Here is a 57,671-nt window from a genome sequence, read left to right on the forward strand (position 1 = left end):
AAGGAGGAATCTCAATGAAGAAACGTGCCCTACTTAGCGTATCTAACAAACAAGGTCTCACCGAATTTGCCCAGAAGCTCCACGAACTTGATTATGAACTCGTTTCTACTGGGGGAACGAAACGTACGATTGAAGAGGCAGGCATCCCTGTTTTATCCATTTCCGAAGTGACTGAATTTCCGGAAATCATGGACGGACGTGTGAAAACTCTTCACCCTTCGGTCCATGGTGGACTACTCGCCAAACGTTCGAATGAGGAACATGTTAAGCAATTGGAAGAACTTGATATTAAGACCATTGATCTTGTTGCGGTTAACTTGTACCCCTTCAAAGAAACCGTTGCTAAAAAAGGGGTGAGTGAAGCAGAGATTATCGAGAACATTGATATCGGAGGTCCGACCATGCTGCGGGCGGCTGCGAAAAGTTTTGAAGATGTAGCAGTTGTAGTGGATCCCACCGATTATGAGGCAGTGGTTTCAGGTCTCCAAAGTGATGAACTCTCTTTTGATATACGCCGCAGACTAGCGGCTAAAGTGTTTCGTCACACCGCCAATTATGATGCAATGATTGCCGAGTACTTTTCCGGATTGACGGACGAACCATTTCCTGAAGCATATTCTGTCACTTATGAAAAAGTCCAGTCCCTTCGCTATGGAGAGAACCCGCATCAGAAGGCTGCTTTTTACAAGAAGGCGAACTTTGATGGCACCTCTCTAGCTGAGGCAGAGCAGCTAAACGGAAAGGAGCTGTCTTACAATAATATTCAAGACGCTAACGCAGCGCTTGAAGTCGTCCTTGAATTTGATCAGCCGGCAGCGGTTGCTGTCAAACATATGAATCCGTGCGGCGTCGGTGTTGGGGAGCAGCTGCATGAAGCTTATACCAAAGCTTACGAAGGGGACCCTGTATCGATATTCGGAGGTATTGTAGCCCTTAATCGTGAAGTGGATGAAAAAACAGCTGCTCAACTGAAAGAGATTTTTCTTGAAATTATCTTGGCACCGTCTTTTAGTCAGGAAGCGCTGGATCTATTGACAACTAAGAAGAATTTACGCCTGCTCAAAGTGGATATGAAGAAGTCTGACAGTCCAGCCCACAAATTGACGACCGTAAATGGCGGCCTGCTGGTGCAGGATGCGGATGAAGGATCGCTTGAGAATGTAGAACTGGAGATCGCAACAGACCGGAAACCGACAGAACAGGAGCTAGAAGATTTGAAGCTTGGTTGGAAAGTCGTAAAACATGTGAAATCAAACGCGATTATTGTAGCTAAAGGGGACAGGACCCTTGGTGTAGGTGCTGGTCAGATGAATCGTGTAGGTGCCGCGAAGATTGCTTTTGGACAAGCAGGAGAAAAAGCGGAAGGCAGTATTATGGCTTCTGACGCGTTTTTCCCCATGCCGGATACCGTGGAGGCTGCGGCTGAAGCCGGGGTAACAGCGATTATCCAGCCTGGCGGATCGAAGCGTGATCAAGATTCTATTGATGCGTGTAATAAACACGGAATCTCTATGGTCTTTACGAAAATGCGTCACTTCAAACATTAAGCGAAAGGGTGGTCTTTTTATGAAGGTAATGGTTGTCGGGCAAGGTGGTCGTGAGCACAGCCTTGTTCAAAAATTTGCCGAAAGTGCCAATGTTGATCAAATTTTTGCTGTCCCGGGAAATGCAGGGATGCGGGCGTTGGCTGAATGTGTGGACATCGATGTGCAGGATCATGCCGCCTTGATAGCTTTTGCCAGGCAAAAAGAAGTGGACCTGACCTTGGTTGGTCCGGAAAATCCGCTCATTGCAGGAATGGTAGACAATTTTCAGGAGGCAGGCCTCCGTGTGTTTGGGCCAACAAAGGATGCTGCCTTCATTGAAGGGAGTAAGCATTTCGCCAAACAAATCATGAAGAAATACGATATTCCAACAGCATCGTACCATGGTTTTACTGATTTAGAAGAAGCGAAATCTTACATTGAAGAAAAAGGGGCTCCAATCGTTGTAAAAGCCGATGGACTTGCTGCTGGTAAAGGCGTCGTGGTAGCAGAAACGGTTGAGGAAGCTCTTGCTGCAGCTGAGGAAATGCTGGAACATGGTCAGTTCGGGGAGGCAAGCCAGGAGATCGTTGTAGAGGAGTTCCTGGAAGGAGAAGAATTTTCTCTCATGGCCTTTGTGAACGGCCCAAATGTCTATCCGATGCTTCCAGCGAAAGACCATAAGCGGGCGTTTGATGGTGACAAAGGTCCGAACACAGGAGGGATGGGAGCTTTTGCTCCCGTTCCTGACTTGAGGGGTTCTTCTTTTTCATATGCGCTAGAATCAATAGTCAAACCCATAGCGGAAGCGATGGTGGAAGAAAATCGATCATTTACAGGAATTTTATATGCAGGGTTAATTGAAACAGTGGAAGGGCCAAAGGTCATCGAATTCAATGCACGTTTCGGAGATCCAGAGACGCAAGTGGTCCTGCCATTACTGAAAAATGACCTCGATCAAGTGATTATAGATGTGTTAGATGGAAAAGACCCTGAACTTCAATGGTCGGAGGAAGTATGCGCTGGAGTGGTTGTTGCTTCGGAAGGGTATCCAGGAGCTTATGAAAAGGGGCACCCACTGCCGGAACTGGGTGGCGAAGAACATGGGTTTATAGTTCATGCGGGTATAGATATTGACCAGGGACGTTTTGTATCCAGTGGCGGCCGCGTACTTTTAGCAGGAAGCACAGGAAAGGATTTGGCGCAAGCACTGGACTTGACGTATCGTTCTTTGCGTTCCTTCGATGGTCTGGATAACTTTTTCTATCGTAAAGATATCGGACGTCCATCCATCCCTTTTTCGACGGTTCGGTCTGACGTAAAATAAGCTGGTGACGGTAACAGAAAAATTTAGAGAGAGCAGGGAATCCCTGCTCTCTTTTTAGTTATAAAATGATAGTCACGGCACTCCTCGCTGTTGAAAAACGGGGAGGGTGAAGCTTTCGTTCTTTTATCAGCCGTACATTTTTTTAATTTATCAGTGGAATAAGATAAGCATCGGTAGGAACAGACCATTCACCTCCACTATGGCATGTGGTTCCTATTTTTCAAGCTGAATTTCCTGCTGCCAGCTTTGTTCGATGCCATCTTTCTCTGTGGACCATTCATCATAGACGGCTTTTAGTGGACAGTAGCGAACGATTCCTTCTGCGACCTTCATTGCAGATAAGCCGATTAGGAGCGGATGAAGAGAGTCTGATTCTCTCCGTGCACCGCGAATCGTTATATACGTTAACATACTTAGACCGCAAGTAATGCGTATCATACTGTTGATGGTATCAATATTCTGTTTCATAGGGTTCCTCCTTACCAGAATGGAATAACCTGTGTTACGATAGAACATAATGAACTGAGGGAGGGACGCTCCATGAACGAAACACGCTTTCGTTGGCGGAATCGTCAGCTTCGCGAGCATGCAGCTGTCATCGATGGGAAAACAGCGCCGACGAAACTTATAAAAAATACAACCTATTTAAATGTTTACATGAAGAAATGGATGGATGGCCACATCTGGCTATATCATGATCGCATCATATATACAGGTAAAGAGCTACCTTCCAATACAGAGGGTACGGAAATCATTGATGGCAGGGATAGTTATATTGTCCCGGGCTATGTTGAACCCCATGCTCACCCATTTCAGTTATATAATCCCCAGAGCTTTGCGGAATATGCGGCAGAGACAGGGACAACTACGCTCGTTAATGATAATTTAATGTGGCTTTTTTTAACGGAAAAGGAGAAAGCGTTTTCATTACTTGAAGAATTTATGAAATTACCGGCAACGATGTACTGGTGGGCGCGGTTCGACCCACAGTCTGTCCTTCGTGATGAGGACCGTTATGCATTCGACTCACAAGTTCCAGACTGGATTGCCCACGATGCAGTGATCCAGGGGGGGGAATTGACGGCCTGGCCGGATGTCTTACATCATGGGGATGAACAGCTTCTTCATTTTATGCAGGAGACGAAGCGGTCTCGAAAACCCCTGGAGGCCCACTTGCCGGGAGCATCCGAACAAACACTTGTCAAAATGCGTTTGCTTGGAATGGATTCCGAACATGAGGCGATGACTGCTGAGGATGTTTTGAAACGCTTGGAAATCGGTTATCAGACAGGATTGAGGTACTCTTCCATCCGCCCGGACCTTCCGGACATTCTAAGCGGTCTTGTCGAGCAAGGTCAAGAACACTTTGATCACATGATGTACACTACGGATGGATCGACCCCTGGATTTTATCGTGAAGGACTGATCAATCCGTGTATTCAAATCGCCATTGATGCCGGTGTGCCGGCAGTTGATGCCTATATGATGGCAACTTATCAACCAGCCTGCCATTTCGGGGTCCAACACCGTGTTGGCAGTCTGAACGCTGGACGTGTGGCTCATCTTAACTTTTTATCAGATCCTGAGGACCCGAATCCTCATTCTGTAATAGCAAAAGGGAAATGGATGAAACGTGGAGGCAAGGTTTTAAGGGAAGATACATCGATTCAATGGAAAAAGAATGGGATTAAGCCACTCAATATCGATTGGACATTAACGGAAGCAGACATGCAGTTTTCGATGCCGATTGGGCTGGATATGGTGAATGATGTGATTATGAAGCCTTATGCGATTGATACCGATGTATCACCAGAACGCCTGAATGATGACAGTAAAGAATCATTTCTTATGCTGCTGGACCGTGAAGGAAAGTGGATGGTCAATACGTTACTGAAAGGATTTACACAGACTTTGGGTGCTCTTGCTAGCTCATACAGTAATACGGGAGATGTCATACTTACAGGAAAGTCACGTAAGGATATGAACAAGGCCTTTCAACGCATGAAGGAAATCGGCGGGGGGATCGTGCTCGTCAACGATGGAAATGTTCTTTTTGAACTGCCGCTGCCACTAGGAGGAGTGATGTCGGAACTACCGATGCCCGATCTCATAAAAGAAGAGGCAGTATTAAAACAGTACTTACGGGATTATGGCTTTTCCTTTAATGATCCTGTCTACACACTTCTTTTTCTTTCATCCATGCATCTGCCGTATATTCGGATAACACCGCTCGGTATTATGGATGTAAAGAAGAAAGAGGTACTCTTTCCTTCAATAATGCGTTAAAATAAGAGAGGGAATACAGTAAAGGAAGTGCTGTTATTGAGAAAGCTTACATTCTTCAGTTTACTCGCCGTTCTTTTTCTTGCCGCTTGCAATGAAGAAGCCGGTGCAACAAAACCTGAAGAAGCAGCAGGAGATGAACCAGCTGTCGAAGAAGATAGAGAGAAAGCGGAGAAAGAAGAAAAAGAAGTAGCGGAAGACAACGAAAAGCAGGACGAGGATACTGAATGGTATCCATTGACAGGGAAGGCGTCCACTGAACACACAGACCAGCGTGTGGTTTCTGTTATGGTTAACAATCATACAAAAGCAAGGCCTCAATCAGGGTTGAGTCAGGCCGATATCGTTTATGAAATACTAGCAGAAGGGCAGATCACCCGGTTCCTGGCTTTGTTTCATAGCCACATTCCTGATAAAATAGGTCCGGTGAGAAGTGCACGTCCGTATTTTTTTCAGATTGCCGATGGATATGATGCTTTGTATACGTACCACGGAGCTTCCGCGTCAATTAATCAAAAAGTGGCAAATAGTGGTGTCGATTATTTAGATGGGTCGGTGTACGACAACAACGGATGGCTGTTTCAGCGTTCATCTGACCGCCTCTCTCCACACAATTCTTACCTTTTGACAGATGGAATCAAACGTGCAGCAGAAAGTCAAGGGTATCAAGCGTCAGCAGAAGTGGAAGGTTTACCGTTTTCAGAAAAGGATGACTTCGTCGGGATTCCTATAGATGAAGTTCAGATTGCATATGGCAGTCGTACCCAGGTGAATTTTACTTATGATCCGGAAGACAAACAGTTTTTGCGGTCCAGTGATGGCGAACCGACTGTTGATCAGTTGAACGGTGAACGTGTAAGTGTCGAAAATGTGTGGATCATTGAAACCGATCACCGGGTGATTGATAATGCCGGTCGCCGCGACATTGATCTCACATCAGGCGGGAACGGCTACCTTTTACAAAAAGGTCAAATGAAAGAAGTAAAGTGGAAGAACGTCGACGGACGACTGCTTCCCTTTGAAAACGGAAGGCCGCTGGCATTTACGCCGGGGCAGACTTGGGTGAACATCATACCAGAAAATGCGGCTATTCAAACGGACTAAGGAGGGAAAGAAATGCAAATCGATAAACTGAGAGGAAAGACGCTTGATCAGCTGTTTGAAGCGATTTTATCCTTGCAAAATGTTGAAGAATGCTATGAATTCTTTGACGACTTGGCAACGATGAATGAAGTCCAGTCATTGGCGCAGCGCCTGGAAGTGGCGCGTATGTTGCGCGAAGGCTTCACATACCATAAGATTGAAACCGAGACAGGCGCATCAACTGCGACGATTTCTCGTGTGAAACGGTGCCTGAATTATGGAAACGATGCCTATACGAAAGCGCTCGACCGAGTACAAGCGAAAGAAATAGAATGATTGAATGTTAGACTGCGGCATAAGTTGTGCGCAGTCTTTTTTGGTTGCCTAAGAGAAAATATTTGGCGGTATGCAGGTAGAGTCGGCAAGTTTATGAAGCAGAGAGGGATTCATCCGTTGGCTTGGATTCTAAATGATTAAGGACAGGCATAGATTAGTACTAATGGAAGGGGACCTGTCCGATGAAAACGATGGTGAAAAAAGGGAAGATGATTGTTCTCGGAAGTCTAATCCTTTCATTAGGTATCAACTTTTTTCTGATTCCGGATCACATCTTGGATGGGGGAATCATTGGTATCGGAATGATCGTTAATTACATATGGGGACTTAAAGTCGGTTTTACAATCATCTGCTTAAGTATCCCGATTTTCACACTGGCCTGGTTCTTTTATCGTCCTTATTTCTATAATAGTTTGCATGGGTTATTGATCTCATCCTTATCGATAGATGTGCTTCAGGGCTTGCGCGCGCATCATTTGCCCCTTGAGCCTGCCGTCAGTTCAATCATTGGCGGCGCGTTAGTCGGGGGAGGGATTGGATTAATGCTTCGTGTGCACACAAGCACAGGAGGAACAGATTTGCTTGCCCAAATGATAGCAGACTGGTGCAAAGTGAATGTTGGTTTTATTATTCTTGCGATGGATGCTATTGTCATAGGAGCAAGCGGGTATTTATTTTCATTAGAAACGTTGCTGCTTTCTGCCATTACGATCTTAAGTGTGGGACTTGTCACCATGACATTCACATCCTCCCGCCTTTTACCTGAAACCTCTTCCTAACTCGAAAGCCACTTCTCTCCATGAACGGAGAGAAGTGGCTTTCGCTTTTTTATCTGTTTATGGTGTCTATGGTGTGTTTATCGGACCAGGTCATACAGTATTTCCCAAATGTGAAATACTTAAAGGAGCAGGGGTTGGGGAGGTTCCATATTATGGTGTACCAGGTTATCCAGTAAATTCCAAATAAGTCATGGAATTATCAATGGGGAACTCTCAACCCAGCGGTGAAAATTTGCTATAATAGGTAGATGGATAATTGTTGTTTTGGAGGACGGAAATGTACAATATAAGCGAGTGGGATCATGTATTCAAGCTTGATCCAAATAAGATGATCACAGATACTGACTTACAAAGAGTATGCACGTCGGGAACGGATGCTGTTATTGTCGGTGGAACGGATGGGGTGACTTTCGAGAACGTTACAGAATTACAAGAACGCCTCGAATCGTTTGATGCGGTGTGTGTGCTTGAGGTTTCAGATCTTGAAGCCATTGCCCCCGGTTTCGATGCCTATTTTATTCCCCTGGTGATGAACAGTAATCATAAGAAATGGATGATGGATGTTCAACATCAGGCGATCAAAGAATATGGAGATGTTATTAACTGGAAGGACATGCTCACAGAAGGCTACTGTGTTTTAAACCCGGAGGCGAAGGTTTTTCAAAGGACAGATTGCTCGCTGCCCGATAAACATGATGTGCTAGCCTATGCTCAGATGGCTGAACATATTTTCCGTCTACCTGTTTTTTATATGGAATACAGTGGTACCTTTGGCGACCGCGGTCTTATAAAAGAGGTGGCCAAGCAATTAGAAGAAACAACACTCGTCTACGGTGGTGGCATTCGGTCGGAGGAACAGGCCGAAGAAATGGCTGAACTTGCAGATGTTATCGTTGTAGGGGATGTAATTTATGATAACCTAGAGGTTGCTCTCAAAACGGTTAAAGCCGTTAAATCAACGAAGATGAAGGATGGTGGACCCTCATGACACAGGCATTGAACACTTTAATTCAAGGCTTAAATAAAGAACAACGAGAAGCGGTAACCCACACCGAAGGCCCGCTGCTCATCATGGCAGGTGCTGGAAGTGGTAAAACACGTGTGTTGACACACCGGATCGCCTATTTACTTAGTGAAAAAGATGTAGCTCCCCGTAATATATTAGCAATTACGTTTACAAATAAAGCAGCACGCGAAATGAAAGAACGTGTCGAATCGCTTGTCGGAAAAGATGGTGAAAAAATATGGATGTCGACGTTCCACTCGATGTGTGTACGTATTTTAAGACGGGACATCGACCGGATCGGCTATGATCGGAATTTTTCCATTCTGGATTCCAGCGACCAGCTTTCTGTCATTAAACAGGTGCTGAAGGAAATCAATCTGGACCCTAAAAAATGGGATCCCCGAGCTATGCTTGGAGCTATTAGTAATTCAAAGAATGAACTGATGACTGCCGAGGATTACGCCAAACAAGCGGGCAATATGCACGAAGAGCAAATTGCCGAAATTTATAAAGGCTACCAAAAGAAACTACGTAAAAACCAGTCCCTTGATTTTGACGACCTGATCATGCAGACCCTTAGACTTTTTGACGAAGTGCCGGAAGTCCTTGAATACTATCAGCGTCGTTTTCAATACATTCATGTCGACGAGTATCAAGACACGAACCATGCTCAATACCAGCTTGTTAAACACCTGGCCAGCCGTTACCAGAACCTTTGTGTCGTTGGTGACTCAGACCAGTCGATTTACGCATGGCGTGGAGCCGATATACAAAACATCCTGAACTTTGAAAATGACTATCCAAATGCTCGTACCATTTTACTTGAACAAAATTACCGCTCGACGGAATTGATCTTGAACGCAGCAAACAAAGTCATTGATAACAATAGCGGTCGTAAGCCCAAACATCTATGGACCGATAATAAAGGTGGAGAAAAAATCCACTACCATCAAGCAGGCACAGAACGTGAGGAAGGTCTTTATGTCACAGATAAAATTGAAGACCTCATCCGTCAAGGGAAATTCCGTTATCAGGATGTCGCCATTCTTTACCGGACCAATGCACAATCTCGTACGATTGAGGAAACTTTCGTCAAAGCAGGTATTCCATATCAAATGATTGGTGGCACCAAGTTCTATGATCGAAAAGAAATCAAGGACATGCTTGCTTATCTTCGTCTGATTGCGAACCCAAACGATGATTTAAGCTTTCAACGTGTCGTCAATGAACCAAAACGCGGGGTAGGAAAAACGAGTATGGATAAAATGGTTGCCTATGCGGCGAATCATGATATCTCTCTCTATGAAGCAGCAGCCGAAGTGGATTTTGTTGGTGTGAGTGCAAAAGCAGCCAAAGCCATTATGAGCTTCCGTAAGATGATCCAGAATTGGTGTGACCAGCAGGAATTTCTTTCCGCGACGGATATGGTTCAAGAAGTCATCGATAAAACCGGCTATGAAGAAATGTTGAGAAATGAGAAAAGTATTGAGGCTCAAAGCCGCCTGGAAAACATCGAAGAATTCAAGTCTGTAACGAAAAACTTTGAAGAGAATGCGGAAGATAAGACGCTGGTAGCTTTCTTAACGGACCTAGCCCTGATTGCGGATATTGATTCAATGAACGAGGACCCTAGTAGTGACGATACTGTAACTTTGATGACCCTTCACTCGGCCAAAGGGCTCGAATTCCCTGTTGTATTTTTGATTGGAATGGAGGAAAATGTTTTTCCACATAGCAGGGCCCTGATGGATGAGGAAGAAATGGAAGAGGAACGTCGTCTTGCCTATGTTGGGATTACACGTGCCGAGAAAGAATTATTTATTTCCCACGCAAAAATGCGGACGTTATATGGTCGGACCAACATGAACCCGATCAGCCGTTTCATTAATGAAATTCCTGATGATCTAGTTGAAGGGAAAGAACAAAAAGAAGAATTGCCGTTTTTCAATAAAAAACGTGAAAGCACACCATTTGGTACAAAAACGCAACCAATGGAGGCACCCAAGAAGCGAGCCTCTAAAAAACCGGAGAAAAAAGGATCGACCGGTGGAGAGAAGATCCTTTGGCAGGCTGGTGATAAAGCCAAGCATAAGAAGTGGGGCGAAGGAACGGTCGTTAAAGTTCAAGGAGAAGGGGACGCAATGGAATTGGATATTGCCTTTCCTGCGCCAACAGGTATTAAGCGCCTTCTTGCCCGTTTTGCTCCGATTACGAAAGCGTAAGGAAGTGGATGGATATGAACGCAACTGAAGCGCAACAACAAATGGAAATATTAAAGGAACAACTTGAACAATACAGCTATGAGTACCATACGCTGGATGATCCGAGTGTTTCGGATTATGAATATGACAAGAAAATGCAGCAATTGATAAAGCTTGAAGAAGAATTCCCGGACTTACAGACGCCGGATTCCCCTACTCAAAGGGTCGGCGGCAAGCCTCTCGACGCCTTTGAGAAAGTGCAGCACGATATTCCGATGCTCAGTTTAGGTAATGCATTTAACGATGAAGAATTGCGCGATTTTGATCGACGGGTCAAAAACGGCACAGACGCAGAAGTCAATTATGTGTGTGAACTGAAAATTGACGGTCTTGCTGTTTCACTTAAATATGAAGATGGCGTATTCGTTCGCGGCGCTACACGAGGGGATGGTACTACAGGTGAAGACATTACCAAAAATTTGCGCACGATCCGCAATATACCGCTCCGGTTGAAGGAACCGGTGACAATAGAAGTCCGCGGCGAAGCGTACATGCCGAAGAAGTCGTTTCTCGCTTTGAATGAAGCAAAAGAAGCGAATGGAGACGAACCGTTCGCTAACCCGCGTAATGCGGCAGCGGGTTCATTGCGACAATTAGATCCTAAGATCGCAGCCAAGCGTAATTTGGATATTTTCTTATATGGTATTGGTCTTTGGGAAAATGATCCCTCAGGCACACATAGTGAACGTCTTAAGAAAATGAACGATCTTGGGTTGAAAACCAACCCGGAGTGGAAAAAGTGTAACAATATTGAAGAAGTCATCGACTATGTAAATGGATGGGTAGAACACCGTGCGGATCTGGACTACGAAATAGATGGCATCGTTATTAAAGTGGATAGCTTGGACCAGCAGGAAGACCTTGGGTTTACGGCTAAGAGCCCTCGCTGGGCTACCGCCTATAAATTCCCAGCCGAAGAAGCCATTACAAGGCTTGAGAATATTGAACTTAGCGTAGGACGGACAGGTGCTGTCACACCAACGGCAATTCTTGACCCTGTGAAAGTGGCTGGTACAACCGTGCAACGAGCTTCCTTGCACAATGAAGATCTTATTATTGAAAAAGATATCCGTATAGGTGACACGGTTGTCATTAAAAAAGCAGGAGATATTATCCCGGAAGTAGTCCGTGTTGTTGAAGATCAACGAACAGGTGAAGAAGATCCTTATCGTATGCCGGAAGAGTGTCCGGAATGTGGCAGCAAGCTCGTTCGTTTAGATGAAGAAGTAGCCTTGCGTTGCATCAACCCCAACTGCCCTGCTCAGCTGCGTGAAGGTTTGATTCATTTCGTCTCTAGAAATGCCATGGATATTGAAGGTCTCGGGGAAAAGGTGATTGCTCAGCTTTTCCAAGAAAACTTGATCCATAACATTGCCGACTTGTACAAGCTTGATCGTGAGGAATTGCTTCAACTTGACCGTATGGGGGAAAAGTCAGTAGAGAATCTTTTGAAGGCGATTGAAGCATCAAAAGAAAACTCTCTAGAGCGCCTGCTCTTTGGTCTTGGCGTCCGTTACGTCGGATCAAAAGCAGCAAGCACCCTCGCTCGTCATTTCGAACATATGGATGCGCTTATAGAGTCCGATGCCGCCGCCCTTGAATCTATACCTGAAATAGGAAGCAAAATGGCCGAGTCCATTGCCAGCTACTTTGAAAAAGAGCAGGTCATACAATTATTGGAAGAACTAAAGGGACTCGGATTGAACATGGAGTACAAGGGTGCAAAGAAGAGTGACCTGCCGGTGGACTCTCCGTTTATGGATAAAACAATTGTTCTTACAGGGGCAATGGAGCATTTCAGTCGCTCAAAAGCGAAGAAGATTGTCGAAGATCTTGGGGGGAAAGTGACAGGCAGTGTCAGTAAGAAAACCGATCTCCTCATAGCAGGAGAAGAGGCCGGTTCAAAATATACAAAAGCAGCGGAGTTGGGTATTGAAATTTGGGACGAAGAGCAGTTTAGAAACGCTCTATCCTGATTGTCCCATCCGTAAGTGGCTATACAAGGTGAATCGGAGTGCCTCCTCTAAAGAGGTGCTTCGGCTGATCTTTTAAGGGAGTGGAGAGCATGAGGAAGATGCACGCACTGTTAATAAGTTCGCTGCTCGTTGTAAGCGCGTGTACCCCTGTTTTTGACAACAGAGATGAAGTCATTCAGGAAACTAAGGATGAAAATAATAATCAGTCCGCCATCATCCCCAATTACAACATGTCAGAACAGGATTATCGGATGATCTTGACGGAAGATAGTCCAAAGGTTTCGACAGCACGAGCAGTAACTACCAACCAGATGGGAAACCGAATGGATATTGATGAATTTGAACGGGGACTTCGCCGCCATTCAAAGGATTACTTTTCTCCTGAGAATTATTTTTTTCAACCAGGTCAGTACTTGGAAGAAGATACTCTTCTTAACTGGTTGGGAAGAGAGAGTTCAGAGAATGAAAACGGCTTGAATCCAGAATTGAATGAAGACGAAGCGACTGAGGAAGAATTTCGGGATAGGCCTCGCTATATCTCGAATATTATCGAACAGGATTACTTAGCCAAAACAGATGAAAACAAAGTGGAATTAAGTGGAGTTACGATCGGAATCTCATTAAGAACCGTTTATAATTTCACAGCAGAAGGTGAGAGTCATTCAGAAGACCATTCGACAGAAGAACTTTTACAAAAAGGGAAAGAGTACGCCAATGAAATACTGGAGCGTATCCGTAAGCGTGAAGAACTGAATGATGTGCCTGTGGTTTTTGCTCTTTATGAGGAGGAAGAATCGAGCTCGAAAATACCAGGTAAATTTCTAAGTAAAGGCTTTGTTAAAGGGTCTGATAAAACGGTTAACAGCTGGGAGAATATCGATGAAAAACATGTTCTTTTCCCATCGGATGAAGCTAACGAGGACCACTTTGATGATGCCCAGATTTTCTCTGATTTCAGAAAAGAAGTCTCAGACTACTTCCCTAATTTTGTAGGGATGATTGCGAACGGCTTTTATGTAAATGGGGAAATGCGGGAAGTGTCCATCGAAATCCCGATTCAATTCCAATCTGAATCAGAAGTCGTTGGCTTCACCCAGTATGTGTACAGTCTAGTGAACGAAATGTTCGCTGATCACTATAATATCCAAGTGAATATTCATAGTATGGATGAACCAGAAAGCTTAATTGTCAAAAAAGCTGGAGAGAAAGAACCATTTGTTCACGTCTACCAATAAAAAGAAAACCCGTCTGAATATGATTCAGGCGGGTTTTCTTTTTGCTGGGTGACCAAAATGGAATATATTGTAACACCTGGTACGCCAAATTTTGTATGACCAACAGACGGCAACAGACAACCAAACACGGTTTACAGACATTCGCTCTATATTATGGAAGAAACAAGTTATCATTATTCGACAAATTTTGAGGGATATAGAGAAAATTAAATAATGGGCGACTTATTTTTCGCTCAGTGGGATATAGTTGGATATTCAGCCTTAAATCGGACTAAATGGTTTGAACTAGATTCATAGTTACGATAGAATAGTTCTGGAAGCGTTTAATGTTTAAATTTTCTAACTATTAGTCAGCGTCACTCATTTACTTTCAAGGAGGCGGTTTTTCATGGTGGTCCCTTACAAACATGAACCATTTACTGATTTTACAGTAGAAGAAAATCGGAAAGCTTTAGAATCTGCAATTAGTCAGGTCGAAGCGGACCTTGGAAAAGAGTATCCCCTGATTATCGGTGGGGAGCGGATTATGACAGACGAGAAAATAGAAGTCGTTAACCCTGCGAACAAAAATGAAGTCATCGGTCATGTGTCGAAAGCTAACCAGGATTTGGCTGAAAAAGCTCATCAGGTGGCTGATGAAACTTTTGAGTGGTGGCGTAAAACGAAAGCCCAATTCCGTGCAGACATTCTATTCCGTGCTGCAGCGATTGTACGCCGTCGTAAGCACGAATTCACGGCTCATCTTGTCAAAGAAGGTGGGAAGCCGTGGAAAGAAGCAGATGCAGATACAGCTGAAGCCATCGACTTTTTGGAGTATTATGGGCGACAAATGCTCGAAATTGATAAAGGGGTGGAGATTAATTCCCGTCCTATTGAAAATAACAGGTTCCACTACATCCCTCTAGGTGTTGGAGTCGTCATTTCCCCGTGGAACTTCCTTTTTGCCATCATGTGTGGTACGACGGTTGCAGCCATGGTTTCCGGAAACACCGTTCTTCTGAAACCAGCGAGTGCAACCCCGATTATCGCTTATAAAATGATGGAAGTACTAGAAGAGGCGGGGCTTCCAAAAGGGGTCATCAATTATATCCCGGGAAGCGGAAAAGAGGTAGGCGACTACCTTGTTGATCATCCGCGTACTCGTTTTATTAGTTTTACAGGGTCACGTGAAGTCGGTACCCGTTTATTTGAACGTGCAGCGAAAGTACACGATGGTCAGCGGTGGCTGAAGCGTACGATTATTGAGATGGGTGGGAAAGATACGATTGTCGTAGACAGCGATTCTGATTTGGAACTAGCTGCAGATGCGATCACTTACTCCGCGTTTGGATTCTCAGGCCAAAAGTGTTCCGCATGTTCTCGTGTGGTAGCCCATAAAGATGTGTATGATGAATTGCTGGAACGTGTCGTCAAGAAGACGAAGGAGCACGTAAACTATGGAGACCCTACAGACAATAGCAACTACATGGGACCAGTGATCGATCAGGGCGCTTACGATAAAATTATGGATTATATCCAAATCGGAAAAAAGGAAGGCAAATTGATGACCGGAGGTAAAGGGGATGACAGCAAAGGCTGGTTCATCGCACCGACGATTTTTGCAGATCTTGATCCAGAGGCACGGCTTATGCAGGAGGAAATTTTTGGCCCTGTTGTCGGCTTTACAAAAGCGGAATCATTTGATGAAGCGATTGCTATTGCCAACAATACTGAATACGGCCTGACAGGTGCGGTGATTTCCAATAATCGTGAACACATTGAGAAAGCTCGCGAAGACTTTCATGTTGGAAACCTATACTTTAACCGCGGATGTACGGCCGCAATTGTCGGTTATCATCCGTTTGGTGGATTTAATATGTCAGGAACAGACTCTAAAGCGGGAGGCCCAGATTATTTAATTCATCATATGCAAGGAAAAACAACATCGGAAATGTTGTAAAGGGAAATACCAAAAAATCCTTTGTCCACTGGAAAGTGGATAGGGATTTTTTTGTGAGAACAGAACATACTATCTAGGTAAGAAAAAGAAGCGATATCCCCCATTCTTTAAAAGGATAAAAAATTTGTTAAAATAAATTTTGTGAATGTTTATCATAAAAAGGACATATATATGTATTTTTATACTATTTTAGTGAATAATAATTCAAATATCAATAATTTATGCAATTTTTGCAATGTTCATTCAAAGGTTATATGATATAGTTGTACCTGTATTTGGTTTTTTAAAGTCTTTGAGACTTAAGAACCATGCGTCGGTGCGTTTGTATAGGATTGTATAAAACAATATTCGGGAGGTGGAAACGTGTTTGAACTAGCTACTGCAACATCAGCATCCATCGCTGGAGCAACATGGTTCTGGTTATTTGTACCAATGCCAATATTAATCATTCTATCTATCATTTCACTATTCACTGAGAGGAGCGAATAACAAAACATGAGTACTGCAACTTTAATAACGTTTATCGTTTATTTAATTGGTATGCTGGGGATCGGTTTTGCAGCATATCGTCTAACAAGTGATTTATCTGATTATGTCTTAGGTGGTCGTCGTTTAGGGCCAGGAGTAGCCGCACTATCAGCCGGGGCATCCGACATGAGTGGTTGGTTGCTGTTAGGTTTACCAGGTGCTATTTACGCCTCAGGTTTATCTGAAGCATGGATCGGTGTGGGTCTCGCGATTGGTGCTTACTTAAATTGGCAGTTTGTTGCCCGCAGACTTCGTGTGTTTACGGAGATTGCAAATGACTCGATTACTGTTCCTGACTATCTTGAGAACCGCTTCCGTGATCACTCCCACGTATTACGTGTCATCTCTGCAGCTGTCATCCTTTTATTCTTTACCTTCTATACATCTTCCGGTATGGTCGCCGGTGCGAAGCTGTTTGAAGCTTCCTTTGCACTAAGCTACAATCAAGCCCTATGGTTAGGTGCAATTGTTACCATTTCCTATACATTCCTAGGTGGTTTCCTAGCTGTAAGTTGGACAGACTTTGTTCAAGGTATTTTAATGTTCTTAGCGTTGATCGCTGTTCCTATCGTTGCTGTTTCTGAACTTGGAGGATGGAATGCAGCAAAAGATGCTGTAGCTCAAATCGACCCAGCTCACTTGAACATGGTTCAAGGCGTTGGAGCCCTTGCGATTATTTCTTCTCTTGCATGGGGGCTTGGTTATTTCGGTCAGCCGCATATTCTTGTACGTTTTATGGCCCTTAGGTCTCCTAAAGACGTACCGAGAGCTCGTTTAATTGGTGTCGGCTGGATGGTTCTAGGTCTATATGGTGCTATTTTCACTGGTTTATTCGGTCTTGCATACATCAACACTGCAGATGTAGCGGATTTAGCAACCTTTAACGCAGAAGTCATTACAGAGGGCGGCGTCCAAATGCTTGCCGACTCAGAGAAGATTTTCATTACATTCTCCCAGATTCTGTTCCACCCGGTTATTGCAGGGATTTTGCTGGCAGCCATTCTATCTGCCATCATGAGTACCATTGACTCTCAATTGCTTGTATCTTCTTCTGCGCTAGCAGAGGACTTCTACAAAGCATTGTTCCGTAAGAATGCAACCGAAAAAGAATTGGTATGGGTTGGTCGTTTTGCAGTTGCTGCTATCGCCTTGATTGCCGTACTTCTTGCAGGAAACCCAGACAGTACAGTTCTTGGTCTTGTATCTTACGCTTGGGCTGGTTTCGGTGCCGCATTTGGTCCTGTAATCATCTTGTCCCTATTCTGGAAAGGCATCACTCGTAATGGTGCACTTGCCGGTATTATCGTCGGTGCGGTTACCGTCGTTGTATGGGGAGATTTCTTGAGTGGTGGATTCTTCGACCTTTATGAAATTGTCCCTGGTTTCGTGTTAGGTGGACTTGTTGCTATTCTTGTCAGTCTTGCTGGTCAGCCACCGAAAGATATTGCTGAAGAGTTCGATAAAGCTTCTAAATTATAATACGAAGTTTGAAAAATCCCGGACATTAATGTCCGGGATTTTTTGTTTGAGAAATTATTAAATTCAATGATTGAAGGATTCTAATTGAAGCGGACTGCATCAAGCATAAGGCTGTTCACTTGGGCTTTCAGTATCTTATCTGAGACACAAAACATCAAGGCATCTTGACATTTATAAAAAGAATCCTATCCAACAATCGAACCAGCTTTTTTCTCATTAAATAGAAACCAATAAATGTGTGTGTTTCCTGATAAGACAGCGGACCACTGATATGTTAAGATAAGAAAGGTGTGCAACGTACGTTGAAAATGGATTCAGATATTTGGTATGATCATATATTATGTGAGATCGAAATGGAGGTCGCATTATGTCCAGAATTAGCAAAGAGGAAGTGAAGCACGTCGCAAATCTTGCGCGTCTTGCTATCACGGAAGAAGAAGCAACGACATTCACAAAGCAGCTTGATGACATCATCACGTATGCGGAGCAGCTGAATGAATTAGATACAACGGGTATTGAGCCTACTACGCATGTTCTTGATTTGAAAAATGTTATGCGTAAGGACGAGCCGAAGAAATGGATTTCGCAAGAGGATGCACTGCAAAATGCACCGGATAAGCAGGATGGGCAATTCAAAGTGCCATCCGTATTGGAATAAGGAGGTTCGACGATGTCTTTATTTGACTATACATTACGTGAGCTTCAAGAGAAGCTACATAACAAAGAGATCTCTGTCACGGATCTTGTAGAAGAATCGTACAAGCGAATTGAAGAAGTGGATGAAGAAGTGCAGGCTTTTCTTACGTTGAACAAGGAAGCAGCGAAAAAACAAGCCGTTGAACTAGATCAGGAACGTGGCAATGCCGATGCCAATTTGTTCGGGCTCCCGATCGGTGTCAAAGACAATATTGTAACAAAAGGTCTGCGTACGACAGCGGGAAGTCAATTTCTCTCCAATTTTGAAGATCCGCTTTACGATGCGACAGTTGTAAACAAATTAAATGAGGCCAAAGCAGTGACGATTGGTAAATTGAATATGGATGAATTCGCAATGGGTTCTTCCAACGAAAATTCCAGCTACGTAGCAGCACGAAACCCGTGGAATACGGATTATGTTCCAGGAGGGTCCAGTGGTGGTTCTGCAGCCGCAGTAGCAGCTGGGGAAGTTCCTTACTCTCTTGGGTCCGATACAGGGGGGTCAATACGTCAACCAGCTGCGTACTGTGGTGTAGTCGGGTTAAAACCTACTTACGGCCGTGTTTCCCGTTTTGGTTTGATTGCGTTTGCGTCCTCATTAGACCAAATCGGACCGATTACTCGTAACGTCGAAGATAATGCCTTTTTACTTGAGACCATTTCCGGGCATGACCAAATGGATTCTACATCAGCAGATGTCGACGTACCGAAGTACACCGATTCTCTGACTGGTGATGTTCAAGGCATGAAGATTGCAGTGCCGAAAGAATATCTGGCTGAAGGTGTTTCTCCAGAAGTAAAAGAAGCGGTTCAGGCCGCGCTTACTCAATATGAAAAAATGGGGGCAACGTGGGAAGAAGTTTCTCTTCCTCACTCTAAATATGCCCTTTCCACATACTACTTACTTTCTTCTTCAGAAGCGTCATCAAACCTGGCCCGTTTTGATGGTGTTCGTTATGGAAAGCGCGCCGAAGATGCAGAAACAATGCTCGATATGTTCATGCGTTCTCGTGCTGAAGGGTTTGGTAATGAAGTGAAACGTCGGATTATGCTTGGAACTTTTGCATTAAGTTCAGGTTATTATGACGCTTACTATAAGAAAGCCCAGCAAGTACGTACATTGATTAAGAATGACTTTGAAAAAGTGTTCGAAGACTATGATGTCATTATCGGTCCAACAACACCGACACCTGCCTTTAAAGTAGGAGATAAAGTAGACGATCCTATGACGATGTATGCGAACGATATTCTAACCATTCCAGTAAACCTTGCAGGTGTACCAGGAATCTCCATTCCATGCGGGTTCTCTGGCGACGGCCTTCCAATCGGTCTGCAAATCATCGGAAAACATTTCGATGAAGCTACTGTCTATCGCGCTGCTCATGCCTTCGAACAAAAGACAGACTATCATAAACAACGCCCGTCCCTTGGAGGTGCGCGCTCATGAATTTTGAAACAATCATCGGACTTGAAGTCCACGTAGAACTAAAAACAGATTCTAAAATTTTCAGCCCTTCTCCGAATATGTTCGGGGATGATCCCAATACGAATGTCAACCCGATCGATCTCGGTTATCCAGGAGTTCTTCCGGTTCTAAACGAAGAAGCTGTTAACTTCGCTATGAAAGCAGCCATGGCACTGAACTGTGATATTGCGGAAGACACGAAGTTTGATCGTAAAAACTACTTCTATCCAGATAACCCGAAGGCTTATCAAATCTCTCAATTTGATAAGCCTATCGGTGAAAATGGATACATTGATATTGAAGTGGACGGGAAGAAAAAACGTATCGGTATTACTCGCCTGCATATGGAAGAAGATGCTGGAAAGCTGACACACAGTGATGACGGTTATTCTCTTGTCGATTTTAACCGTCAGGGGACACCGCTCGTAGAAATTGTATCTGAGCCGGATATCCGTTCACCAAAAGAGGCATACGCATACCTGGAAGCATTGAAGAATATCATCCAGTACACAGGTGTTTCTGATTGTAAGATGGAAGAAGGTTCACTAAGGTGTGATGCCAACCTTTCCATCCGCCCGATTGGCCAGGAAGAGTTTGGTACCAAAACAGAGCTTAAGAACTTAAACTCTTTCTCATTTGTTCAAAAAGGACTGGAATTTGAAGAAAAACGCCAGCAGAAAGAATTGCTTTCCGGTGGAGAAATTCTTCAAGAAACACGTCGTTATGATGAGCAGACGAAAGAAACGATTCTAATGCGTGTCAAAGAAGGTTCGGACGACTACCGTTACTTCCCAGAACCGGATCTTGTACCCTTACACATCGATGAAGCTTGGAAAGAGCGCATCAAAGCGCAGATTCCTGAGCTCCCAGACGCTCGTAAGAAGCGCTACATCGAAGAACTAAAGCTTCCTGTATACGATGCGATGGTTCTTACAAACAACAAAGAGCTTTCCGATTTCTTTGAAGAAACGATAGCTCAAAATGCTGACATTAAGCAGGCATCGAACTGGTTGATGGGTGAAGTTTCTGCCTATATGAACAAACACTATAAAGAACTTCATGAGTTAGCCCTTACACCAGAATCTCTTGCTAAGATGATCCAGTTAATTGAAGATGGCACCATTTCTTCCAAAATTGCGAAGAAAGTTTTCACCGAGCTTGTTGAAAACGGGGGCGATCCTGAGAAGATTATTAAAGAAAAAGGACTCGTTCAAATTTCTGATGAAGGCCAGCTGACGGAAATTGTTAGTACCATCATGGATAATAACCCTCAGTCTATCGAAGACTATAAGAACGGGAAAGATAAAGCTCTTGGTTTCCTAGTCGGTCAAGTAATGAAAGAAACAAAAGGACAAGCGAATCCACCGATGGTCAACAAGATCATACTTGCAGAAATGGACAAACGCTAAAAAGTCTCTCTAAAAATAGAGTCAGCGAAAGCACGCACAGAGGTGCGTGCTTTCGTATGGTTTAGGACATGTCGTCATATACTATAAAAATAGTTTGCAATTCCAGGAAAAAGCGCTATGATGTAGAATGGAACATGTTTGTAGAAAAAGGGGGTCATACACGATGAAACGTGCCCGAATTATATATAACCCGACCTCTGGAAGAGAAGTCATACGCAAGGTTCTCCCGGACATTTTGCAACGATTTGAACAGTCCGGTTACGAAACCTCCACCCATGCCACTACATGTGCTGGTGATGCGATCAAAGCAGCCGAATATGCCATTGATCGTGAATTCGATGTCGTTGTTGCGGCAGGGGGGGACGGAACCATTAATGAAGTCATTAACGGACTCGCCGAAAAGCCACACAAACCTAAAGTCGGCATTATTCCAGTCGGGACAACCAACGATTTTGCCCGTGCTTTACACATACCAAGAAATATTCATAAAGCTGTTGATGTTATTCTGGATGACTATAGTCATCCCCTTGATATCGGCCGTGTTAATGAGCAATATTTCATGAACATTGCTGGTGGCGGGAAAATTACTGAAATCTCCTATGAAGTCCCAAGCAAGCTGAAAACGATGATCGGTCAGCTGGCCTACTATTTGAAAGGCATCGAAATGCTCCCATCCATTCGTCCGACATTCGTTGAGATGGAATATGATGGGAAATGGTACGAAGGGGAGATTATGCTATTTCTCGTCAGTAATACCAACTCCGTCGGTGGCTTAGAGAAACTAGCCCCATCCGCAAGTATGGATGATGGACTTTTTGACCTGATGATCATTGAAAAGATGAACATCGCTGAATTCGTCCGGCTGGCAACACTCGCCATTCAGGGTAATCATCTTAACCATCCGAAATTCTTCCATACAACCGCAAGCCGGGTGAAAGTAAAGACAGATGAAAAGATGCAACTCAACATAGATGGAGAATATGGTGGATTATTGCCCGGGGAATTTGTCAATTTATACAGACATCTGGACTTTTTTGTACCAGAAGATAAATTCAAGGAAGAATAAAGGGGAGCGCTGCTGTTTATAGACAGTAGCGTTCTTTTTCTTCATTTATGAGGCAAGCTTGCTTGAAACATTTGATTTTCTTCGGCTGATTGCAGGTACCCGGAATGACTGGCCCTTCATAATAGTCGAAGCCATCACCAGCTGGTCGAGAATATAAGTCGAATGGGTTATGAGAAGAAAGCTCCCTTTTCTGCCCTGTTGTTCTTACATTAGTTACAGCTACCCAGGGCGACTATACATTTCATGATATGGTAAACTACGGATAGAGTATATAGATAAAGGACGGATGAACAATGGCGAAACCGAAACCGCCGGTACAGAAGAACCAAACGATAGAACTCAGCTTCGAAGATTTGACCCACGAAGGCAATGGGGTAGGAAAAGTCGATGGTTATCCACTTTTCGTTCCGTATGGCCTTCCAGGCGAAAAGGCGGAAGTCAAAGTAGTTAAAGTAAAAAAGAACTTCGGCTTTGGAAAACTTGTTAAAGTAACCGAAGCAAGTGACGACCGCGTGGAACCCCTTTGTGATGTTTTTTACCAATGCGGAGGCTGTCAGCTTCAGCATATGAGTTATCAGATGCAGCTTAATATGAAGCGTAAGCAAGTGAAAGATAATATGAAGAAAATCGGTCATCTTGAGCATGTGCCGGTACATCCAACGGTTGGCATGGAAGACCCTTGGCGCTACCGGAACAAAGTACAAATCCCAGTCGGGCAAAAAGAAGACGGCGAACTGATGACAGGGTTCTACCAAAAACGAAGCCATAACATTATCGATATGGATACATGTTTGATACAGGATGAAATGAACGATCGTATGGTCGAGAGTGTCCGCCGCATTGCTTCCAAGCACGGGATCGATGCTTACGACGAACAGACCCATCGTGGAGTTCTGAGACATATTATGGTCCGGACGGGTCAGAATACAAAAAATATTATGATCGTGATTGTAACAAAAACAAAAAAACTCCCCCATAAAGATAAGATGGTTGACGAAATCCGTGATGCTTTTCCAAACGTAAAGTCTATTGTTCATAACGTGAACAACGCCAAGACGAACGTAATCCTAGGAAAAGAAACCCATATCCTTTGGGGAGATGAATATATCTATGACACAATCGGTGATATCCGATTTATGATCTCACCGAAATCGTTCTATCAGGTCAATCCGACCCAGACGAAAAAGCTTTATGATAAGGCCCTTGCCTATGCCAACCTTAGTGGAGGTGAAACGGTAATTGATGCCTATTGCGGTATCGGTACAATTTCCTTATTCCTTGCTCAAAAAGCAAAGAAAGTCTATGGCGTTGAAATCGTCCCGGAAGCCGTTACAGATGCAAAGAAAAATGCCCGATTGAACAAGATGGACAACGCTGAATTTTACGTCGGCCAGGCTGAAGAACTCATGCCGTGGTGGCGGAATCAAGGACTAAGACCTGATGTAATTGTCGTTGACCCACCGAGAAAAGGCTGTGATGAAGCCCTCCTAAAAGCCATGCTTGATATGGAGCCTGAGCGAATTGTTTACGTTTCTTGTAACCCCTCCACGCTTGCCCGTGATTTGCGGATCCTAGAAGATGGGGGATATAAGACGAAGGAAGTGCAGCCTGTAGATATGTTCCCGCAGACGGCGCACGTGGAGTGTGTTACGTATTTGACCCCTAAATCATAGAGTTTTAAAAGAAGAACATAAGAGTGGTCACATTTTGACTACTCCTATGTTTTTTGAAGCCATGAATATGTACGGGTATATGGTAGGTCAAACAAAATTAAAAAAACAGAGAATTCCATAATTAGAGGAATCTCTGTTTTTTTAATGAAAACATTTTAGTTAGCCTTAATTAATTCTTGATCCAAGGCATTTAGAGCAAATTCATGAATCGTGATTTCCGGTCGGCTGCCCACACGAATGTTGAGCCCTGTTTGTCCAAGTCCCTCATTGATGTAAAAAGGTTTTCCATGTTGTTTATGAAGCCCTTTTATAATCTTCATTCTCGCTAGTTTGCCCATTTTCACAAGATGGTAGGCTTTTGGATAGCAGATTTGTCCGCCATGGAAGTGACCGGATAATAAATAATCAAAATGATAATTTTCCATGTGAAGCACGATGTTTGGGTCATGGGTTAGTACTAGGTTTGTTGATGGTTTAACGTTCTTATAGGCCATTTCTAATTCACTTCGTTTTGTACTAAAATCATCCACCCCGATAATATTTAGAGGATGGCCGTTGATATGAATCGTTTCACTTTCATTTCTTAAAACTTTACAATGGTGTTTCTCTAATGTGTGGATCAATGCATTAAGGTTTTCTTGTTTTAAAACATAATCATGGTTCCCAAGAACAGCATAGATTCCATATTTAGCATTTAAACGATTAAGAACCTGTAAATAAGGAACAAGCTTAGGGATTGTTCGTTTACGATCCAGGAAGTCCCCTGTCAGGGCAATTAAATCAAAGTTTTTATCTTTAAGATCCTCATAAAGTTGATTGGATGTAATCGAAATATTCTCAAGGTGTAAATCAGAGAGCTGAAGAATTTTCAAACTTGTTAATTGTTCGTTTGATCCTTCTGTATTTATTTTAATTTCATTTATAACAACATCACGGGTATTATAATAAAATTTGATTATAAAATATAAAAGCGGAATTATTATTGCTGATAATATAATAAAAATCATAAAATCCCCCTTCTAAATTTTTATTATACATGAAAATAAGTTAAATGGTTATGGTAATTGAATGAATACATCGTAGATATTTCCAAAAAAATATCTTTTTTACATTAATCGGAGGGGTTTTTGATGACACATAAAAGAAACATTTTATTTCTTCCATTCTTACAAATACCTTCCGGACATCATCAAGCTGCGGATGCTATCATTGATGAATTATCAGAAAAACATCCTGATATTAAGTGCGATAAAGTTGATATCCTCTCTTACAGTTACGGGAAGGTAGAAGCTTTTGTTTCCCTTACTTATTTGAAGTGGATACAAACCATTCCGCAATTCTACAACTGGCTTTATCAAAGTAGTGTCTATAAAAAGGGAGATTTCGACAAGCGGTACCATCTTTATGAGCTATTGTTTATACCTTTTATGAGGAAGCTGCTTAATGAGAAGAAACCTGATCTTATCGTATGTACTCATGCTCTCCCCTCCTATATGATCAATCGGTTAAAAGAGGTTCATGAGCTGCATATCCCCGTCATTAATATCTATACAGATTATTTTATTCATGAATTTTGGGGGATCAAACATATAGATTTTCATTTTACGTCTTCCCATCATATGAAAGAATTTTTATTGCACAAAGGGATAAAAGAGAATCAAATCGTGAATACAGGGATTCCCATACACCAGAAATTAAAAAACCACAGTGGAAGTGTGGGGAAGAGCCATCATTCTTTATCACTATTGATAACCGGTGGGAGTTTAGGGATTGGAGCAATTGGAGAATTAATTAAGAGAATGGGAACACATTCGATGATTGATTTTTTTGTATTATGCGGAAAAAATGAACAGTTATATGGAAAGTTAAAGAACTCTGGTAGGGCTAATATTGTTCCATTAAGGTATATAAAATGTAAAGACGAAATGAATAAGTTATACGATCAAATCGACGGAATTATAACAAAGCCTGGCGGAGTAACCATTAGTGAAAGCTTATATAAAAGGAAACCGATTTTTATTTATCATGCCTTACCCGGGCAAGAAGTCATCAATCTCCACCAGCTGAAAAAACTCGGACTTGTCTATGAATTGAACTATTGGAAAAGGCAGACACAGCCTATGGATGAATTCATCTACGCACTTTATAGAAATAAGAGTCAGTGGATGGAAGATCATCACCAATCCATTTCTCTATATCATCAACAGCTTTCAACTATTGGGCCGGTTGATTTTATCGAAAAGGTTATCTTCGAAAAGTAGAAGTGAAAAAGTGAATGGTAGACTTTGTTTTTTATATACGTGAACAGAGGTACGGTTTATGAATAAGTAATTGAATCAACTATTTTTTCAAGTCACAATTCCTTAGAGTGCATGATAATTAGAGGGAGGAGTATATTAAAAATAATAATATTGTTGGGAGGAGTTTATGCTATGGAAAGTGTACCGGTAGAACAACTTATTAGTGATTTAGAAAACTCATTTCGACCCCTAATGGAGAAAAATAATCTAGATGATATCGGAATTTTTGAGGAGGAAGGCCAGGGTGATTACTATCATCTTGGTTATACGGTCAAGAAAAATGAAAGGGTTTATATGGTGCATCTTCCGTTTATTAAAAGTGAAGATGGCCACCTGACTCTTGATAAACAGGAATGGATAGTAGAAACAGATGATCCCAACGCTGTAGATTTAAAAGGGTTCGATAAGATTGATGATGTCTTTCAGAGTCTTTTCAGATAAGTAAGTAAAATTTCGGATTGGTGAATGGGTGAACTGACTAAAAAACGATCACAAATGGATGATCACTTTTATAAATGATGCAACCACTAAAGGAACCTTATCTGAGGACCTTTTTTATGCCGCAGAAGGATGACGGCAGGACAGAACTGGTTTATTAAAGGGAATGACCGACATTTTTTGTTTCTCCAATAATAATAGGTATTCAGTAAAGGCGTACACACTAGGGGATAGCAAAGTTTTTGTGGTACTTGAATATTCTTTCTTTTAAAAGCCTATTTTAGTTATTTTCTTACTATAAGGGGATTAAAGGTTGTTTATAGTTCGCTTCGTAAATTGGTAATGAATAACTAACATAATACTTTCGTTCATGGAAAATATTAAAAAGGTCTTTAACAAATATTAGACCCATTGACTCCAATTTGTGGAGGAAATCGATTAGGAGGTAAAAGGATGGCGTTAGAAGAAAAAGAGCGAATTATTATTCCCGACGAAAACGGGGAAGAACATTTATTTGAAATATTGTTTACATTTGATGTGGATCAAACAAATGCAACTTATATCGCAGTATCTCCTGTGGATCAAATCGGAGGTAATGATGTAGATGTATTCCCCTTCCGGTATGAAGAAAAAGTGAACGATGAGGACGACCTTGCCTTATATCATATCGAATCGGATGAAGAATGGGAAATGGTGGATGAAGTGATAAATACGTTAACAGGTGAGGATTTGATTTAAGTTTGAGGCTTCAAATCCACAAACTTTTACCAGAATATCGTCTCAAGGGTAAAGGAACTGTTTTTCCAAATACATTCTAACAATTCCCTCATTATTAAGCTGATCGTAAGAGGTCTGAATTCTTGTATTAATCTCCTCATGCTTTACAAAAAAATTGTTTAGCCTTGATATATTATATTTTCATTCTATTTCTTTTACTTTAAAAAGGGAGCCAAATTAGTTTTAACTATAAATAAATTTACCATTAAAAATGAAGATGTTTGATATAGAGGCTGAAGCAATAATCTCCCAGGTTTTTCTATAGAACCTGGGCTTTTTTATGTCTTTTTCAATACAAAACCACTCCATTTTATTTTAATTCTCTTTTCTTTCTTTTATTATCTTTCTCTACCCACCTATAGCGTTAAAAGTCGGAAAGCCTATAGGAGAGAAATTCGGGGTCTACGAATCAGTCGTTTATATCAGAAGTGTAGGGGGATAAAGGAAAGGGGCCATGAAAGCAGGCGAATGTTCGATCAACCGTCCTTCTCGGGCTTAAGTAAGTGTTAAAAAAAGACCTATTTTATGGCATTTTCCTACAAATGCCGGCATCTCTTTCTAGTTCATTCATAGGATGGACTATTAAATGAAAAGAGGTGGTAGAATGTTAGGGTTCTCTATGATTCAATTAACCAAAACCCATAGTGAGAAGCTGGATAAGGAACTGCGTAAAAGTCTAGTTCATTTATATAAGCCTTTGCGCCGAACTCCTTGTTTTTTGCATCGCTCGATTGAAAAGTATTTAGAGAAGCGGAAAAAATTCCCGGTCATTATTGAATTTGAAGAAGAAAAGGTGATGTATTCCGGTATAAGTAAGGTTCATGACCTGGTGGGTAAAGAGAAACACTGCAAGGTTGAGCATGAATTTCCAAGTACATGCTGTTGTTCTGGAGTATTAACCGCATCAGCCATTGAAAAAATACTTTCCGACGATTGCCACATTAAAAAAATCTATTATGATCGGGAGGTAATGGCTTTATTGGATGTGGCTTCTCCGGCTGTTCATGCTCATGCATTGAACCAAATGGGGTTAACTGGTAAAGGTGTGAATATCGCAGTTGTAGATACCGGTGTTTATCCGCACCAGGATTTAACCCAGCCAGAAAATCGGTTGATTGCTTTTAAGGATGTCGTTAATAACCGTGAAGAGGCTTATGATGATAATGGACATGGAACTCACTGTGCGGGGGATGCTGCAGGTAATGGTTTTGCCTCTAATGATAAGTATCAGGGTCCTGCTCCAGAGGCTGGAATTATTGGGGTTAAAGTCCTTAACCAGATGGGGTCAGGCTCTCTTTCGACGATTATTGCAGGTATCCAATGGTGTATCGATCATAAAGAAGAATATCAGATTGATATCCTCTCTTTATCTTTAGGTGCGGCTGCCGATGAGTCTGACTGTGATGATCCACTTGTCCAAATTGTTGATCAAGCATGGGAAAGTGGCATTGTTGTTATTGTAGCTGCTGGGAACTCAGGTCCAGATCAAAGGACAGTTGCCACACCTGGCATCAGTTCGAAGGTGATTACTGTAGGTGCTGTCGATGATAGAAATACGGTGGAACGCAGCGATGAACAGATTGCTTCTTTTTCAAGTCGAGGTCCTGCTTGTGGCGAAGATTCAAAACCAGATTTGGTTACTCCAGGTGTGAATATTGTTTCCTTAAGGTCGCCAGGATCTTACCTTGATAAAACCTCAAAATCAAATCGTGTAGAAAACGACTACTTCAATTTATCTGGTACCTCTATGGCTACCCCGATTTGTGCAGGGGTCGCTGCATTAATCCTTCAAGAACATCCAGAATATACTCCAGATCAAGTCAAACAACAGCTTCTTGCAGGAGCCGTGGATATCGGGTTACCGCCCTATGTCCAGGGGGCAGGGTACTTGGATGCAGAAAAAGCATTGGAGTTTACAGGAAGAGAAGAGTAAGGTGGGGAATTATTAAGGAAACCATACGAAGCGGAAATTAAATTCCTTATTTTCTACAAAGCTGGCTGAATGCCGGCTTTTTTCTTTTCTCTAAGAGGATACGAATCCCTTTTCCTAGGAAAAGTTGTGGAAAGCGAAGGAGAAGGGGGGACTTGTTGTCATTCCTCATCCCCTTCCTGACATCAAGAATACGGGAGGCTCTTAAGTTTTATTATTAGGAAAAGTTTTTTGTGTATGTTCTTCCCACCACTTCAAAGCGCTGTATAATATAGCCGATCCGTCACCGGTAAAAGGAACAAAATTAAACAGGTTTAGGATGCAAAGCATAGAGAAAAGGTGGCTATAGATACTTTCAGAAAAATAAAGCATCGCTCCCCCAATAAAAGGAAGAATCAAGTTAGGTGCAGTTGAAATCCAGAATATTTGACCATACTGGTGATCGTTCTCATATACTACTTTCCCACCGAAAGGATGAATGTTTATCGAAATTACCTTTTTTTTAAATAATAGAATAAAAAGTAAATGAATCAGTTCATGTAAAACTAATACAAGAAATAATAGGGCATAAATGAGGAGACAAGCTTTTCCAAGAATAAGGAAGTTCTCCATATTAAGCGGTACTTGTTCTCGTCCTGAATTTACGTAAAATCAAAACACTGATACATAAAATCACAAGCCATGCTAGATATGTGAAAAGGACTTGTGTGGTGAGAGAAAATGTGGTGAATAATTCTTCCTCATTCATAGTCATATCAATTTGTAAACCTAACTTAGAACGGTAGATACCTGATTCATCTATTGAGAATAATGTAACAAAGTAATCTATTAAAAAAGCGGCTAAATAGATCACTGTTCCAATGAAAATCCATTTGGTTAATTTCATAATTTTTTTTCTTCACTCCTCCAATTCTTTCGATTGAATCTGGAAAAATCCCAAGATGGTATTGTATCCTTCTCTTCAGATTGTAAAAGCAAGAAGTATTTCATCATAATTAATAGAAGGTAAACAATGATGAAGATGAAAAAACTTTTGGCTACAAGATAGATAGAAACAGCTAGAACCACACATAATATTGAAGCAGTGAATTCATTGACAGAACTCTTACTTTTAGGGAAGAGGATACTCATCACAACCGCGGATTCAAAGATAATTAAACCATAGTAAGCACTATCCCAATAATCACTACTTAAGGTGAGAGCAAACAAGATAAGTGGAAGGTTCAATACTAGACTGATTCCTGTAGTGATAACTGTTTCCTTAACTGGAGTAATAGTAAAAAAGCGATTCATGCCTCTATATGATAACGTTGTATTAAAGTATCGGATCCCTATAAAGGATAATAATGGGTAAACATAAGAAAAGGTCGTCGCTGCAATAAAAAAGTCTTTGGTGTCCCATAAGGCTAAAGTAAAGAAAAGCAATGCAATCCCTAAAACGCGGAACATAAGCTTGTTCCTTAAGAATCCCAATAAGATTAAAGTAAACGTATTCACTCGCTTACCCCATCGAAACAGAAAAAACTCTTCTCCATAATAAATGCCGGTTTGATCTTCTTCTTTACTGTAATAAATGAGCATCAGGAGTAATGCAACTCCGATGAGAAGAATCGAAATAAGAAGGATCATAATTAAACCGTTTAGTTCCATATTCAGATTTTGGATACTCTGATCAATTTTGAAACGGAATACAAATAAATGAAAGAAAAGCAGGACAACAAGTAATCCATGGTTAAGGTTGTACGTCGTTAATTTTAGTTTCTCTCCTAGGACATGAAAGATAAAATGATAGAAAAGAATACTGAAAAAAAACAGCAATTGACAGTAAACGAAGACAAGTAAACTGACCAGCCAAGGGAAGTAAAATAATTTCAGCAGTGGAATAATAATCGCAAATACGATTAAAAACGCTCCATAGCTGAGCACCAATTTGAATAACATGCTGCCTAACCAAATGCTTCCCTTTTCAAATGGGAGGATTTTTAATTGATATTGCATTTTACCTGTCAATGAAAAGGTGATCGTGACAATCAAATAAATAAAACCTGTAATAATAATGAGTACATTTGTCAGGCTGGAAAATAATATATTCTTCATACCACTGTTGCTTTGGTCTTCCGTAATGAACATTTGATTATATTGAGATAGATTTAATAGATAATAAGCGATGTAAATGGCCACTAGTAATCCTAAAAGGATATAGCGGTTTCTTTTTTTTTGAAACATAGGATTTGCCAAAAGATTATGGAAAACCTCATGCATTAAGAGTTTGGTTATGGTGTAAGAATCGGTCAATTTGTTCATAATAATTTTTTAATTCCCCATTATTTATTACGATTTCTTCAATCATAGAAATGTCCTCAATATTTTCTATTCTCCCTTTATTTAAAAGGTGAACCTTCGCTTGTTTATTCCGGCTGATATAATCCATGTTATGAGAAATAAGAATGAACTTCCGATTAGTTGCAAAGCGTTCGATTAAGTATTCTGTAAGCAAATAGCTCTCATAATCAAGCCCATTAAATACTTCATCTGCTAAAATATAGCGGACATCTAACGCTAGCGCGATCGCTATTTGTAATTTTTTCTTCATTCCGTATGAATAATCACCAATTTTTTGGTTAAGGCGATCCTTCAAGTGGTAGAGATCAATGATAAAATGGAATAAGTCATGATCCGGATTCTCATATCTGGAAAATACGAAGTGAGCGTATTCTCTCCCTGACAAATATTCAGGTAAGTAAAAATCAGAAGGGATATAATACATAAACTTTTTTGCAGCCTTTTCTCTTCTATCTTCCCCGTGAATAGTGATTTCTCCTTGTTCAAAAGGAATGATGTCACAAATACAATTAAAAAGCGTCGTTTTTCCTGACCCATTGATACCTACAAGGATGTCTATGCCTTTAGAATCAAATGAAAGAGTTAAGTTTTTCAACACTTTGTTGTTTCTATATGATTTTATTAATCCGTCTATTTTTATCATATCAGTCAACCTTATGAGTATTTTTTGTATGGGTTTGGAGAATAGATGTTTTATGTTTTAATTAGGTTTACACCCAATTCCTATGTTCCATACCTTAGGCCAATTCCATTTTACTTGCCCTGAGAATGAATAGCCTTTGCTTGTACAATAGTAAGCATAGCCTATGCCACCAATCACGGCTATCAAAATAATTACCCAAATAATCCATTTGTTTTCAATTACGTCCTGGTATTTAACCTCTAGATGATTTTTCAGTGAATAAAGCCAATTAAGTAAAACTAGTTGAAAATCATGTAAAGCTGTCAACTTAGTTTCCCCCTCCGCTCTCCGCTATTCTCCAAACCATACGGTTATGAGATAAATCACCTCATATGTAAATTATATCCATTTATACTATTAAATACATAGTCCTAAAGATGGAATTTTCTGAATGATCCTGATGGAGAGCATAATGCTCTATGAACATTGGCCAGAAACAATGTTCCTGTTTTTTGTTTATCTTATAAAGTTGGCAGGGGGAGCAAAATCCTCTGGGGTGTTTCTTGGAAAGAAAATACCTTACCGGGGACATCTGGAGCGGAAGACTCTGCTCCAGACATTCGGGTAAGGTACAGAATGATTAGGCGTGATGAGACATTGCATTTTTGTTTGTTTTAATGTCGAAACGATCGGCATTCATGATTTTCACCCATGCCGATACGAAATCCTTCACAAACTTCACATGGTTGTCTTCTTGTGCATATACTTCGGCAATGGCACGGAGGATAGAGTTTGAACCAAAGACAAGGTCAACGCGGGTGGCTTTACGGACCACTTCACCAGTTTTGCGGTCACGACCTACATATTCATTATCATCACTTGGCTTCCATTCAATCCCCATATCAAGCAAGTTCACGAAAAAGTCATTCGTAAGTGTACCGATCTGATTGGTAAACACACCATGGGCGGTGCTATTATAATTTGCTCCAAGTGCACGCATACCACCGATAAGTACAGTCATTTCAGGTGCTGAGAGACCGAGCAGCTGTGCTTTGTCTACCAGTAATTCCTCTGGACTTAATGTATATTTCTTTTTAGCATAATTGCGGAATCCATCCGCCATCGGCTCCAGAACTTCAAAGCTTTCCGTATCCGTTTGTTCTTCTGTCGCGTCTCCACGCCCACCAGTAAATGGGACGGTTACTTCAACACCTGCATCTTTGGCTGCCTTTTCAACGGCAGCACTACCACCAAGGACAATTAAATCTGCCAGGCTGATATTTTTATCGAAATCATTTTGGATTTTTTCGTACACAGTGAGCACTTTTTCAAGCTGTGCGGGTTCGTTAACTTCCCAGTCTTTTTGAGGAGCGAGACGAATGCGGGCACCATTTGCACCCCCGCGCATATCTGAACCGCGGTATGTGCTTGCAGAAGCCCATGCTGTTTTCACAAGCTCACTAATCGTCAAACCGGAGTCCAGGATGTCCGCCTTCAGGTGTGCGACCTCGTCGTCTGTTAACTCATAATCGACGGGTGGAATTGGATCCTGCCAAATTAAATTTTCTTCTGGTACTTCCGGACCGAGATACCTGGATTTTGGCCCCATGTCACGATGGAGAAGTTTGAACCATGCGCGGGCGAATGTATCAGCGAATTCGTCCGGATTTTTATGGAAATGTCGTGAAATCTTTTCATAATCGGGGTCTGTACGTAACGCCATATCAGCAGTGGTCATAAATGTAGGGACTTTGATCGATGAATCTTCAGCATCTGGAGCAAGGTCTTCGTCCTCAGGGTTGACCGGTGCCCATTGGTTTGCTCCTGCCGCACTTTGAGTAAGTTCCCACTCATAGCCGAATAATAAATCATAGTAGCCGTTATCCCATACAGTTGGGTTAGCCGTCCATGCTCCGTCCACACCACTTGTAATGGTGTCACGTCCTTTTCCGCTTCTGTGAGAGCTCTTCCAACCTAAGCCCATATCTTCAATATCCGCTGCTTCCGGAGAAGCTCCGACTTTCTCAGGATCTCCTGCTCCGTGGGCTTTCCCGAATGTATGTCCTCCAGCAATCAAGGCGACGGTTTCTTCATCATTCATTCCCATCCGTGCAAATGTTTCACGAATGTCGCGTGCACTTGCAAGAGGGTCTGGATTTCCGTTTGGACCTTCAGGGTTCACATAGATTAGTCCCATTTGCACAGCGGCCAGAGGGTTTTCAAGCTCGCGATCTCCGGAGTAACGATTGTCACCAAGCCACTCTTTTTCGTTGCCCCAGTATACGTCTTCTTCAGGGTGCCACACGTCTTCGCGTCCTGCACCGAAACCAAAAGTCTTCAAGCCCATGGATTCGAGGGCAACATTTCCAGTAAGGACGAGTAAGTCTGCCCATGAAATCTTATTCCCGTATTTTTGCTTAATCGGCCAAAGTAAGCGGCGTGCTTTATCAAGGTTCGCGTTATCCGGCCAGCTGTTCAGTGGTGCAAAGCGCTGTGTACCTGTCGCACCTCCACCGCGTCCGTCTCCCGTACGATAGGTCCCGGCCGCGTGCCATGACATGCGGATAAAGAGAGGGCCATAATGGCCGAAATCCGCTGGCCAACAATCCTGACTGTCTGTCATTAGTTCATGGAGGTCCTGTTTTAGTGCGTAATAGTCGAGCTTGTTGAATTCTTCTTCATAATCGAAGTCTTCTCCCATCGGGTTTGACTTCGTATCGTGCTGATGCAAAATGTGTAGATTTAGCTGGTTTGGCCACCAGTCTTTATTGGTTGTACCAACTTTCGTGGTTGTAACAGCACTTTCTTCCTTATTTGTTCCGTGTGATACAGGGCATTTTCCAGCATGACTGTCTGGCCTTACATTCTTGTCCATGTGTCACTCTCCCTCTTGTATTTGTCGAAAAATTATAATCTATCTTAATTTAAAATTATAATAAAAAAGTGGGTGATTTGGAAGAAAGATACATCCTTTTTACAAAAAACATCCCCTCCTGCTAAATGGAAACTTTCGGTTAATAAAATGGGGGGACAGGAAAATTCAATGATGGTATAGGATCTTTGCTCCTTTCTTTTGTATTGCTTAAAGGCGCTTCTCACAAATCTTTTATGATTGAAAAATAAGTCATATGTGTATAGGATGTAATCATTGATTCTATTGAAATAGATGCACTTAGAACAACTTAAAAAATCCTTGAGACTAGATAGGGGAATGATTGTGCGTCCTATATCCAACTACTTATACATATTTTATTCGTTTGTCTTTATCCTGAATGTGGTTCATGTATTCTGGGACCATCCCACCCTTTATTCCATCATTGGTGTGCTCGGGATGGTGATGACGGCTATCAGCTTCCCTCGAGCTGACCGCGTCTTTAAAATTCTAGGAGTTGTCCTGCTGGGGGCGGGTGCTTTCTTCTTTTTTTCAGGTGAAGCGGTGTGGAGGGATATTCCAACGTTTTTTGCTGGTAACATTGGACTTCTTTTCTTACTGTCTATGCTTCCTTGGATGAATAGTGTCGTGAAAGCGGGCAGGTATAATAAACTTCTTCAATCCCTGTTGGGAAATAACGCAAGAGGGCTTGGATCTCTGTACATCCGAAGTGAAATGACAATGGTTTCATTGGCAGCATTTTTAAATTTATCGTCAGCTACGATAGCTCAGGATTTATTGAAGGAACAATTGAAAGACGCGAAAACGAAAATAAAGAACAGTTTTATCCTAATGGCAACATTAAGAGGGTATTCGCTGGCACTATTGTGGAGTCCTCTCGAAATTTTACTCGCCACTTCCATCTTTATTACAGGTGCCAATTATTTAGAAGTTTTGCCCTGGATGTTGTTGATTGCTATCTTGGGAATTGCGATGGATTCTTTTATAGGAAAAATGATGTTTCGGAAAGAGGGAATTAACCCACCATCTGATAAAGAGAAGGCACCAGAACAAAGCAGGAAGAAGTTGACGACATTTATTTTCGCTCTTGTCCTTTTTTTATCTATTGTTGTGTTCCTGGGTAATATTATCCAGTTGGACTTTCTGTTCGCCGTTACCATTGCGATTTTTCCATTTGCCTTTCTGTGGGCTGTGTTCGTGAAGAGAACAAGGAGCTTTTTGCAGATCGGCTGGTCAAATTGGAAATGGAAGACCAACCACTTAAGTAACTTTATTGTCTTGTTGTTATCCCTCTCCTTTTTAACAGTTACGTTGAATCAGTCGCCTTATTTACAATACTTGCAAGATCCGATTGTGTCCCTTGAAGGGAATCCACTTCTCATTATGCTTTTTATACAGGCCGCATTTTTGGTCATGACGGTATTAGGTGTCCACCCACTTGCTACGATGGGGATTTTCGGAGGAGTCAGCGAATTACTACTTGGAGCTTTTCCTCCCGTTACGTTGACCATCCTTCTTGCTTCTTGTGCGATTGCTACCGTTCCATCCGCACCTTATGGGTTAATTGTTACGATGACTTCGGTGGCTTTAAGAATGAACCCATATCAAATTGTATTGAGGAATCTGCCATACAGTCTTTTTTTGGGGTTTTTAGGGGTCGGGATTTCGTTGCTGACATTACTGATTTACTAATAAACAAGGGATATAATCGCTCTCATGTGTGTTGGATTGCATACGTATGATTCTTTTCCTTTATGTTGGACAGGTTAATAATTATCCTAATTCATGCCGCAATAATGGAAATCATTGATTTGTTTATAGTGCAGGGATTTGGAAACTCTATAAAAGATCTTTCTTTTAAAGGAGCTAATTCAATGTTCTCACACATCAAAGACTTACAATACAATGCAAAACCTTCGCAGCCGGATCCTGTTTATGCAAAAAAACTGCAGGAAATTTTGGGCGGCCAATTCGGAGAGATTTCAGTCATGATGCAGTACCTCTTCCAGGGGTGGAACTGCAGAGGGAATAGCAAATATAGAGATATGCTTTTGGATATAGGAACAGAGGAAATAGCCCATGTGGAGATGATTGCCACTATGATTGCTCAATTACTGGAGGGGGCTCCTGCTCATGATCAAGACCAAGCAGCCCAGGACCCTGTCGTTGAGGCTGTCCTTGGTGGAATGAACCCACAGCACGCGGTTGTTAATGGTTTAGGAGCCCAGCCCAATGACAGTGCTGGATATCCATGGAATGCCCGTTATACTATTGCAAGTGGGAACTTGCTTGCTGATTTTAGAGCTAATTTAAACGCAGAGTCTCAAGGAAGGCTTCAGGCTGTTCGCCTTTATGAAATGACCACAGACCCCGGAGTCAGGGATATGCTTTCTTTTTTAATTGCCAGAGATAAAATGCACCAAAACCAATGGATGGCAGCCATTGAGGAATTAGAGCAAATGGAGGGGGCAGTTGTGCCAAACACCTTCAACTCAGACCATGAAAGACAGGACGTCGCCTATACATTCATGAATTTCTCAGAAGGAGAAGAAAGTAGTCAGGGACGTTGGGCGCAAGGGAGCTCTATGGACGGAAAAGGGACGTTCAGTTATGTCCAAAATCCGGACGCTGTAGGGCAAAAGCCAGAATTGACCCCTGCGCCAGCGTTTATCCATGGTACTCTTCCTTCTACACCATCCCAAGAAAAAGATATCTAACATTAGAGAAAACGTTTAAAAAAGGGGCCTTCCTAATGAGGATGGCCCCTTTTTAGGGAAGTTATTTATGGAGCGGTGGGACAACCAACCAACCCTTTTCTTTATTTAATCGTAAAATTTTAGAACCTGCCTGCGTTTTATTCATATGGAATTTGCCGAATAGCATCGCTATATCTTCTCTGGTTGATTGACCAATAGCTTGGCTGCAGGCTACGAGCCCTTGAGCAACGTTCATAGAGATAGCTGCACTGATTTCAGGGTCATTTAGTTTAGCTCCTACAGGGATATCTTCACTATTAGCGATAGAACGCTCTGGAGGAGATGGAGGAAGGACCACTCCATTCATTTTCAGTACTTCTTCAATTTCTTCGCTTTCCTGCTTAATCCCTTGTACAAGCTCTTCAAGAATTCTTTTTAGGTCTCTATCACCGGCATGATTGTACATCGTCTGATAATTCGCATCATACCCTTTTGCTGCAGAAAGGTAGCTCCACAGGCTGAATACTTCACCGTAATGTAGTGGTTCTTTTTGTTGGTTATCGCTAAGTATACCCATTGTTTCATCTCCTTTTATTGTAAATACATCTGGTATTATTTGCACGAGCATAGATATTATCCCTTTTTATTTGATTTTTTTACGTCCTGGTAGTGATCTAATGATTAGGGAATATCATAGTCGTTAGGTGGGAGGGGAGCGGATATGATCATCTTCAATATAACAAAACAAGCAGGATTTCTATCCTGGTTGTCGATTTAAGCATTGATCTCTGCCTTTCTGTACCGATGGCTTAATATACCTTGTTAACAGATCCCGTGATATAGGGCCGACTACTAGTAATTGCGCAGGAAGAGCTACGATGATATTGAGTCCGACAGTTTTAAGGTACGCTGTAAAGATAGAACCATCGATGCCCGCTGTTATCGACGTTAAAATAACTCCATACGCCGACATAATTAAAACCATCATTGGTACCATACAGAAGGCAAGGGCTATATTCACATGGATTTCTTTTGATATTGTAGGGAAGGGATAATACCAGTTTGCGTGCTTGAGGTTCCACGACTGACTCTGCAATAAAGGCGACAATAAATGTGATTAACCATCCCAAAACACATGAAAAGTCCAAAAATAATTCCTTCCCTTTTATTACTAGGCAATGAAAGCATCCTTTCTTAAGACATAGATGTTATTTTATCGCCTTAAAATCTTTTTCATAAGTGACAGCTCTGTGACATTTATGCCAAATCTTACAAGTTCGGATTCCAAAAATACCATCTTGAAATTCGCTCCCTTCATTTCATGTATTGGAAAACTATACATAAGCGCGTATCATGAGCCTTTTCTTATAACAACTTTTTGGACAGGGGGTACACCCCAAGACTTTGTAGGATGAGCGATATTAAGACCGTCGTAAAGGATAAGGATAATAGAAGTTCGTTTCCATCCGCATGAGAAGCTTGAAAACTTAGGATTAAAAATACGGACATGCTCCCCTTTAGACCAGACCAAGTAATGATGGTCGATTCCCTCCAGGAAATTCTCTTCCTCCACTTATGAAAAATACTCGTCGTACCTGTGATAATAATAAATCGAACGATCATTGATAGTACAAATACAATGAATGCAAATCCTAATATAGAAACTTGTAAATATTGGACAGCTTCTATACCTATCAATAAAAACAACAAGGAGAGAGCAGAACTTTCTATGATACTCCAGAACCCATCTAGAGATTCCTTGAAGTGATTTTCTTTAATGGTTCGTCCATATTCAAAAGAAAGCATGAGTCCTGCAAAAACGGTGGCCAGGACACCTGAAACGCCTATGCCTTCCGCTATATTAAAAATGCCGTAGGCTAGCACAATGCTTAACATCACCTGGTACTCTTTGTTGTGTGTATAGTGAACGCCTTTACTCATTAACCACCCGAAAGCGATCCCGAGAGCGGTACCTCCTAAGGATACAAGTAAAAACTCACTCAGAAAGGAGGAGACTGAGAAATCTTGTTGGTTTGTATATAATCCCAGAAGCACAGAAAAAATGACGATACTTGTCCCATCATTTATTAAGGATTCTCCTTCTACCACATCAGCGATTTTCTCATCTCCTGTTGATTTTTTGAGAATAGAAACAACAGAGACGGGATCCGTCGGCGTTAGAATTGAAGCCAACAATAATCCACCGATTAAAGATAAAGAAAGGAAAGGCCCGCTCATTGTGTAGATGACCACACCCAGGATTCCTACGGTTAATAAAATCCCTGCAGTTGCCAAAAATAGGATAATCCCTATATGTTTTTTGAATTGGTTCGGTGGAAACCTGTAAGCCGAAACAAATAATAATGGTGGTAGAAAGATGTGGTAAATCATATGTTCTGTAACATGAATGGAAGAAAAGTAAGGAATGAAAGACATACCAATCCCAAGGAACACAAGAATGGTTGGAACAGGGATATTTTCTTGTTTCTTATCTAGAGTGAAGATCAAATATCCAATAAATAATAATAGAATCCCATGAGTAACTGACAATGACATCGATCTCCCTTCTTGTAAAATTCTACGTATGGTTCATGATTATCCTTTTGTGGAAACGAATAAACTTACAAAAGGAATCCTATATTCAAGCCAATCTGTTCTCATAAGTCTCTCGTATCCATATTCCTTATATATAGGGAAGGATGTTATAACGATTTTTTGTGAAAGCTTTTCACAAGAGCTATGTCCATGGAATCGAGTCGAATCCAGATCACACATGTCTTTCCTGATCTTATGATAGGGAAGTAGAACGGAGAGAAGGGGAAGGCACAAAGAGATGGTATTCAATTAAAAAAAGCCGGTCTTAGTTAAAAGACCAGCCTTTAAGGATTTACTCTCCAAAAGCTTCTGGAAGCATCTTAAAGCCATCAACTTCTGCATCTTCTTCTACTTCAATCATTATGCAGCGTTTCCCTTTATAATTGACCTGTCTTACATACTGAAGGTCCTGAGGGCTGATGGAAATATTGGCAATTTTTGTGTTGATTTTTATGGATTTCGATTTGAACTTTGGTACGATACTGCTTGCTTTCAACTCATATCCTTCATTGTCTGTAACTTGTTGAAAAGCGTGTTTCACTTTTTCTGATTCGACTTGCTCGCCGCTCTGGTTCAACACACGTTCGACATCTCTGTAATCAAGCTTAGGCGGTTCATCTTCTTCGTTCTCCTCGACGACTCGGTTGATCTCCCCGTATACATTCGCAAGCGTAGAAGGGCTGAGCTGATCACCGACTACATCACGGATGACTTCTTCGAAAACGGCTTTATCTTCTTTAGCGGTCATGATCTCTTCGCCGTTCAGCACCTCTTCGATAAAGCGGTAGTCGGGTTCATTCGCTTTCCCTGCAGCATAGAGGATGTGGTTCACATCAGAGGTGCCTTCTGTAATACATGGGAAGAGGAACCCGGTGATCGGGTTTTTAAGATCAATAACTGGATCAACTTCAATTTTATACTTGAACTCTTTCTCTACGTAATCGAATTGAATTTCCTTTTTAGGTTCTTCTGTTTTATTGATGCTGCAGAGAAGGAAGGGGTTAGAGTAAACGGCATCCCGTTCACTTTCTTCCGCTTCCTCATTCCGGCGTTTTGTTGGTTTTAAATACTCGGCACGGATGAACGTGATAACGACATCCTTCTCATACGGATGATCATGGATGATTTTTTCTGTCATCCGCAGCATTTCAGCCTTCCAGTCCTCAACGTCGCTGCTTAATAATCCCTTATGTAAGATGAGCTGGCTGTTATCCTCTGCCTCGCGCTGAAACTTTAGTTCAAATAACTTTTCATCCAGTTGACCTGTCAGTAGTTTCTTGAAATTATTCATAAAAAGCTCTTGCTGATCTTTATCCAGCATCTCGAACGGCTGGCTTTGATGGTGATAAATGTCTGTTGATTCTTTCATTATATAGACATTGAAAATATCAGAAATTCTCATTAATTCGTTCTCCACTTTTAACTGTCTCCGGATACCGGCGATGTCTTTTTTGTCCATTAATCGTTCACTCCTAAATGATCTAGCGTTCTATGCTGTTTCTATTTTAACATTGATTATCACTTATTGAGGGAAGGGATCCTTTCAATAAAAGAGGATGCAGGCAAAGGAAAAGGATTCCTTCACTTGGAAGAAATCCTCATTTTATTAGTTATCCTGTTTGGCTTTTTTGGATTTTCTGGCTCGTTTTGCTTCTTCCTTGTGTGCCTTGTTGGCGGCAGCACTTCCAAATTCCCCAGAAAACTCTGTGTCTGCTTTTTTAGGATCAAATCCTTTTTTGTTCTTTTGTTCTGCATCATGTTTCTTCGTTCTTTTTGCCATGAACATCCACCTCCCTTCCTTATGTAGTATGAAACAGCCCATAATTTCTCATGTAATGAAAAGGCGAAAATCCTCTAGAATCCACAGATTATCGAGGGTATAATAAATAGTAGAGAACCAAGATAAAAATAGGTGGAAGAGGCAAAGGCTTTCTTCCATCTATTTTTTCTTTGGATGTGAACGAAAGGAAAGAGGACACGACCATGGATTTTTTTGAACGAATGAAACATCAAACAGGCGTCTGTCTGAATGATGTGCAACAACAGGCAGTGATGCATACCGATGGCCCTCTGCTCGTACTTGCGTCGCCAGGGGCAGGGAAAACAACAACACTGAATATGAAAATTGGCTATCTTCTGATGGAGGAAAAAATAAGTCCCGATCGGATCATGGCCATTACATTCAGTAAATCATCTGCTCAGGATATGTCAGACCGATTTGATGAGTTCTTTTCTGAATTAATGAATGACAAAGTTCACTTCTCAACGATTCACAGTTTTGCTTTCAAAGTAGTCCGTGAATGGTTGAGAAAGACCAAACAGGATTTCCAGTTAATTGAAGGGAATCTTAACGGGGAAGAACTAAAAAAGGGCTGGGATGGTCCTGACATTCCTCTCCATAAAAAGTTCATTTTGAAAAAGCTCTATGAGGATACGAATCGATCCCAGATTACGGATGACGAAATGGATGAACTAATGACGTATATTAGCTTTGTGAAAAATCGAATGGTTGAAGGGAAAGAGTTGGAACAAGTCCGTTGTAATGTAAAACAAGCTTCTTCGATTTACCTAGAGTATGAACGGTTCAAGGAAAATCATCAGGGGAAACTTTTATTGGACTTTGATGATATGCTTACTTACTGTCACCAAATTTTATTAGATGATAAGGAAATCCTATCTAAATACCAACGGCAATTTGAGTATATATTGACAGATGAAAGTCAAGATAATTCCATTGTCCAACATGAAATTGTCGAACAGCTGGCTAAACCACAGAACAATCTGTGCGTGGTCGCAGATGATGATCAGTCTATTTTTATGTGGCGGGGCTCAGATGTAACGAAACTGCTACAGTTTGAGAAGACGTATCCAGGCGGTACAGTAATCACGATGTCTCAAAACTATCGTTCGTCTCAAGAAATTGTTAAAGCTTCCAACCAATTTATTAAGCGGAATAAGAATCGCTATGCGAAAGAAATGTTCACAGAGAATCCGTCTCACAAGCCGGTTGAAATTACCTCTTTACGAAATTACGAAGAACAATTGTCGTATGTGATAGAAGAAATAAGCAAAGCTGGACCAGAAGAAGAAGTGGCCATTCTATATAGAAATAATTCCTCTGCTGTTCCGCTTGCGGACAAGTTGGACAAAGCAGGAATCCGTTTTTATATGAAGGATATTGATGCAAAGTTTTTCAAGCATTGGATTGTCGAAGATATTCTGAACTTTATGCGCTTTTCCTATAATGACCGCCGGGTAGATATCCTTGAACGAATCCATACGAAATTCAATGCTTATATTTCCAAAAAGCAAGTAGCCTTTTTGAGAAAGAGGGATGGCCAAGCTTCTGTGTTTGATACCTTAGCGAATCTAGACTTGCCGGACTATCAGCATAAAAACATTAAGCAAGCAAAGAAACGATTCAAAGAAATCAATGAAATGGAGCCTGCAAAAGCGATACGGACAATTCGCGAAAATTTGGGATATGACCATGCGCTTAATAAAATGTCTGAGAAATTCGGTTTTAACGCCGAACATCTCATGAGTATTCTCGATACACTTGAAGAAATAGCAGAAGGGTTAGGGTCACTAAAGGGGTTTGCCGATCGGTTAAAAGATCTGGAGTCGCTTATACAAACCTCAAAATTCAATAGACATAAGAGTTCACTCACTTTAACCACTTTCCATAGTGCTAAAGGGTTGGAATATGACAGGGTGTATATGGTCGATTTGATCAATGGTATCATCCCGTCGAAGGATGATATGGAAACTTATCGGAATAAAAATACCGCTCCAATGGAAGAAGCGGTCCGACTTTTTTATGTGGGAATGACAAGAGCGAGAAAAAAACTTGAACTATTGACGTATCACTATAAAGGGAAAGAACGAGTAAGCGAATCCATTTTTGTAATGAATATGAGGAGAATCGTCCAGCCTGCAGGAGGATCTACTGGGAAAAAACGCAAACGCTCCTCACCTGATTTATCGGATGAGAGCCTTCTGACTCTTGAGGAGATTGAGCTTGGTAAAGAGGTGGTCCATCGTACATTTGGTCCAGGGGTTGTGAAGGAATATGGCGGGGATCAAATTGGGATTCAGTTTGCGGAAGCAGGTTACAAAGAGCTGTTACTGGAGGTTTGTATCGCTAATGGTTTGCTCCAGAAACAGACAGAAAAAGTGTAAAAATGGCATGTCAGTCTCTTAGGAGGGGCTGACTATTTTGTTATAGGGCAAATTATGGATCATGTGCAAATGGGTAACATCCAAATTTATCGCCACTTAACAGCTTAGGAGGTATTTGATACTCGAGGGTTACGGAGATGAGCGAGAATGTAAAAAAAGACTGTCGAGATTTTCTCAACAGTCTGTAGCTCCGTTCCTGCCCACCGGACCGCGGAACTGGACAGCGCAAATTTTGGATGAAGGAGCTAGGCGAACCTTCCTACAATGGCTCTTACTGCTCCAAACATCTTGGCAGGGAGTCTTCCGAATAATGGCTATTTATTTGACTACCCTTTTGGATAATATTGAGCGACCAAAAACTATGCTTCGACGGCCTTTCTTTTTCCGTGAAGAATGCGCTCAATCATAGCTTGATCCATATTAAGTCGGGTATGACCGTTCCTTCTTAAAAGATCGTGTGTGTTTGAATCATCAAAATGAAGGTTTTTATTCCAATAAGGACGGAAAACGCTCATCGGGGCATTAAACATCTGCTCTTCTTTCGTTAATTCCCCATCATAATCGGAAGGAACCATCTCGATATTCGGAAAGGCAAGTTTCTCTTTGATCATTTCGAATAACATGCGATTGGTAGGGGGATTCGGATTAGTAATGTGATAGATGGACGCTGGGTGATTGGTTTTTAAAGCTGCGATCAGGACTTTTACCACATAATCAACAGGAACAAAGTTTTGGCTCGTTTCTTCTCTACATAAAAATTTATACGTTCGGTTTTGGAGTTCACTTTTGCGGGACGTGCGTCTTTTAAGGATTTCAAGACCCCGGATTACCCCATATAAAGCAAAGCTTGTATCGGCTTCCCCTGTTTTAGAGTCCCCAATGATGATAGATGGTCGGAAGATTTTGGTGTTAAATCCTCCATCAAAATGGCTTACGAGGTGTTCCGCGTGGCATTTACTTTCTTCATAGCCGTTCACGAACGGCTGATCTGTTGGGTGGAGCTGCTCGGTCGCATGTCTTTTCAGGCCAAGCGTGTATGCGGTACTTATATAATAAAAGGCAGAGGCCCGGATTTGTTTTGCCAACTCCAGGATATGCTTGGTCCCGTCCAAATTAACTTTGAAGGTTTTCTCTCGCTCGTTCTCATCGAAAGAGAGGTAAGCAGCGCTATGATAAACGGCATGGATCTTGCCTTTCAAAAGAAGGAGCGAATCTTCATTAACGCCTGCTAGCTCTTTGGAAAGGTCACCTTCGATGGTATGGAGGTTTTGTTTTGTCTCTGTTGCCACTTCCTCCATCAGATTTGTTCCTTTACGGTTATCTCTTACCATTGCATAAACGTGATGGCCTTCGCTCAGCAACTTTAACGTCAATTGTTTCCCTAAAAAACCTGTTGCTCCTGTGATTAAAATATTCATGTTGTCTAGCTCCTCTGGTGTTTTTTGATATATAGATAAATCTTTAAAGAGATTAGAATTTTAAGCCTATTATTCATTGTGGATTAAGGATAACACATCAGCAACCGGAATGATGTGAATAATATGTGAGAAGGAGTCCACTTCTCCTAGACTGGTTGTTCGGTAACAATGGAGTAGGGATGTAAAAGAAAGTGAACTTTTGGGCTTATCAGAGAAGAAGTGGTATAGACTGAAAAAAAGAAAGAAGGAAGGTATGTTGGGAAGAAAGCTAGTGGAGCAGGGAAGAATCTTAATTGTATAGATAATGAAAAAATGAAGGCCTCCCCTTTATATGGTAGCCTTCATTTTTATTGTATTGGCTAGAGGCTTAAATGGAGCCCCTTATATTGAAGGGATTTCTATCTAAGCTTTTGTTCATCTTTTTGATACAGTGGTTTGCTTCGCACGGACGTTTTTGGCTGCTTCTACCATATGATTTAATGCCGGCAGGACTTCCTCTTTCGTCCGGGTCTTCAATCCACAATCTGGGTTGACCCAAAATTGACGAGCCTTTAACACTTTCAATGCACGTGTAATGCTTTGTTCCATTTCCAGGATGCTCGGGATTCTAGGGCTGTGAATATCGTAAACCCCAAGTCCGATTTCTTTATCATATCCAAATGTCTCAAAGTCTGCGATCAGTTCTCCATGGCTGCGGGCCGCTTCGATAGATATTACGTCTGCGTCCAATTGATCAATGGTATCAATGATTTCTCCGAATTCCGAATAGCACATATGTGTATGGACTTGTGTATCGTTTTTAACCCCTGACGTAGCCAATTTAAAAGCATAAACAGCGTCATCAAGATAGCTTTGCTGTTTCTCCTTTTTCAATGGCAGCCCCTCACGCAAAGCGGGTTCGTCCACTTGTAACATGCGGATGCCATTCTCTTCGAGGGCTGACAGTTCCTTTTTCAAGGCAAGGGCTATTTGAGTGGTCACTTTAGCTGGTTCAATGTCATTTCGGACGAATGACCAATTCAAAATAGTCACAGGGCCTGTGAGCATGCCTTTGATGGGTTTGTTTGTCAACGATTGGGCAAAGGCACTCTCTTTTATGGTCATCGGCGCTTTCCAAGCGACATCCCCATAGATAATCGGAGGTTTCACACAGCGTGAACCATATGATTGGACCCAGGCGAATTGGGTGAACGTGAAGCCATCAAGCTTCTCACCAAAGTACTCGACCATATCATTTCTTTCAAACTCCCCGTGAACGAGGACATCAAGTCCAAGGGCTTCTTGGTGATGAATCCAAGCCGCTGTTCTCTCTTCAATGAATGCTTCATATTTCTCAGGAGTCCACTCTCCTTTACGAAAACTTGCCCGAGCCTTACGGATATCCGTGGTTTGAGGAAGGCTGCCGATCGTTGTCGTCGGCAATAAAGGCAATTGAAATGTTTCCTCCTGGAGCTTTTGGCGTTCAGAAAAAGGCAGGGCGCGTGAGGGTTGTTTCCCTGACCATGCAGATAATTCTTCTTGAACAATCGGATTCGTTCTCCCGGTGACTTGTTTAAATTGTTTCCATGTGCTTTGTTGTTTATCTATGGCTGAGGCGATAGCTTCTCTCCCTTCATTCACGCCTTTCTTTAGGAGAGCTACTTCCTCTATTTTTTGATCGGCAAAGGCTAAAGCGTTCTTCAGTTCAGGGGCAAGCCTTTCTTCTGTTTCCGTGGTGACAGGGACGTGTAACAAACTACAGGAAGGCTGGAGGATAAGTTGTTCATCTTTGATGTGTTTTCTAAGTGTATCTATGGTTTCCAATGAATGATTCAAGTCATTTTTCCAAACATTCCGACCGTCAATAATCCCTGCAGCAAGAGTTTTTCCTTCAGGGAACCCGTGTTTTTCTAAAGCATTTATATGGTTGCCCTCGTCATAAATGAAATCGATTCCGATGCCCTCGACAGGAAGAGAAATCACTTGTTCATAATAGTCGATGGATTCAAAGTACGTTTGCAAGAGTAATTTCAAACCTGGTACTTCCCGGGTGATTTTCTTGTACACTTTTTCAAAGTATGCTAGTTCCTTATCCTCAAGGGTTGTACATAGAATGGGTTCATCTATTTGTACCCATTCAGCTCCGGCTTCGGCCAACTCCTTAAGTACGTCTATGTACAAGGGGACTAGGTGATCAAGAAAAGCATCAAAATCCTCATATCCTTTTGCAAGCTTCAAAAATGTAATCGGGCCCAGGAGTACAGGTTTACCGATGATGCCTAATTCATCTTTTGCTTCATTAAAATAGTAGAGCGGGCGGTTCTCGAGCAGCTTTGGCTCTGTATCGATTTCTGGGACGATGTAGTGGTAGTTTGTATTGAACCATTTCGTCATTTCAGAAGCGACCGCTGTTTCGTTGCCACGTGCGATATCGAAATACGTCTGGAGCAAGGACTGGTCTTTTTGCTTGAACCGCTCGGGGATGAGTCCAAACATGACGGCCGTATCCAGAACGTGATCATAGTAGCTGAAATCTCCAACAGGAATCCAATCCAAACCTAAGTCTTTTTGTTTTTGTAGATTTTTCAGGCGGAGCTCTTTCAGTTCGGTTCTCAAAACTTCTTCGGTCTGATTTCCTTTCCAAAAGCGCTCTAGGGATTTCTTCCATTCTCGTTTTTCTCCAATTCTCGGGTATCCAAGAGCAGAACTTTGTACGTGTGTCATCGTCATTCCTCCATTTTCCTTTTTCAATCCAATAAAAAATCCCTCTTGCCTTGAAGAGAGACGACGGAGTGGCACGAGGGAAAACGTAACATTCCCGGTGTGCCGACACGTGTCTATTCCTCGTAGAACGTTGTGCTGCCTCCATAGGCAGGTCTCCTGACTTATGATCAACGCAAACCTGCGCCTTCCCATCCGAGGATAGTGGACATCTTGCAGGCTGCTCCCATATACAGTGGCGGGACCGTGCCGGAATCTCACCGGGCTTCCCTTTTAAGCCGACTTCGAGTGAAGGCGGCACCTATGGAACGACGATATACATTTCAACTAAAAAAGCCTCTCATTGAGGAGAGGCTTAACGTGCGAAGACTCCTCTCATTTTTCAAAGCCATAGCTTTGCTGGAATTAGCACCGCCATCGGATAGATCGGTTGCCGGGTTTCATAGGGCCAGTCCCTCCACCACTCTGAATAAGAGATTGTTATTGGATTGATTAGATGAATCCTAGCATGTGAAATAAAAGGTGTCAAATTGTTTTTTGAATATTGAATCAGGTGGAGTGGCATCCTTGCACGCCATGTGTAGCTTTTGAAGAATGATAACCGTTTATATTCTCTATCTTTGCTAAGAGAGATTTCCCACTATTTAGGAGGATTTTAGGGTTTCTCTAAATGGGAAGTTAAGGTTATTTGCATAAATGTCCCCCTAAAGGGTATGAACATAATAGGATGTTTAAGAACTGGAGGGTGAAAGTTGGATAAGATGAACCGAGGAATCATGACTGCACTATCAGCCATTGGAATTGCACAAGTATTGAAAATCATTACACACAAAAGAGTGTCTGGAGAATGGGATATCAAGCAGGTTGCGACTACAGGAGGGATGCCAAGTTCCCACTCTGCGGGTGTCTCGGCGCTAGCTGCTTATATTGCTGCAAATAAAGGATCGCGTCACACGGAAACGGCACTCGCTGCCATTTTTGGGGTCATTGTCATGTATGACGCACAGGGCATTAGAAGGCATACAGGCGAAATTGCCCAGCTGGTTAATGATCTTGAAGATAATTTTGCAACGATTTCAGGCGATTTCCCGAGTTTTGAGTTTGTAGAACGAGACAAAGAATTAAAAGAACTACTCGGTCATCAGCCGATTGAAGTCCTTGGCGGGGCTCTCTTAGGTGCGGCTTTGGGTTATTTATCTGCCAAGGTTGAAGGATGAAAGTTTTAGGGGTGGATAAAGGTAAAGGGAGGAGGTGATTCGACTAATGGGGAAGGTGCATAACTCTTTCAACCAAGGAAACGGTGACGTATACTCAAGTTCTGGGACAAATATAAGTGAAGTCAAACGTCGCAATGACCAATCAGGTCTCTCTTATAATCAGGTGAAAGAAATGCTGGCAAAGTCCAATCGAACCAACAAATAAGAGAAGGTTTTTGTCGGAAAAAATGCAGGGCTCATGGATGGACCGAACGCTTACAGAAAAGCCAGCCCCCTGTACATGGGGCTGGCTTGTTTTTTTCTGGAATTCGTTCAACTTTTTTTAGTCAGGTCCGCGTGTGGGTTCTTATTAGTGGCCTTTCGGTCTCTTCCTTTAGGGTTGTTTTTCTTTTGGCTTTCTCTGTTTTTACTCATATAGTGGCCTCCTTTAGGGATGGAAACTTTGTTTTTTGATCGTACATCCTTAATTTTACCGTTTTTTCGGGTTCTATGATGGTTTGATCCATTTCATTTATGAATGAATCCGCTACGGATGAAAAGAATAAGGAAAATGCACGGCCCTCCAGTAATGGGAGAATCCAACATGGCTGGAAGGGGAACCCCTTGCAGACAAAAGGAAGGGATTTGCTTATCTGTCGTATTTCTGTGGCTGACTTCAGCCCCTTCCCTTTGGACAAGCGATCTAATTGACAACGGAACCTTCAACCTTTACCATCATAAAAGTATTAAAACATATCAAATTACTAGGCATTAGGAGGTTATTTAATGAAAAAAATAGCTGTGCTTTTATCCATAGGTTTTCTAGCTGTCATTCTTATAGCATGTGGAAGCAGTGACGAAGGTGAGCAGGCTTCTTCAGATGAAGGAGCGGACTCGGATTCTTCTGATCAAACCCTGCTTGAGCAAATTCAGGAAAGCGGGGAATTGGTGATTGGTACAGAGGGAACATACCGTCCATACACCTTCCATGATGAAAATGATAAACTCACAGGGTTCGATGTGGAAATTGCCAGGGAAGTGGCCGAACGTCTTGGCGTAAAACCCGTGTTCAACGAGACCAAATGGGATTCTATGTTTGCCGGTCTCAATGCTAAGCGCTTCGATATGGTTGCCAACCAGGTAGGTATTAACGAGGACCGTCAGAAGAAGTATGCTTTTTCTGATCCGTATATTCAATCCTCTGCTGTGATCGTGACTCATGAAGATAATGATTCTATCCAGGACTTCTCTGACTTAGAAGGTGTAACCACCGCACAATCCATGACAAGTAACTATGCAGACATCGCCCGAGAAAATGGTGCAGAAATTAACAGTGTAGAAGGATTTAATGAATCTATGCAGCTGCTATCGACTAAACGGGTGGAGGCTACAGTTAATGACCGTTTGTCTGTGCTGGATTATTTGAATCAGCGGGATGATGTCCCTGTTAAAATTGCTGTCCGACAGGATGAAGCTTCGAAAAGTGGCCTGTTGTTCCGTCAAGGCAACGATGAATTAGTAAAAGCTGTTAACGAAGCCCTTCAGGAAATGAAGGATGACGGCACATATTCGGAAATTTCAGAGAAGTGGTTTGGTGAAGATGTATCTAAATAATATCTTTACAGACCCTGAAATGCAGGAAAAATATATGGACATCTTAGTGAGCTCTTTTCTCCCTTTGGTGAAAGGGGCTTTCTACTATACGATTCCATTGACGTTGATTACATTTGGCATAGGACTTGTGCTTGCCATCTTTACGGCATTGATGAGGCTTTCCAATTTGAAAACTTTACAATGGATTGCTCGTGTCTATGTCTCGATTATTAGGGGGACGCCCTTACTTGTCCAATTGTTCATTATCTTTTTCGGTCTGCCATCGGTTGGTGTTACGATTAACCCGCTCTATTCAGCTATCATTGGTTTTTCATTGAATATGGGGGCCTACAATTCAGAAATTATTCGGGCAGCGATTTTGTCGATTCCGAAAGGGCAGTGGGAAGCCTCGCACTCGATTGGAATGACGAATTTACAAGCTTTACGAAGAGTCGTCCTGCCTCAGGCAACGAGGGTCTCTATTCCACCCTTGTCCAACTCATTTATAGGTTTAATCAAGGATACTTCATTGGCATCAACCATCACGTACACAGAGATGTTCCGTAATGCCCAGGAGATTGCCGCTAACAATTATGAATTTCTTCTTGTATATACAGAAGCTGCGGCGATTTATTGGGTGATTTGTATCGGTCTCTCGTTTGTCCAGGATCGTGTGGAAAACAGGTTAGACCAATATGTCGCGAAATAGGAGGGTGCCCATGATTACTGTGAAAAACCTCAATAAATATTTTGGAGATTTACACGTATTAAAAAATATTAATATGGACGTCAATCGGGGAGAAGTGGTCGTCGTTATCGGTCCCTCGGGATCTGGAAAAACAACGTTGCTCAGGTCACTGAATATTTTGGAGACTCCTGAAGAAGGAGAAATCACGATTGGAAAACAATCCGTTGATTTTTCTAAACCTTTGAAAAAGGCACAGGCTGTCGACTTCAGAAAACAGACAGGAATGGTGTTTCAGAATCATAACCTGTTCCCACATTTCACGGCACTGGAAAATGTGATGGAAGGCCCTGTTACTGTACAGAAGGTCTCCAAAGCAAAAGCACGGGAAAGAGCAGCTGATATTTTAACGAAAGTAGGGCTTGGTGAGAAACTAGATACTTACCCGCATCAGCTCTCAGGCGGCCAGCAGCAGCGTGTGGGCATAGCCCGAGCATTGGCTACGGGTGTGGAAGTCATATTATTTGATGAACCGACTTCTGCTTTGGATCCTGAACTTGTTGGTGATGTCCTTGATGTTATGAAAGAGCTTGCGGAGGAAGGGATGACGATGGTTGTTGTCACCCATGAAATGAGCTTTGCCGAGGAAGTGGCCGACAGGGTCATTTTTATGGATCAAGGAAAAATTGTCGAGGAAGGGAAGCCGGAGCAGATTTTCCACCATACCAATGAACCGCGTACCCAGCAATTTTTGAACCGGATAAGGAAATAAAGGCAGGCTTTCTAGCATGGTGGGTTCAAAATAAGGGAAAAAATGATGACAAGCTAACACTATACCAAAAACGCTTGGGGTATTTTTAAAGTACCCCAAGCGTTTTTATTTTCTATTAGCCTGAGGTTAGGAATGGTGAATTTATACTTTCTAATGGGCGCGCATGTCTTGCGTGGATTTTTTTTCTTTACAAATCTTGCTGTTGGCTGAGCTAACAATAACTCTATCCAAAAGGCTATCCCGAATTTTCTAAACCAACGGGAAAGAAATTTTGAAAAGGTTCCAGACTTATTTGTTTTGAACCAACCCAAGACCCTATGATGGTGAGAAGAATGGATAAGATCGACAATCAACAAAATATTTAATGAAACTCTGGCATGAAAGCCATCTGTTTTTCCTGCCCATTTAGGTATCACTTTGCTGATTAATGGCCACGCGCCTTACTAGCAATACAACAGTGATCCACATAAACGGAAGGATCATCAGTGTATCCAAATAATTTTTTTGCTGAAGCCACGTTCCATCCCCATAATAAGCGGGGCAATTGTGTTTACGGAAATGATTGAAACAATCAATAAAAATAGTATACCTTCTTTGTGATTTTGAGGCAGTCTGTCTTCCTTATACATAGGTTTGCCTCCGAAAAATTAATATTTAAGATGGTAGATGTATCATAAAGACATATTTTTTTGGTTCATACCAACATCTCTGCACACTGATGTAAATAGTTTACATTCTGTACGAATAAATGGGTGGAAAAAACCTCTCTCATTCTCTTAAAACCAATCCAGAATTTGTTTGAATATTCTTTACTTTATGATCATAAACTCCTAAACTGTGAATATACAAGTATTTTCCATTACCTATGTTGGAGGAAAAACGATGAAAACAGTAGAGCGTGTGAAAATTGTAGAATATGAAAAAGGCTATGCAGCTGGAATAGCAAAGATGTGGAATGAGAGTCGTGAGAATTGGGGCGGCGATGCAGTGGTTATGACAGAAGAAGATGTTTTAGAGAAGGAAGCGAAGTCTGTAAATCTCCACTTGTTCCTCGCTGTAGTTGAAGCCGAGGTTGTCGGGTATTGCGGCCTTTCGGAATATAAGGAAGATACATGGGCTCTTTATATTCCACTTTTGAATGTCCATCCCGATTACCAAGGATTGAAAATCGGAAAAAAATTGCTGCTTCAAGCGATTGATAAAACGGTGGAATATGGGTGGCCGCGACTTGATCTTTTTACATGGCCGGGAAATATAAAGGCGGTTCCGTTATATAAAAAATGTGGCTTCTTTTGGGAGGAGCGGGATGATACGACTCATTTGATGAACTTTATGCCGCAAGTGCTTCAAATCTCTGCTTTACGACCTTTTTTCGAAAAGCATGATTGGTATTCTACGAGTGTGAGACCAATGGAAATTACACCAGATGGAAGAAAAGAGAAAGGGTTTACCTTCTATGAATATCGTTGGGAAGCGGGTGAGGAATATGTGAGAGTCCAGTTTGAACGGACTGGCCGTGGTATGCGGCTAATTGAAACTCAGGACTGGTGCGCGGAAATGGAAGTCCCTGAATTTAAACTCTTGGAAAATAAAGACTATCCAGTTAAGTATAAAGTTGAGAATTATACGAATGATCCTTTTGAAGTGTCCTTGTCCGGGAAATCATCCCTGCTTGTAGATGAAGATTTGAGAAAAGAAGAGCTTGTAGAAAACAGCTGGAATACTGAATCGATCATACAAGTACATTTACCTGAACATGAACCGAACCCATGGAAAACACATCCTGTGATCGGATCTGACCTTATTCTTGACGGCCATAAACTGCCGATGAGTACCGGTGTTTTTCCTACTCAAGCGGGAAAAGTGGATATTCGTTCTGTTCAAAAGTATTGGCGGCCGGGTCAGGAAGGGGCTCTCTATTTAGATGTGGAAAGCCGGATGGAGGAAAAATCGACTTGGATCATTCAATTACCGAAGCAGGAAGTAGTGGAATGGGCGGAGCCTTTGCTTAAGGTAGTTGTAGACTGTAAAAGCCGTTTAACGATCCCTCTTTCGGTCGAGTTACTGAAAAATGGCTCCTTAAATGATGTAATCTCCGTGGAGGCATGGACAGAGGATGGCCGATCCTTTTCCTTTCAAACAAAGCTTACCCTTGCCTTTCCTGGATTTGGTGGGAAGTTTGGCGGTGAAACGGATAAGGAATGGTATGGTTACAATGGACCTTATTTTGTGATGATCGAAAAACGTAATCACAAAGTATCCATTGGCTCCGTTCGGTCGAAGGAAGACCCTTTCATTCTCATGACACCAAAAATCGGACAACCGTTCAGTGAAGAATTTTCGAAAAAAACAGCGTCGAGCGTTGAATATATGGAGTTGGCGGAATCATTCATGCTTAAAACATCCCTTGAATCCGAAGCTTTCCCGGGGGCTTTATTGAATAGTTATTACACCATCTATGGGGATGGACTTATTGAAATCCGCCAGGAACTGATCAATAGTGGACAGAAGGATTATAAAGACCTTTATTTGCTCCAGCCTATTTTTCCTAAATATAAGGCGCTGGCTATACCAGAGAAAGACGGGGTCATGATAGGGACGGAGGCGCTGATCCCTTATACGGAATATATACGTGATAAGGATATTTCAGAACGATGGTTTTTTACTACGAACCGTAAAGGGGAGACTTTCGGGGTTGCTTGGCCAAAAGAGGCTGTCGGTCGGAAAGATGACTGGCGTTTTGCTTTAGAATACAAGGTGGATGATCTTTTACAAGGACAAAGAAACATCCTTGGCCCCATTCAAGTTGGCGTAAATGTGTCTCCCGACTGGTCCGTTTGGCGTGAAATGATCTTAGGAGATGTGGAGACACTTCCTGAGAAACCGTTATTTGAGATGGTAGCTGAAGGAGGAATCGTATCTCAAGCAGGTAGAGAAGTTATTCATTCCTTCCGTTCTTTATTGACGCCGCATCTATACGGAGAGTTAATTGTTCACCATAATGGTCATACGTTGGTAAAAGAAGCGAAACAAGAGGAGGAAGTAACAGCTCTTGATATGCCGATCGTTCACGACCGGCCAGGGCTTGCTGTTCTTTCTGGGTCATTTCATTCGGATGGCCGACAAGCCGACTTTATGACTTATCAATTCGTTCAGGGAAAAGAAGAGGTGAGGGTCAGGAAGGAAGGGGATTGTTGGACTGTCGATAACGGTGTGCTTACATTTAGTGCATCCTCTTCCTATTTTCCAGGGATTTATTCTATGAAATATCAAGGTCGTGAATTTCTGCATCATCAATACCCTATAGCTGGACCCAAGAGCTGGTGGAATCCATGGGGAGGAGGGATCCGCTATGCCCTTGAGGGGGTAAGTCCTTTTTCCATGATGAAAGAAGAAACGGTTGTTGGACCTGTCACTAAACTGGATCAGGAAGGAAATGCTTGGAAAGGCATTTGCTTGACAACAAAGTTCGATGTCCATGAGGAAATGAAAGGCGTGACGTTGAAGCAGTATGCGTTGACATTGCCTGAGGTGCCGGCAGCAGCCATCTTTGCAGAGGTTGACCAGCGAGCTACTCGTACGTTTACTGGTGAAAAACTAGCCCTGGAAGCGTTTTTTAAACCAAGTGATACATTATCCTCCTGTTATGCATGTATTCCTACAGAAGGCCTTTTTCATACGTATTATGCAGGGGTTGAGGAGTACGAACTTGAATCTAATGATTCCGTTGTCGTTGGTTCAGATGACAAGAAGGAACATTTACTTTTCGTACAATCACAAAGTAAAAAACGAGCCGAATGGTACATGAACAAGGAAGTTTTTCTACTTGAGACTATTCATGAGTGGTCAGCTTCATCTGGGAAGGTAGCTGCAGTTGAGCCGGCTTTCTTAATAATTGGAGATCATCAGCGACCATGGAAACATCATCCATTCCATAGGATTTCGTTTAAGGGGAAATAGGATGAAAATCATTGATGCTCATATTCATTTTTCAGACATCAAAAGCTTTAGAGATACAGGACGCGACCTCTCGCGTGTGGATTATTCCAGTGAGGGACTCAGGAAAGAGATGGAGGATGGTAATGTAGTTTTTGCAGTCGGGATGGGGGTAACCGAGAGAGAAGAAGGTTTCCCGGATCAGTTTGTTCAAACACCTATGGGGCTGGATTTGGACAGAAATCTTCCTGCAATGGTGGGGGTGTGTGCTGGGATTAACCCTTTTGACTTGGATCAGGAGGCTTTGGGTCGGTTAGAAACGGAGCTTCAAAAGGCGGAGGTCGTTGGGGTGAAAATTTACCTCGGCTATTATCCGTTTTCTGCTTCTGATGATATCTATCAATCCGTTTATGACCTTGCCGCACAATATAAAATCCCAGTTATATTTCATACGGGAGATACGTATTCGGAAAGAGGATTATTGAAATATTCCCACCCGCTAACCTTAGATGAGGTGGCCGTTACTAGGCG

The 57,671-nt window shown here is 42.0% G+C and carries 48 protein-coding genes and 2 riboswitches (2 of these 50 cut by a window edge); of the genes, 33 read left to right on the top strand and 15 right to left on the bottom strand.

What is annotated here, in order from left to right:
- The 3 genes in view from purN to purD are tightly spaced (at most 19 nt apart) and all read left to right on the top strand, a layout consistent with a single transcriptional unit that may run on beyond the window.
- Positions 1–18 carry the 3' end of a phosphoribosylglycinamide formyltransferase gene (gene purN / locus BLW54_RS11670; protein ID WP_035508337.1) on the top strand. 561 nt of this gene lie to the left of the window's left edge, so 18 of the gene's 579 nt are visible here — the last part of the coding sequence; its start codon lies beyond the left edge, outside the window; its stop codon occupies positions 16–18.
- On the top strand, positions 15–1,547 hold the full coding sequence (gene purH / locus BLW54_RS11675; protein WP_074734826.1) for a bifunctional phosphoribosylaminoimidazolecarboxamide formyltransferase/IMP cyclohydrolase: 1,533 nt from the start codon (positions 15–17) through the stop codon (positions 1,545–1,547). The genes purN and purH overlap by 4 nt, the downstream gene beginning before the upstream one ends.
- Positions 1,548–1,566: 19 nt before the next feature.
- On the top strand, positions 1,567–2,850 hold the full coding sequence (purD, locus tag BLW54_RS11680) for a phosphoribosylamine--glycine ligase (protein WP_035508340.1): 1,284 nt from the start codon (positions 1,567–1,569) through the stop codon (positions 2,848–2,850).
- A gap of 213 nt (positions 2,851–3,063) precedes the next feature.
- Here the strand turns inward: purD and BLW54_RS11685 are convergent, their stop codons facing one another.
- The gene (locus BLW54_RS11685) at positions 3,064–3,318 is read right to left on the bottom strand and encodes a YgaP family membrane protein (protein WP_035508342.1); all 255 of its coding nucleotides are present in this window, start codon (positions 3,316–3,318) and stop codon (positions 3,064–3,066) included.
- Between the two features lie 72 nt (positions 3,319–3,390).
- Here BLW54_RS11685 and BLW54_RS11690 point away from each other — a divergent pair, with 72 nt between their 5' ends.
- From BLW54_RS11690 to rlmD, 16 genes are all read left to right on the top strand, one after another.
- A complete protein-coding gene (locus BLW54_RS11690) occupies positions 3,391–5,136 on the top strand; it encodes an adenine deaminase C-terminal domain-containing protein (protein WP_074734829.1) in 1,746 nt (581 codons plus the stop codon).
- 36 nt (positions 5,137–5,172) lie between these two features.
- Positions 5,173–6,237, top strand: a complete 1,065-nt coding sequence (locus BLW54_RS11695) for a DUF3048 domain-containing protein (RefSeq protein ID WP_035508346.1) — start codon at positions 5,173–5,175, stop codon at positions 6,235–6,237.
- Between the two features lie 12 nt (positions 6,238–6,249).
- A complete protein-coding gene (locus tag BLW54_RS11700; protein WP_035508348.1) occupies positions 6,250–6,552 on the top strand; it encodes a YerC/YecD family TrpR-related protein in 303 nt (100 codons plus the stop codon).
- A 191-nt stretch (positions 6,553–6,743) separates the two neighbouring features.
- Positions 6,744–7,331 (top strand): YitT family protein, encoded by a 588-nt coding sequence (locus BLW54_RS11705; RefSeq protein ID WP_035508788.1) that lies wholly within the window; start codon positions 6,744–6,746, stop codon positions 7,329–7,331.
- 277 nt (positions 7,332–7,608) lie between these two features.
- A complete protein-coding gene (gene pcrB / locus BLW54_RS11710) occupies positions 7,609–8,319 on the top strand; it encodes a heptaprenylglyceryl phosphate synthase (protein WP_074734832.1) in 711 nt (236 codons plus the stop codon).
- Positions 8,316–10,559: a DNA helicase PcrA gene (gene pcrA, locus BLW54_RS11715; protein WP_035508351.1), complete on the top strand. Its 2,244-nt coding sequence runs from the start codon at positions 8,316–8,318 to the stop codon at positions 10,557–10,559. Before pcrB ends, pcrA begins: the two co-directional genes overlap by 4 nt.
- A 14-nt stretch (positions 10,560–10,573) precedes the next feature.
- Complete coding sequence (gene ligA / locus BLW54_RS11720) at positions 10,574–12,574, top strand: NAD-dependent DNA ligase LigA (protein ID WP_074734835.1); 2,001 nt, start codon at positions 10,574–10,576, stop codon at positions 12,572–12,574.
- A gap of 89 nt (positions 12,575–12,663) precedes the next feature.
- Complete coding sequence (locus tag BLW54_RS11725) at positions 12,664–13,809, top strand: CamS family sex pheromone protein (protein ID WP_035508356.1); 1,146 nt, start codon at positions 12,664–12,666, stop codon at positions 13,807–13,809.
- Positions 13,810–14,197: 388 nt separating this feature from the next.
- Positions 14,198–15,748: an L-glutamate gamma-semialdehyde dehydrogenase gene (gene pruA, locus BLW54_RS11730; RefSeq protein WP_074734838.1), complete on the top strand. Its 1,551-nt coding sequence runs from the start codon at positions 14,198–14,200 to the stop codon at positions 15,746–15,748.
- A gap of 363 nt (positions 15,749–16,111) precedes the next feature.
- On the top strand, positions 16,112–16,237 hold the full coding sequence (locus BLW54_RS21190) for a hypothetical protein (RefSeq protein WP_262365321.1): 126 nt from the start codon (positions 16,112–16,114) through the stop codon (positions 16,235–16,237).
- 6 nt (positions 16,238–16,243) lie between these two features.
- Positions 16,244–17,755: a sodium/proline symporter PutP gene (putP, locus tag BLW54_RS11735; RefSeq protein WP_074734841.1), complete on the top strand. Its 1,512-nt coding sequence runs from the start codon at positions 16,244–16,246 to the stop codon at positions 17,753–17,755.
- 367 nt (positions 17,756–18,122) lie between these two features.
- Positions 18,123–18,413 carry an Asp-tRNA(Asn)/Glu-tRNA(Gln) amidotransferase subunit GatC gene (gatC, locus tag BLW54_RS11740; protein ID WP_035508360.1) on the top strand — a complete coding sequence of 97 codons (291 nt, stop codon included), beginning with the start codon at positions 18,123–18,125 and terminating at the stop codon, positions 18,411–18,413.
- Positions 18,414–18,425: 12 nt separating this feature from the next.
- A complete protein-coding gene (gene gatA / locus BLW54_RS11745; RefSeq protein ID WP_074734844.1) occupies positions 18,426–19,898 on the top strand; it encodes an Asp-tRNA(Asn)/Glu-tRNA(Gln) amidotransferase subunit GatA in 1,473 nt (490 codons plus the stop codon).
- The gene (gene gatB, locus BLW54_RS11750; RefSeq protein WP_074734847.1) at positions 19,895–21,325 is read left to right on the top strand and encodes an Asp-tRNA(Asn)/Glu-tRNA(Gln) amidotransferase subunit GatB; all 1,431 of its coding nucleotides are present in this window, start codon (positions 19,895–19,897) and stop codon (positions 21,323–21,325) included. The genes gatA and gatB overlap by 4 nt, the downstream gene beginning before the upstream one ends.
- Positions 21,326–21,488: 163 nt before the next feature.
- Positions 21,489–22,391 (top strand): diacylglycerol kinase, encoded by a 903-nt coding sequence (locus tag BLW54_RS11755; RefSeq protein WP_074734849.1) that lies wholly within the window; start codon positions 21,489–21,491, stop codon positions 22,389–22,391.
- Positions 22,392–22,684: 293 nt separating this feature from the next.
- On the top strand, positions 22,685–24,064 hold the full coding sequence (gene rlmD, locus BLW54_RS11760) for a 23S rRNA (uracil(1939)-C(5))-methyltransferase RlmD (RefSeq protein ID WP_074734851.1): 1,380 nt from the start codon (positions 22,685–22,687) through the stop codon (positions 24,062–24,064).
- A gap of 155 nt (positions 24,065–24,219) precedes the next feature.
- Here rlmD and BLW54_RS11765 read toward each other — a convergent pair whose 3' ends face one another.
- The gene (locus BLW54_RS11765) at positions 24,220–25,071 is read right to left on the bottom strand and encodes a metallophosphoesterase (RefSeq protein ID WP_035570122.1); all 852 of its coding nucleotides are present in this window, start codon (positions 25,069–25,071) and stop codon (positions 24,220–24,222) included.
- Positions 25,072–25,194: 123 nt separating this feature from the next.
- On the opposite strand from BLW54_RS11765, the gene BLW54_RS11770 reads away from it, so the two are divergent.
- From BLW54_RS11770 to BLW54_RS11785, 4 genes are all read left to right on the top strand, one after another.
- Positions 25,195–26,325 carry an MGDG synthase family glycosyltransferase gene (locus BLW54_RS11770; RefSeq protein WP_074734854.1) on the top strand — a complete coding sequence of 377 codons (1,131 nt, stop codon included), beginning with the start codon at positions 25,195–25,197 and terminating at the stop codon, positions 26,323–26,325.
- A gap of 171 nt (positions 26,326–26,496) precedes the next feature.
- The gene (locus BLW54_RS11775) at positions 26,497–26,805 is read left to right on the top strand and encodes a DUF5634 family protein (RefSeq protein WP_035508369.1); all 309 of its coding nucleotides are present in this window, start codon (positions 26,497–26,499) and stop codon (positions 26,803–26,805) included.
- Between the two features lie 450 nt (positions 26,806–27,255).
- A complete protein-coding gene (locus BLW54_RS11780) occupies positions 27,256–27,540 on the top strand; it encodes a DUF1292 domain-containing protein (protein WP_074734857.1) in 285 nt (94 codons plus the stop codon).
- 643 nt (positions 27,541–28,183) lie between these two features.
- On the top strand, positions 28,184–29,512 hold the full coding sequence (locus BLW54_RS11785; RefSeq protein WP_074734860.1) for a S8 family peptidase: 1,329 nt from the start codon (positions 28,184–28,186) through the stop codon (positions 29,510–29,512).
- A gap of 201 nt (positions 29,513–29,713) precedes the next feature.
- Here the strand turns inward: BLW54_RS11785 and BLW54_RS21315 are convergent, their stop codons facing one another.
- From BLW54_RS21315 to katG, 5 genes are all read right to left on the bottom strand, one after another.
- Positions 29,714–30,121 (bottom strand): metalloprotease family protein, encoded by a 408-nt coding sequence (locus tag BLW54_RS21315; protein WP_035508370.1) that lies wholly within the window; start codon positions 30,119–30,121, stop codon positions 29,714–29,716.
- 270 nt (positions 30,122–30,391) lie between these two features.
- A complete protein-coding gene (locus tag BLW54_RS11800) occupies positions 30,392–31,747 on the bottom strand; it encodes a hypothetical protein (RefSeq protein ID WP_071414303.1) in 1,356 nt (451 codons plus the stop codon).
- Between the two features lie 16 nt (positions 31,748–31,763).
- A complete protein-coding gene (locus tag BLW54_RS11805; protein WP_074734864.1) occupies positions 31,764–32,495 on the bottom strand; it encodes an ATP-binding cassette domain-containing protein in 732 nt (243 codons plus the stop codon).
- 57 nt (positions 32,496–32,552) lie between these two features.
- The gene (locus BLW54_RS11810; protein WP_051744122.1) at positions 32,553–32,801 is read right to left on the bottom strand and encodes a hypothetical protein; all 249 of its coding nucleotides are present in this window, start codon (positions 32,799–32,801) and stop codon (positions 32,553–32,555) included.
- A gap of 313 nt (positions 32,802–33,114) precedes the next feature.
- Positions 33,115–35,349: a catalase/peroxidase HPI gene (katG, locus tag BLW54_RS11815; RefSeq protein ID WP_074734866.1), complete on the bottom strand. Its 2,235-nt coding sequence runs from the start codon at positions 35,347–35,349 to the stop codon at positions 33,115–33,117.
- A gap of 342 nt (positions 35,350–35,691) precedes the next feature.
- On the opposite strand from katG, the gene BLW54_RS11820 reads away from it, so the two are divergent.
- Together BLW54_RS11820 and BLW54_RS11825 are read left to right on the top strand one after the other, a co-directional pair.
- Complete coding sequence (locus BLW54_RS11820) at positions 35,692–37,059, top strand: LTA synthase family protein (protein WP_439330199.1); 1,368 nt, start codon at positions 35,692–35,694, stop codon at positions 37,057–37,059.
- 182 nt (positions 37,060–37,241) lie between these two features.
- On the top strand, positions 37,242–38,084 hold the full coding sequence (locus BLW54_RS11825; RefSeq protein WP_074734868.1) for a manganese catalase: 843 nt from the start codon (positions 37,242–37,244) through the stop codon (positions 38,082–38,084).
- A 61-nt stretch (positions 38,085–38,145) separates the two neighbouring features.
- Here the strand turns inward: BLW54_RS11825 and BLW54_RS11830 are convergent, their stop codons facing one another.
- The 5 genes from BLW54_RS11830 to BLW54_RS20730 form a co-directional block, all read right to left on the bottom strand.
- Entirely contained in the window at positions 38,146–38,640 is a 495-nt protein-coding gene (locus tag BLW54_RS11830; RefSeq protein WP_083391529.1) for a DUF3231 family protein, read from the bottom strand.
- A gap of 180 nt (positions 38,641–38,820) precedes the next feature.
- Positions 38,821–39,036, bottom strand: a complete 216-nt coding sequence (locus BLW54_RS20970; protein ID WP_244153509.1) for a DUF2798 domain-containing protein — start codon at positions 39,034–39,036, stop codon at positions 38,821–38,823.
- Between the two features lie 392 nt (positions 39,037–39,428).
- On the bottom strand, positions 39,429–40,619 hold the full coding sequence (locus BLW54_RS11840; RefSeq protein ID WP_074734872.1) for a cation:proton antiporter: 1,191 nt from the start codon (positions 40,617–40,619) through the stop codon (positions 39,429–39,431).
- A gap of 331 nt (positions 40,620–40,950) precedes the next feature.
- Entirely contained in the window at positions 40,951–42,117 is a 1,167-nt protein-coding gene (locus BLW54_RS11845; RefSeq protein ID WP_074734874.1) for a DUF4317 domain-containing protein, read from the bottom strand.
- Between the two features lie 147 nt (positions 42,118–42,264).
- Complete coding sequence (locus BLW54_RS20730) at positions 42,265–42,438, bottom strand: hypothetical protein (RefSeq protein ID WP_167358812.1); 174 nt, start codon at positions 42,436–42,438, stop codon at positions 42,265–42,267.
- Between the two features lie 203 nt (positions 42,439–42,641).
- On the opposite strand from BLW54_RS20730, the gene BLW54_RS11850 reads away from it, so the two are divergent.
- The gene (locus BLW54_RS11850; protein ID WP_074734877.1) at positions 42,642–44,840 is read left to right on the top strand and encodes an ATP-dependent helicase; all 2,199 of its coding nucleotides are present in this window, start codon (positions 42,642–42,644) and stop codon (positions 44,838–44,840) included.
- Between the two features lie 359 nt (positions 44,841–45,199).
- Here the strand turns inward: BLW54_RS11850 and BLW54_RS11855 are convergent, their stop codons facing one another.
- Positions 45,200–46,258, bottom strand: a complete 1,059-nt coding sequence (locus tag BLW54_RS11855) for an SDR family oxidoreductase (protein WP_074734880.1) — start codon at positions 46,256–46,258, stop codon at positions 45,200–45,202.
- A gap of 414 nt (positions 46,259–46,672) precedes the next feature.
- Positions 46,673–48,961, bottom strand: a complete 2,289-nt coding sequence (gene metE, locus BLW54_RS11860) for a 5-methyltetrahydropteroyltriglutamate--homocysteine S-methyltransferase (protein WP_074734882.1) — start codon at positions 48,959–48,961, stop codon at positions 46,673–46,675.
- Positions 48,962–49,090: 129 nt separating this feature from the next.
- A riboswitch (cobalamin riboswitch) is annotated at positions 49,091–49,278 on the bottom strand.
- Positions 49,279–49,330: 52 nt separating this feature from the next.
- Positions 49,331–49,434: riboswitch (SAM riboswitch) on the bottom strand.
- Positions 49,435–49,710: 276 nt separating this feature from the next.
- Here metE and BLW54_RS11865 point away from each other — a divergent pair.
- The 5 genes from BLW54_RS11865 (at position 49,711) to BLW54_RS11885 (ending at position 53,204) form a co-directional block, all read left to right on the top strand.
- On the top strand, positions 49,711–50,175 hold the full coding sequence (locus BLW54_RS11865; RefSeq protein ID WP_035508383.1) for a divergent PAP2 family protein: 465 nt from the start codon (positions 49,711–49,713) through the stop codon (positions 50,173–50,175).
- A 46-nt stretch (positions 50,176–50,221) separates the two neighbouring features.
- Positions 50,222–50,380, top strand: a complete 159-nt coding sequence (locus tag BLW54_RS20735; protein WP_167358813.1) for a hypothetical protein — start codon at positions 50,222–50,224, stop codon at positions 50,378–50,380.
- A 560-nt stretch (positions 50,381–50,940) separates the two neighbouring features.
- On the top strand, positions 50,941–51,768 hold the full coding sequence (locus tag BLW54_RS11875) for an amino acid ABC transporter substrate-binding protein (RefSeq protein WP_074734885.1): 828 nt from the start codon (positions 50,941–50,943) through the stop codon (positions 51,766–51,768).
- A complete protein-coding gene (locus tag BLW54_RS11880; RefSeq protein ID WP_035508387.1) occupies positions 51,755–52,456 on the top strand; it encodes an amino acid ABC transporter permease in 702 nt (233 codons plus the stop codon). The genes BLW54_RS11875 and BLW54_RS11880 overlap by 14 nt, the downstream gene beginning before the upstream one ends.
- 10 nt (positions 52,457–52,466) lie before the next feature.
- Complete coding sequence (locus BLW54_RS11885) at positions 52,467–53,204, top strand: amino acid ABC transporter ATP-binding protein (protein ID WP_074734887.1); 738 nt, start codon at positions 52,467–52,469, stop codon at positions 53,202–53,204.
- A 482-nt stretch (positions 53,205–53,686) separates the two neighbouring features.
- Here BLW54_RS11885 and BLW54_RS20975 read toward each other — a convergent pair whose 3' ends face one another.
- Positions 53,687–53,833, bottom strand: coding sequence for a hypothetical protein (locus BLW54_RS20975; protein ID WP_244153510.1), 147 nt, complete (start codon positions 53,831–53,833; stop codon positions 53,687–53,689).
- 253 nt (positions 53,834–54,086) lie between these two features.
- Between BLW54_RS20975 and BLW54_RS11895 the strand changes: the two genes are divergently transcribed.
- The gene (locus BLW54_RS11895; RefSeq protein ID WP_074734890.1) at positions 54,087–57,164 is read left to right on the top strand and encodes a GNAT family N-acetyltransferase; all 3,078 of its coding nucleotides are present in this window, start codon (positions 54,087–54,089) and stop codon (positions 57,162–57,164) included.
- A gap of 1 nt (position 57,165) precedes the next feature.
- On the top strand, positions 57,166–57,671 hold the 5' portion of the coding sequence (locus BLW54_RS11900) for an amidohydrolase family protein (RefSeq protein WP_074734893.1). Its footprint extends 340 nt past the window's final position; only the first 506 of its 846 coding nucleotides appear in the window; it begins with the start codon at positions 57,166–57,168; the stop codon falls past the right edge of the window.

Origin of the sequence: Halobacillus karajensis (genome assembly GCF_900108515.1) — a bacterium.
Taxonomy (GTDB): domain Bacteria; phylum Bacillota; class Bacilli; order Bacillales; family Halobacillaceae; genus Halobacillus; species Halobacillus karajensis.

Coding starts and splice junctions, on each gene's coding strand:
- pcrB (WP_074734832.1), top strand. CDS start 7,609: ATGTACAATATAAGCGAGTGGGATCATGTATTCAAGCTTGATCCAAAT.
- BLW54_RS11685 (WP_035508342.1), bottom strand. CDS start 3,318: ATGAAACAGAATATTGATACCATCAACAGTATGATACGCATTACTTGC.
- BLW54_RS20975 (WP_244153510.1), bottom strand. CDS start 53,833: ATGTATAAGGAAGACAGACTGCCTCAAAATCACAAAGAAGGTATACTA.
- BLW54_RS11855 (WP_074734880.1), bottom strand. CDS start 46,258: ATGAATATTTTAATCACAGGAGCAACAGGTTTTTTAGGGAAACAATTG.
- BLW54_RS11885 (WP_074734887.1), top strand. CDS start 52,467: ATGATTACTGTGAAAAACCTCAATAAATATTTTGGAGATTTACACGTA.
- BLW54_RS11805 (WP_074734864.1), bottom strand. CDS start 32,495: ATGATAAAAATAGACGGATTAATAAAATCATATAGAAACAACAAAGTG.
- BLW54_RS11780 (WP_074734857.1), top strand. CDS start 27,256: ATGGCGTTAGAAGAAAAAGAGCGAATTATTATTCCCGACGAAAACGGG.
- gatA (WP_074734844.1), top strand. CDS start 18,426: ATGTCTTTATTTGACTATACATTACGTGAGCTTCAAGAGAAGCTACAT.
- purH (WP_074734826.1), top strand. CDS start 15: ATGAAGAAACGTGCCCTACTTAGCGTATCTAACAAACAAGGTCTCACC.
- BLW54_RS11725 (WP_035508356.1), top strand. CDS start 12,664: ATGAGGAAGATGCACGCACTGTTAATAAGTTCGCTGCTCGTTGTAAGC.
- ligA (WP_074734835.1), top strand. CDS start 10,574: ATGAACGCAACTGAAGCGCAACAACAAATGGAAATATTAAAGGAACAA.
- purD (WP_035508340.1), top strand. CDS start 1,567: ATGAAGGTAATGGTTGTCGGGCAAGGTGGTCGTGAGCACAGCCTTGTT.
- BLW54_RS11755 (WP_074734849.1), top strand. CDS start 21,489: ATGAAACGTGCCCGAATTATATATAACCCGACCTCTGGAAGAGAAGTC.
- BLW54_RS11895 (WP_074734890.1), top strand. CDS start 54,087: ATGAAAACAGTAGAGCGTGTGAAAATTGTAGAATATGAAAAAGGCTAT.
- BLW54_RS11830 (WP_083391529.1), bottom strand. CDS start 38,640: ATGGGTATACTTAGCGATAACCAACAAAAAGAACCACTACATTACGGT.
- BLW54_RS11765 (WP_035570122.1), bottom strand. CDS start 25,071: ATGATTTTTATTATATTATCAGCAATAATAATTCCGCTTTTATATTTT.
- BLW54_RS11845 (WP_074734874.1), bottom strand. CDS start 42,117: ATGGACAAAAAAGACATCGCCGGTATCCGGAGACAGTTAAAAGTGGAG.
- BLW54_RS11880 (WP_035508387.1), top strand. CDS start 51,755: ATGTATCTAAATAATATCTTTACAGACCCTGAAATGCAGGAAAAATAT.
- pcrA (WP_035508351.1), top strand. CDS start 8,316: ATGACACAGGCATTGAACACTTTAATTCAAGGCTTAAATAAAGAACAA.
- metE (WP_074734882.1), bottom strand. CDS start 48,961: ATGACACACGTACAAAGTTCTGCTCTTGGATACCCGAGAATTGGAGAA.
- gatC (WP_035508360.1), top strand. CDS start 18,123: ATGTCCAGAATTAGCAAAGAGGAAGTGAAGCACGTCGCAAATCTTGCG.
- BLW54_RS11785 (WP_074734860.1), top strand. CDS start 28,184: ATGTTAGGGTTCTCTATGATTCAATTAACCAAAACCCATAGTGAGAAG.
- BLW54_RS20730 (WP_167358812.1), bottom strand. CDS start 42,438: ATGGCAAAAAGAACGAAGAAACATGATGCAGAACAAAAGAACAAAAAA.
- BLW54_RS21315 (WP_035508370.1), bottom strand. CDS start 30,121: ATGGAGAACTTCCTTATTCTTGGAAAAGCTTGTCTCCTCATTTATGCC.
- BLW54_RS11770 (WP_074734854.1), top strand. CDS start 25,195: ATGACACATAAAAGAAACATTTTATTTCTTCCATTCTTACAAATACCT.
- BLW54_RS11825 (WP_074734868.1), top strand. CDS start 37,242: ATGTTCTCACACATCAAAGACTTACAATACAATGCAAAACCTTCGCAG.
- gatB (WP_074734847.1), top strand. CDS start 19,895: ATGAATTTTGAAACAATCATCGGACTTGAAGTCCACGTAGAACTAAAA.
- BLW54_RS11775 (WP_035508369.1), top strand. CDS start 26,497: ATGGAAAGTGTACCGGTAGAACAACTTATTAGTGATTTAGAAAACTCA.
- putP (WP_074734841.1), top strand. CDS start 16,244: ATGAGTACTGCAACTTTAATAACGTTTATCGTTTATTTAATTGGTATG.
- pruA (WP_074734838.1), top strand. CDS start 14,198: ATGGTGGTCCCTTACAAACATGAACCATTTACTGATTTTACAGTAGAA.
- BLW54_RS20970 (WP_244153509.1), bottom strand. CDS start 39,036: ATGTCGGCGTATGGAGTTATTTTAACGTCGATAACAGCGGGCATCGAT.
- BLW54_RS11705 (WP_035508788.1), top strand. CDS start 6,744: ATGGTGAAAAAAGGGAAGATGATTGTTCTCGGAAGTCTAATCCTTTCA.
- BLW54_RS11700 (WP_035508348.1), top strand. CDS start 6,250: ATGCAAATCGATAAACTGAGAGGAAAGACGCTTGATCAGCTGTTTGAA.
- katG (WP_074734866.1), bottom strand. CDS start 35,349: ATGGACAAGAATGTAAGGCCAGACAGTCATGCTGGAAAATGCCCTGTA.
- BLW54_RS11875 (WP_074734885.1), top strand. CDS start 50,941: ATGAAAAAAATAGCTGTGCTTTTATCCATAGGTTTTCTAGCTGTCATT.
- BLW54_RS11690 (WP_074734829.1), top strand. CDS start 3,391: ATGAACGAAACACGCTTTCGTTGGCGGAATCGTCAGCTTCGCGAGCAT.
- BLW54_RS11850 (WP_074734877.1), top strand. CDS start 42,642: ATGGATTTTTTTGAACGAATGAAACATCAAACAGGCGTCTGTCTGAAT.
- BLW54_RS20735 (WP_167358813.1), top strand. CDS start 50,222: ATGGGGAAGGTGCATAACTCTTTCAACCAAGGAAACGGTGACGTATAC.
- rlmD (WP_074734851.1), top strand. CDS start 22,685: ATGGCGAAACCGAAACCGCCGGTACAGAAGAACCAAACGATAGAACTC.
- BLW54_RS11840 (WP_074734872.1), bottom strand. CDS start 40,619: ATGTCATTGTCAGTTACTCATGGGATTCTATTATTATTTATTGGATAT.